This is a genomic window from Bradyrhizobium sp. BR 1433, from assembly GCF_051547665.1.
GTDB classification, from domain to species: domain Bacteria; phylum Pseudomonadota; class Alphaproteobacteria; order Rhizobiales; family Xanthobacteraceae; genus Bradyrhizobium; species Bradyrhizobium australafricanum.
Genome location: NZ_JBPUGG010000001.1, coordinates 4958916 through 5014261, shown reverse-complemented (window position 1 = coordinate 5014261; position 55346 = coordinate 4958916). Strand labels below are relative to the sequence as shown.

The following is a 55346-nucleotide window of genomic DNA, read 5'->3' as shown; positions in this document are numbered from 1 at the left end:
ACGCTCGGCCTGGCCGGCGGATGCGACATCGCCGGCGCCCTGCGCCAAGCCGGATGAGGCGGTCATTGCCATGATTGAAATGCCAGCACTTTCACTGCGGTCGGAGGGTAGGGGCGCCGACCGTAAACGGATCAAGTCACCATAGATAGGGCGAGGTTAAGACGCGATTAACCATCGGCGGCGCGGCACGATCGGCCGGCGCGTGATATCAGCGCTGACGCCAGAAAACCGTTCGAACTTGCTCCGAGACATGATCCACCGCCGCGCCGTAAGGGCGCTCATCATCACCGGCGAGCGCGAAGTCCTGTTGATGCGGATTTGCCCGCCGCACGGCGGCGACTGCTTCTGGATCGCGCCGGGCGGCGGCGTCGAGTGTGACGAGACGGCGGAAGCGACGCTGCAGCGGGAACTGGCCGAGGAATTGGGGCTGATCGATTTCGAGCTCGGGCCCGCCGTCTGGCGGCGTCACCACACCTTCAACTGGGGCGGCCGGCGGATCTCGCAGAAAGAGGAATACCGGATCGTTCACGCCGATCGCTTCGCGCCGGTGATGGCCGACGAGGCCGAGGCGCGCGTGCTCGATTGCTTCCGCTGGTGGCCGATCGCCGACCTATCCGGTGCGAGCGAGCGCCTCACGCCGCTGTCGCTTGCCGACATCCTGGAGCGCTATTTGTGCAACGGCGCGCCAAGCGAGCTGCCGGATGAGGAAGTTTTGATCGACTGACGCGGCTCCATGGCGTGACCCACAACTCGTCATGCCCGGGCTTGACCCGGGCATCCATCGACTAGGCCAGAATCTTGCGAAGCGGGATGGATGGCCGGGCAAGCCCGGCCATGACGATTCGAATTTGCCGGTCCATCCGGGCTACGCACGCGATGCGGGACGGCTACCGCGCCGGCAGCTTCTCGAACGACGGCTTGCCTTCGGGCAGATGGTGGAAGGTCTGCTTGTCGCAGGTGTAGATCGTCATCTGCGGGGTGAACACCGAGGGGTCGTCGAAGGTGCCGACCTTCAGGATGGTGGCGGGCAGGCCCGGCACCTTGGTCACGAGATGCGTGCCGCATTCCGGGCAGAACTCGCGCGTCACGGCGCGGTCGAGATCCTTGCGGGTGAACTGCTTAGGCTCGCTGGCGGTGTATTTGAAGCCGGTGGTCGGCATCGCCATGAACATGTTCGGCCCGCCGCCCGTGATGTACTGGCATTCCCGGCACAGGCACTGCGCCGCCATCATCGGCTCGCCCTCGGCCTCATAGCGCACATTGCCGCAATAGCATCTGCCCTGCACCTTCATGACGTCCTCCCGTTTTCGTTATTTGTGGCCTGTCATTCCACAATGGCAGGCAATTCCGACAATATTTTCTCAAGCAGCGGAAAAAGAAAGGGGCCCCAGCTTGCGCTGGAGCCCCTCAACGGTCCGGACATTGCCGGGTATGTGCCCGAACCGTAGTTCTGGACCCGGCCCCGGAGGGAGCCGAGAGTCCCGGGAGAACTCACATGTTGTAGGCGCGCTCCGTGTGCTCGGTGATGTCGAGGCCTTCACGCTCGGTCTCGACGTTGGCGCGCAGGCCGACGATCACGTCGACGATCTTGTAGAGGATCGCCGAACCGATGCCCGACCACACCAGCGTGGTGCAGACGCCCCAGACCTGCGAGATCATCTGCGCCGCGAAGTCGTAATCGGCGACCTTCGGCGGGATCGCGGTGTAGTCGATGATGCCTGCACCGCCGAGCGCCGGGTTGACCAGGATGCCGGTGCCGAGCGCGCCGACGATGCCGCCGACGCAGTGGACGCCGAACACGTCGAGCGAGTCGTCATAGCCGAGCGCGTTCTTCACGACCGTGCAGAAGAACAGGCAGACCACGCCGACCACGAGGCCGAGCACGATGGCGCCCATCGGACCGGCATAGCCGGCCGCCGGGGTCACCGCGACGAGGCCCGCGACCGCGCCCGAGAGCGCGCCGAGCAGCGAGGGATGGCCCTTGATGATCCATTCCGCGAACATCCAGGCCAGCGCCGCCGCGGCAGTGGCCACGAAGGAGTTGGTCATGGCGAGCGCAGCGCCGCCATTGGCTTCGAGGTTGGAGCCGGCGTTGAAACCGAACCAGCCGACCCAGAGCAGCGAGGCGCCGATCATGGTCATGGTCAGCGAGTGCGGAGCCATCAGCTCCTTGCCGTAGCCGGTCCGCTTGCCGATCAGCAGCGCGCCGACCAGGCCGGCGATACCCGCGTTGATGTGCACGACGGTGCCGCCCGCGAAGTCGATCGCGCCCTTCTTGAAGATCCAGCCGGCATCGGCGTTGATCTCGTCGAGCTTGGCCTGCGCCGCGGTCTTGGCCGCGCCGTCAGCCGCGGCGGCGAGCGCCTTGGCGGCATCCTGGATCGCGTCCGGGCCCGGCCAGTACCAGACCATGTGCGCGATCGGGAAATAGATCAGCGTCACCCAGAGCGGGATGAACAGCGCGATCGCCGCGAACTTCATGCGTTCGGCGAAGGCGCCGACGATGAGGGCCGGCGTGATCGCCGCGAACGTCATCTGGAAGCACATATAGATGAGTTCCGAGATGTTGGCGTCGACCGAGAAGGTCGCCGCCTTCGAGTCCGGCGTGACGCCCATCAGGAAGGCCTTGGAGAAGCCGCCGATGAAGTCGGAACCGCCGGTGAAAGCGAGGCTGTAGCCGTAGAGGGCCCAGAGCACGGTGACGAGGCAGACCGTGTAGAACACCTGCGCCAGCACCGAGAGCATGTTCTTGGAGCGGACCAGGCCGCCATAGAACAGCGCGAGGCCCGGGATGGTCATCAGCAGCACCAGCACCGTCGAGGTCAACATCCAGGCGTTGTCGCCCTTGTTGACGGTCGGCTCGGCGTAGGCGGCGGTCGCGGCGAACAGGCCGACTGCAAGGGCCGCCAGTCCCGCGCCATAGGGACGCTTGAACGTCATGTTATTTCACTCCTGAGGTCTTAAGGTTTGAGCGCGAAATCAGAGGGCCGCGGCATCGGCCTCGCCGGTGCGGATGCGCACGGCGTGTTCGAGGCTGATGACGAAGATCTTGCCGTCGCCGATCTGGCCGGTCTTGGCGGCGGAGGTGATGGCGTCGATGGTTTTGTCGACCTGATCGGAATTGACCGCGACCTCGATCTTGATCTTCGGCAGGAAGCTCACGGCATATTCGGCGCCGCGATAGATTTCCGTGTGGCCTTTCTGACGGCCGTAGCCTTTGACTTCCGTCACCGTGAGACCGTGAACGCCAATGGCGGTCAGGGCGTCACGGACCTCTTCGAGCTTGAATGGCTTAATGATCGCCATAACAATTTTCATGAGTCCTATCCCCGCTTGGGCCCGGTGCGAATGAACACCGGGAGTTTCGACTGAGGTTCACCACGCGGAGGACATCCACTACGCGGGCACAGCCTGGACCCTTAGAATCAAATGCCGTGCCAAACGGCCGGAGTTCGCTAATGGATTATGAATCCGGACCTTTTCCCGCTTTACGGGTGGGAGGTGCCCCTGCGCTATTCCGCCGCGCCTAAAATATGGTCAGGCCTGTCTAGAACGCAGGCACGGCTAACTCCGGACACAATTCTGCTCAGCCGCGGGGCAGCAGGCGGTATCCGGCGAGGGCTTCCGGGCCCGCCCCGCGGTCCGCGAACACCCTCTCGATCATTTCGCCATTGGCGTCTGTCGGACGATTGCGCGATGGGAATTTGATATTGGGTTTCATCGGCTTGTTTGGGTTCCCACCCGAAACGGGACCGGCGCGAAGACAGTTGCGGGCATCCTCGCCGCGTCGTTCTGCGCGAAGCGGACAAGGGCTCGCATCAGGTACGCCGGCCCGGACGGCAAATGCTGGACTTTTGCCGGCACTCGTTACGGATCGTTAGCTGTCTGTAACATTGTCGTTCCGGCGTTAACGCCGCGGTTGCCGTCGTTGCGCTATTGCCGCCGCATAAGAACTTCAATGACAGGTGGGGCAACCAATGATTGATCGCATCCGCGCGCTGCTCGAGCAGCAGCCGATGATTTCGCTGGATTTCAACACAATCACCGACGACACGAATCTCTATGACGCAGGGCTGACATCCTTCGCCACGGTGCAGGTGATGCTGGCGCTTGAGGAAGAGTTCAACATCGAATTTCCCGAAGCGATGCTCACGCGTCGGACCTTCTCGTCGCTCGCCAACGTCGCGGACGCCGTTTCACGGCTGACACAGCGGGCGGCGTAAAACCATGAGCGTGGTGAGAAAGATAGAGCCCGTGCCGGCCTCTGCCGCCACGCCGGCCGAGCGCATGCGTCGGGTCGCCAAGGTCGCGGCGCAGCAGGTCGATGCGGTAGACCGTGAGGGCCGCTTCCCGGCCGATACCATCGAAGCATTGAAGCGCGAGCGCCTGCTCGGCGTTGCGATTCCCGTCGAGCATGGCGGGGAGGCATTGGGCACGATGGAGATCGCGGAGCTGATCGTTCAGCTCGCCCAGGCCTGCGGCTCGAGCGCCATGATCTACGCCATGCACCAGATCAAGACGTCGAGCTTCGTCAGCCATGGCGGCGCCAGCGACTGGCATCTGGCCTATATGCGCCGCATTGCGGCGGAGCAGTTGCTGATGGCCTCGGCGACCACGGAAGCCGGCATCGGCGGCAATCTGCGCAATTCGATCTGTGCGGTCGAAGTGGCAGACGGCCGCTTCTCGCTGACAAAGGAAGCAACGGTTATTTCCTACGGCCGCCACGCCGACGCGATTCTTGCCACGGCGCGGCGCGCTCCCGAACTCGGCAAGCTCCGATCAGGTGATGGTTGTCATTCCCGCGGACCTGAACCGCACGCTGGAGCGCACCTCCGTATGGGATACGCTCGGAATGCGCGGCACCTGTTCGGACGGTTTCCATCTCGTCGCGCACGGTGACGCGGCGCAGATCTTCCCCAAGCCGTTCTCGGAGATCGCGGCACAGTCGATGCTGGCGAGCTCGCATATCTTCTGGGCGGCGACATGGTTCGGTATCGCCACCGATGCCTTCAATCGTGCGCAAGCATTCGTCAAGGCTGCGGCGCGCAAGCAGGCGGATGGAAGTCTGCCGCCGGGCGCGCTTCGGCTCGCCGAGGCGGCCGCCCTGCTTCAGGAGATGAAGGGTCATCTCACGGCCGCCATTGACCGCTTCGATGCGGCCAAGGGCAATGACGACGCGCTCTCCTCGATTGGCTTTACCGCCGAGATCAACGCGTTGAAGGTCGCTGCGAGCGAGAAGGCTGGGGCGATCGTGCGGCTCGCCATGCTGGTCAACGGCATCGTCGGCTACAAGAACGGCACGCCGTTCAGCGTCGGCAGGCACCTGCGCGATGTGAGCTCAGCGCCGCTGATGATTTCGAACGACCGTATTCTTTCCAACACCGCGACGCTCCTGCTGATGAGCCGCTTTGACACCAGCCTGAGAGGTTGAGATGGACGCCAAGACGTTCGACGCCAAGAGCCTGCTCGACACCCTGTTCGACAAGAGCATCCTGTTCAAGACCGGAGTAGACGGGCTTTATGGCCGCTCCGGCGTTTTCGAAGACGTGATCGAGCGCTTTGAGCGGCTCGTGACCAGCATCGGAGCGCCAGACAAGGCAACCCGCATCCACTTCCCACCGGGCATGAGCCGCGCCACGCTTGAAGGCAGTGGCTATATGAAAAGCTTCCCTCAGCTTGCAGGCTGCGTACATTCCTTCATGGGCGGCGAGCGCGAGCATGCGCAGCTTCTCGGCATGATGGCTGCGGGAGAGGACTGGACCGAACTGCAGCAGGCGACGAACGTCGTGCTGACGCCAGCCGCCTGCTATCCGCTCTATCCGACCGTTGCCGCGCGCGGTCCGGTGCCCGATGACGGTGTGCTGTTCGAGCTTTCCTCCTATTGCTTCCGTCATGAGCCTTCCAAGGATCCCGCGCGCATGCAGCTGTTCCGTATGCGCGAATTCGTCCGCATCGGTACGGCCGAGCAGGTGTGCGCCTTCCGCGAAAGCTGGCTGGAGCGCGGCAAGGCGATGATCGAATCCCTCGACCTGCCCTGCGAGGTTGATCTCGCCAACGATCCGTTCTTCGGTCGCGGCGGCAAGATGATGGCCAACAACCAGCGCGACGAGGGACTCAAGTTCGAGCTGCTGATCCCGGTAACCAGCATCGAGAAACCAACGGCCTGCTTGTCCTTCAACTATCATCGCGACCATTTTGGCCAGACCTGGGGCCTCAAATTCGCGGATGGCAGCCTGTGCCACTCGGCCTGCGTCGGCTTCGGGCTGGAGCGCGTGGCGCTCGCGCTGTTCCGCCATCACGGCCCTGACGTCGAGGCATGGCCGGCTTCCGTGCGTGACACGCTTTGGGGCAACTGAAATGCAGAGTGCCATCGCCGGGCTCGATCCGGCCGACTACAAGCCGCACCGGCTACACGATCCGGAGCGGCGATGGCCGCAGACCAACTGCTATGTCGATCTGCTGATCGAGGTGATGCATGCGACCGGGAATGACCCGGCCGCGGCGCTCGGCTTCACCGTCGCGCAGGATTTCGAAGGCGACCAGTTCACGTTCTTCAAATTCCCGACGGCCGACCTGCAGCGATTGGCCGGCCTGGATATCCAGGAACTGTCCGTGTTCGATCGTCTGGAGGCGCACGTTCTCAATCAGATCGAGCGCGGGCGGCTGCCGCTGGTCGAGGTCGATGCCTTCTACCTGCCCGACACGAAGGGCATCACCTATCGCAGTGGCCATTCCAAGACGACGATCGGCGTCAACGTGCTCGATCCCGGGCGCCGCCACATGGCCTACTTCCACAACGACGGCTACTTCGCCCTGGACGGCGAGGACTATGACGGCATTTTCGAGCAGCGCAACGGCGCGCAGGCCGGCGGCCTGCCGCTGTTTCCCTATACCGAGTTCGTCAAGTTCGACACCACGCGCCCCTCGCGCGATCCGGTCAGTGCGGCCACGGAAATCCTCGCGCAGCATCTGCGGCGCAGGCCGAAGCGCAATCCGCTCGATGCCTATGCGGCCGTGTTCGGCGGCCATGCCGAGGCACTGGCCGCCCGGTCACCGGAGTATTTTCACATCTACGCCTTCAACACGTTGCGGCAGGTGGGCGCCAATTTCGAACTCCTCTCCAGCCATCTGGAATGGCTGGGACGGCACGGCGAGACCGGTCTGGCCGAGGCGATCGAAGCCGCCGCGGCAATCGCCGAGGGCGCCAAGGTCATGCAATTCAAGCTCGCCCGCGCCATGGCCCGGCATCGGTTCGATGGGCTCGCGGAGGCCATCGGGCCGATGGCCAAGGCCTGGCAAACGGTGATGAACGCTCTGGACGGTCGCATGGCGGATCTCGCCAGCAAGGCAGCGTAGGACCGGCCTGCCGGTCATGGGAATGCATGTGTATGGACGCTTTGGTGTCGACGACCGACACGGCCGAGCCTCTGGACAGCGGCTGGTGCATGGTCGTCTCGCCGGCCGGCGCGTGGGCGTCTCCGGCGGCGATCGACGGCAGCGCCGAATGGCTGGAGGCAGCGTGCCCCGGCACGGCCGCTGCTGCGCTGGAACGGCTTGGCCGCTGGGACCGCAACCATCCCACTCCGCTGCACGACCAGGACATCTGGTATCGTCGCCGGCTCGATGTCACCGGCCCGGCCCGTCTCGTATTTGACGGCTTGGCGACGGTTGCAGAGGTCTGGCTCGACGATCGCCTCGTGCTGTCCTCGACCTCGATGTTCGAGCGCCATGATGTGGCCCTGACGCTTGCCGGCGGCGAGCAACTGGCCATCGCATTCCGCAGTCTCGACCGCCACCTGGAAACCCTGACCGGTCCGCGTGCGCGCTGGCGGCCACGCATGATCGACGATCAGCGGCTGAGGCTCGTACGGACCACGCTGATCGGCCATATGCCGGGTTGGTCCCCTGGCTTCGACATCGTCGGACCATGGCGATCGATCAAGCTGATCCGCGATACCAACCGGCAAGGCGTGCGCGATGTGCAAATGCAGGCCGACCTCGCCGGCACAACAGGGCATCTTTCCATCGCGATCACGCTGGTCGAGCCGTTTGATGACGCGCCGGCCACGGTCGCCTGTGCGGGCGCTGTCGCCGCATTGACCTTAGAGACAGCGACGCGGCTGACGGCGAAACTGGATATTGCGAACGTTGCGCCATGGTGGCCGAGCAGCCATGGCGATCCGGCGTTGCACGAGGTTGTCGTCACGCTCGGCTCTATGCGAGTAACGCTCGGCCGCGTCGGCTTCCGGCATATCGAGATCGATCGCGGCACCGACGGACGCGGCTTTCGGCTGGTCGTCAACGGCGTATCCGTCTTTTGTCGTGGCGCGGTGTGGACGCCGTCCGACCTGGTGCGGCTGCCGTCCTCACGCGAAGAGATCGCGCGCGACCTCGATCTTGCACGACGGGCGGGCGTCAACATGCTCAGGGTCGGCGGCACGTTCGTCTACGAGGGCGACGCGTTTCACGAGCTTTGCGACGAGATGGGCATCCTGGTCTGGCAGGACCTGATGCTCGCCAATTTCGACTATCCGGCGAAGGACGAGGCCTGGTGCGCGTCGCTCTCGCGCGAGGTCGGGAATTTGCTCGGGCGGCTCAGGCATTCGCCATCACTCGCCGTTCTGTGCGGCGGCAGCGAGGTGGCGCAGCAGGCGGCGATGATGGGCATGCCGATGTCGATGGATCCGACGCCCTGGTTCGACAAGGTGGTGCGCCCCATCGCCGAAGCTAAGCGTCCCGACCTGGTGCTTGTGACGTCATCGCCATCCGGCGGCAACCTGCCTTTCACGGCTGATGGCGGGCCGATGCATTATTACGGGGTCGGCGCCTATTGCCGCCCGCTGGATGACGCGCGCCGCGCCGAAGTACGCTTCGCGAGCGAATGCCTTGCCTTTGCCAATGTGCCTGAGCAGGCAACGCTGGATGCGCATCTGCCGGTGCCGCCGGTGCACGATCCGCGCTGGAAGGCGGGTGTGCCGCGCGACGTCGGCGCGTCGTGGGACTTCGAGGATGTGCGCGAGCACTATCTGGAAACGCTTTTTTCCGTCGACGCGCGCCGGCTGCGCATCGAAAATACCAGACGCTATCTCGAACTCTCCCGTGCGGTGACGACCGAGGTGGTGGAGCGCACCATCGACGAATGGCGCAGACCCTGTTCGCCGACGGCTGGAGCGCTGCTGTTCTTCTGGAAGGACTTGCGGCCGGGCGCGGGTTGGGGCGTGGTCGATTCGACCGGCCGGCCTAAGCCGGTCTGGCACGGGCTGAGGCGTGCATTTGCCCCGCTACGGCTGATCCTGAGCGACGAGGGCGTCAACGGGCTGACCGTCCATGCCGTCAACGATACCGCGAAGACCGTTCGGGCGACATTATCGCTGACCTGTCTGCGGGACGGCGTCACGCCGGTGTTGTCAGCGCGCCAACCAATCAGCGTGCCGGCGCACGGCGGCCTGTCGCTTTCGGCCTTCTCGGTACTCGGCGCCTTTTTCGATATTTCCTACGCCTATCGCTTCGGGCTGCCCGGACATGAAGTCACCGTTGCAAGGCTGGAAGGCGACGACGGGAAGATCTTTGCCGAGGCCTTCCATGTGCTGCCGGGTGTCATGACCGCGCAGCGCGACGTCGGCCTGACCGTGAGTTTGGTGCGTCGGAAGGACGCGTGGCGGCTGCGGCTGGCCTGCAAACGCGCGGCCTACCACGTCTCCATCCAGGATGATCGGTTCGTTCCAACGGAGAACAATTTCCACCTGATACCGGGCATCGAGTGGGAGGTCGGCCTTGACGGTCCGCCCCTGGCGACGCCCGGCGGCGCGGTGACAGCGCTCAATGCCGATCGCGACGCGAGCTACGAGGTGCCGAGAGCGGAAGAATTGGAAGTCGTGCGGACAAAGGAGTCCGCCGGGAGCATGACATGAAACCAGTTGTCTTTGCCGATACCATCGGCTGGCTGAACGTAGCGAAGGGGCGGCGGGGCGTTGTCATTGCCGGCGCGCATGGTCATGAGGATCTGTGCAGTCGCCGATTCCTGAAGCTGTTGTCCGACAGGGCGGCCGCGGCGGGCCTGCCTGTCCTGCTGTTTGACTATCCCGGCTGCGGCGACGCTGCCGGCGACCATTCGGCGCCGGGCCGGGTGATGGCCTGGACCGCAAGCATCGGCGCGGCGATCGACCGGTTGAAGCGGGATTGCGGCGTGGAGGATGTCATCCTCGCCGGCTTCCGTCTCGGCGCGCTGCTGGCCCCGCTCGCTGCGGCGGGGCGGGACGACGTGGCAGGCCTTGCGCTGCTTGCGCCACCGAGTTCCGGAAAAACCTATGTGCGCGAAATCACCGCGATGTCGCGCGTGATCGATGGGTTGCTCGCCAAGAGCGCGGCAAGCGACGCGACGTTCGCCGAGGGCCGCGAGGCCGTCGGCTTCCGGCTTTCGCATGAGACGCTCGCCGATCTGTCGAGGCTGGATTGGCGGCGGGCCGTCGCGGCCCTTCCGCCCCTGCCGATGCTTTTGATCGCGAACGGAAAGCCGTTGGCAGGCTCTGAAATCCGCGACGGTCGAACTTCTTTCGAAGGCGCGACGATCGCGGAGTTCAAGGACTATCACCTGCTCATGTGCGACCCGACCGCGAACCGGATCCCGGCCGACGTTGTCGATTGCTGGGCGAATTGGTTGTCCGACCGGGCCGTCGCCGGCGTAGCTCAGGGCGTCGAATCCCTGACCGGCCGCGAGCTATTGGAGGGATCGCACTACACGGAAGAGCCGGTTGTGATCAGGCAGGCGCCATTGCTCTGTGGCGTGCTGACCCGGCCACGTGACGGCCATGCTGCGGCCGATCCGGTCATCTTTCTCAACTCCGGCGGCGTGCCGCATGTCGGTTGGGCGCGCGGCACGGTCGAGGCGGCGCGCGAGCTTGCCGCCGTCGGCGTGGCGTCGCTACGCATTGACCTGCCGGGCCTCGGCCTGAGCGACGATGCCGGGAGCAATCGTCTGTTCCTCTATGATTCCCGCACCCGCTTCGACGTCAGCGCGGCGATTGACTGGATGCAGCGGGCGGGCTTTGCCAAAGTCGAGCTTGTGGGCACATGCTCGGGCGCCTTCCAGGCCTTTCACACTGCGCGCGCGGACCGCCGCGTCCGCGCCCTGACCATGATCAACCCGCTCTGCTTTGCCTGGAACAGTTCCTACGCGCTGGAGCTTACGGCCTGGAAAGCATACGAAACCTCCAAGGCGAATCGCGGAAGCCAGCAGCAGATCGGTCCGGCTGAGGGGCCTGCGATGACGACCAGGTCCGCCTGGAAGCTGTCAGTGTCAGATAGTGCCAGGCGGCTGGTGCGGCGCGGATTGGAAGCCGTCAAGTCGACGCTGTCGGCGATGCATCCGTCCGCCTTGCTTGGTCGTAACCGCGTCGAGCGCTGGATGCGCGAGCTTTGTAGCCGCGGCGTGCGCGTCCTCATGGTCACTTCGGACGGCGATCTCAGCCTGCAGGAGATCGCACGGCATTTCGGTCAGGACGGCAAACGGCTCACAAGCATCCCTGGAGTGACGCGGTTGACGCTGCCGAACGCCGACCATTCGCTGACGCCTCGTCATGCGCGGCGCGCCGTCGTCGCGCGCCTGATCGACCACCGCGGCGGCGGCAGGCGCGGAGGATCGAGCCGTCCCGATGCCGTGCGGGTCACGGCGCAGCATGCCGAGGTGAAGCCTAAATCGATGGCGCTGTCATGAAACGGTTTGGCCGCTCGAGCTACGAAGATCAGCGCGGCACCGGATCATGTTTTTCGGCGGCGTCGCGTTCGGCGAAGACCTTGTCGATCAGTCCCCATTCGAGCGCCTGCTGCGCGGACATGAAGTGATCGCGATCCAGGGTCCGTTCCACGTCGGCTTCGGTGCGCCCGCAGTGCTGCGCATAGAGGCGGATGATGCGCCGCTTGGTCTCCTGCATCTCGGTGGCATGGATTAGGATGTCGGACGCCTGGCCCTGGAAGCCGCCGAGCGGCTGATGCACGTGGAGGCTCGCATTCGGCAGCGCGGCGCGGTGACCGGGCTCGCCGGCCATCAAAAGGAAAGACCCCATCGAGCGCGCCGTGCCCATGCACAGCGTGTGCACCGGCGCCTTGATGAACTGCATGGTGTCGTACATCGCAAGCCCGCTGGTGATCACGCCGCCATAGGAGTTGATGTAGAGGTTGATCGGCTTGTTGGGGTTGTCGGCTTCGAGGAACAGCAACTGGGCGCAGACCAAGCCGGACATAGCATCATTGACCTCGCCGTTCAGGAAGATGATGCGCTCGCGCAGCAGCCTGGAATAGATGTCGAAGGAACGTTCGCCGCGGCTCGACTGTTCGACGACCATAGGGACGAGTTGCATCATGTCGCGCATCGGCGACCTCCATTGCTGCAGGTGATGAAGTCTCGGTAGGTGAGGTTCGGGATCAGGCCGCGCGCATTAGGCAGCGGTTGTTGCTGTTGGCCGGTTGCGGCTGCTTTCCCCTGAGGTCACTGGCTTGTTGGATGATGCGAAAGCGGGTGCCGCCGGCCTCGTTCGGCTCGATCCGGAAGGTGACATGGCTTTCGCGAAACGGCGACTCGGACTCGCGCAGCCGGAAGCGCACCTCTTCGCCAGCGATCGATGACAGGGGTTCAGCGTCCGCGAGATCGCAATCCGGGAGCCAGCGTTCGCGCAGGGCCGGAATGGTCACCGCGCGCCATACTTTTTCAGGCGGTGCATCGAGCTCGTATTCGAGCACCAGGTCGGCGTCGGCATGATCAGGCTCAACTGTGTCGCTCATTGATCCATGTCCTTCAGCAGATCGGAGAGCGCTTCGATGCGCTTCGGCCAATAGGCGCGGTAGCGGGCGAGCCAGGTCCCGATGCTGGCGATGCCGTCCGGGTCGACCTCATAATTCACGAAGCGGCCCTGCCGCTGCTCGCGCACCAGTCCTGCCGCGCGCAGCACCGCCAGATGCTGCGACATCGCCGGCTGGCTGATCTCAAGTCCGTCGCGCAAGGCGCTGGCGTTCAGGCTGCCGCCGGCCAGCTTCTCAAAGACCTTGCGGCGGGTCGGATCGGCCAGAGCCTTGAAGATGTCGGTGTCGACCATGACGATACATAAGCACACACTTATGTGTCGTGCAAGCCCGAACCTTGCTCGCGCCGTACTTCGTGACGTCGCGGCGCTCGGGTCCTTTGCATGGGGTTGTTTTACAAATTCGCCCTCGCGGTGGCCGGTGTCGTCGTCCTGGCCCCGTGAGTCCGGCAGCCACCGCCGCCTCGGCTACTTACTGCAGCGCCTCGCCATGCTGGGAGATGTCGAGACCTTCGAGCTCCTGCTGCATCGAGACGCGCAGCGGGACGAAGGCACTGACCAGCTTGAGCAGCACGAAGGTGACGCCGCCGCACCAGACAAAGGTCACCGCGACGCCGTAGAGCTGGATCAGCAGCTGCTTCGGATTGCCCTCGAGCAGGCCGGACGTGCCACCGATTGCCGAGGCCGCGAACACGCCGGCAAGCAGCGTGCCGGTCAGGCCGCCGATGCCGTGCACGCCGAACACGTCGAGCGAGTCGTCATACTTGAAGCGATGCTTCAGCCAGGTGCAGGCCCAGAAGCAGACCAGGCCGGCAATGATGCCGATGACGACGCCGTGCCACGGCGCGACAAAGCCGGATGCCGGGGTGATGGTGCCGAGCCCCGCGACCGCACCCGAGATCATGCCGAGCACCGACGGCTTGCGGCGCGTCGCCCATTCGATCGCGCCCCAGGTCAGCGCGCCGGCGCAGGCCGCAAGGTGGGTGGCGGTGATCGCGAACACCGCGCGCGAATTGGCCGCGAGCGCCGAGCCGCCATTGAAGCCGAACCAGCCGACCCAGAGCAGGCCGGTGCCGACCACGGCGAGCGACAGATCGAACGGCGACAAATTATCGTGGCCATAGCCATGCCGGTTGCCCATCACCTTGGCGGCGACCAGGCCGCTGATACCGGCGGAGAGATGCACCACGAGACCGCCGGCGAAATCCAGCACGCCCGCTGATGCGAGGAAGCCGCCGCCCCACACCCAATGCGCCAGCGGCACATAGGCGAAGATGAACCAGCCGATCGAGAACAGCACATAGGCGGAGAACCGCATGCGGTCGGCGACCGAGCCTGCGACCAGCGCCACCGTGATGATCGCGAACGTCATCTGGTACAGCATGAACAGCGCTTCGGGGATGGTCTTCGCCGTCGGATTGATGCTGTCCATGGTGATGCCGGCCAGGAACCAGCGATCGAGCGAGCCGAGCCATGGACCGTCGCCGACGAAGCTCAGCGAATAGCCGAAGGTGACCCAGAGGATCGAGACGAGCGCAACGGCGGTGAGGCTCTGCGCCATCGTCGCCAGCACGTTCTTCTTGCGGACCATGCCGGAGTAGAACAGCGCCAGTCCGGGGATCGTCATCATCAGCACCAGCGCGGTGGCGACGATCATCCAGGCGGTGTCGGCGGCGTTGACGCCGGCGCTGGATGCCGAGTCTTGCGCGAAGGCCGGCGTGGCTTGCGCGAACAGGATTGCAGCAGTGATCGGCGCAGCTGATATCGCTGCACGAAGAGCTCGTGCCCCCATCATCATTCCCCGGCGGTCGTCGTTTCTTGGTGTGCGGTTGTGGCGTGCGCCGGCGTCGTTGCCGGCGATGATCTCGATCGTTTTGTTTGGGCATGATCTCCGCGCAAACGCTTTCCGCGTTTGTCGCGAGGGATCAGGCTCCAGGGTTCAGAGCGCGTCGTTGTCGGTCTCGCCGGTGCGGATGCGCAGCGCATGATCGATCGGCGTCACGAAGATCTTGCCGTCGCCGATCTGGCCGGTGCGGGCGTGCTCGGTGATGACGCTGACCGCCTTGTCGGCGAGCTCGGTATCGACGGCGATCTCGATCCGAAGCTTGGGCAGGAAGTTCACGACATATTCGGCGCCGCGATAGATCTCGGTGTGGCCCTTCTGGCGGCCATAGCCCTTCACCTCGGTCACAGTCATGCCGTGGACGCCGATCGCGGTCAGCGCCTGGCGCACCTCATCGAGCTTGAACGGTTTGATGATCGCGACGACGAGTTTCATGGTTCAGGCCTTCATTCCCTTGAGGTTTTCCGTGTGCGCCCGTCCCGGAGCGGCACTTGCCGTCCCGCGAGCCGGCACCTGCTGCCTCCCGGAGCGGCAATTTGCCATCCCCGAGCGGCACTTCGCGTCCGCCAAATCTGGCAGCTTTCTGGGCAAATGGCATAAAAAACTTGCAGGTTGAAGCGGAAAACATGCGCAGCGCGTGTGCTCCCTCACTGTACGGAATGGAAACGCTCGGCCACAATGTGGCTTTCCCGCCCCGGCCAGCGCTCTTGCTGGTTCGTTTCGCCTATCGCGTGTCCCTGTGCGCGCGCCCCGAGGAAACAAGAAATGTCGAACCGAAACTGGTTTTATGCATCCGAAGGCCAGCAAAAGGGCCCCCTGCCTGAAACCCAGCTCCGCGACCTGATCACCCGGGGCACGGTGGGGGCCGACACCCTGGTGTGGACCGAGGGCATGGCCGGCTGGCAGAAGGCCGGGGAGATTCCGGGCCTCGTCCCGAGCGCCGGCGCGCCGCCGGCATTTCCGCAGGCCGGCGGACCGCCGCCGGTGGTGGCGTCCGGAAGCTATAGCGGCGGCACGCTGTCCGCCGACTTCCCAATCTGGGGCCTGTTCGGCCGCAGCCTCCTGATGTTCATCGGCCAGATTCTCGTTATCCCGGCGCCGTGGACCGCGACCGGCCTGTACCGTTTTGCGATACCCTATATCCGCGTGCCGGGCCGGCCGCACTTCGCCTTCACCGGGCAGCCGCTCGACATCTGGTGGGTCTTCATCGTGCTCGGCCTTCTGACCTATGCCGGCGCGGCCAACAGCAACATCGTGACGCTGCTCTCGCTGCTGTTGCAGGGCTTCCTGAGCTGGATGATCGTGCGCTGGATCATCGGCCATCTCAGCTCGAGCGGCCAGGACCTGCCGATCTCGTTCAAGGGCAGCCCGGTCGCCTATGTCGGCTGGTACGTGGCGATGGTGGTCTCGGCCATCACCATCATCGGCTGGGCCTGGGTGCTGACCGCCTGGATGCGCTGGATCTGCCGCAACATCGACGGCACGCGCCGCGAGGTCAGCTTCAATGCGTCCGGCATCGAGGTGCTGTGGCGAACCATCGTGTTCACGATCGCCTGCGGCTTCCTGATCCCGATTCCGTGGGTGCTGCGCTGGTACGGCAACTGGTTCGTCTCCCAATTCGCGCTGACCGAGCGCGGTGCCTACGCCGGCCAGTAAGCGCGATCGCATCGTGCCGACCGGCTCTGTTCGGGCGTGAGCGCTACGCCTTTCGCTCGCGCACCGATCCTTCTTGCGCGACGGACGCCACCAGCGTGCCGTCGGGCTTGAAGATCAGGCCGCGTGTCAGGCCGCGGCCCGACTGCGCGCTCGGCGAATCCTGCGCGTAGAGCAGCCATTCGTCGGCGCGGAACGGGCGGTGAAACCACATCGCGTGATCGAGGCTCGCGGGCATCATGCGCTTGTCGAACAGCGTGCGGCCGTAGCGCGCCATCACGGCATCGAGCAGCGAGAAATCCGACGCATAGGCGAGCGCGCACAGATGCAGCGCGGGATCGTCGGGCAGCTTGGCCGCGGTGCGGATCCAGACATGGATGCGGCCGTCGTCGATCTTCTGGCCGAAATAACGATCGAGCTCGACCGGGCGCAGCTCGATCGGCCGGTCGCTCTCGTAATAGCGGCGGATGAACTCCGGCATCTCCTTGAACATCGGCTGCTTCGACACTTCCTCCGCCGTCAGCTTCTCCGGCGGCGGCACGTCGGGCATCTTCTCCTGATGATTGAAGTTGCTCTCCTCCTCGGCATGGAACGACACCATGATGGAAAAGATCGCGTTGCCGTGCTGGATCGCGGTGACGCGGCGGGTGGTGTAGCTCTTGCCGTCGCGCAGCCGCTCGACCTGGTAGATGATCGGGATCTGCGGATCGCCGGGCAGGATGAAGTAGCAATGGATCGAGTGCGGCAGGCGGCCCTCGACGGTGCGGCAGGCCGCCACCCATCGCCTGGCCGATCACCTGGCCGCCGAACACGCGCTGCCAGCTCGTCTTCGGGCTGTTGCCGCGGAACAAATTCACCTCGAGCTGCTCGAGATCGAGGATGGACAGCAGGTCGATCAGGCTCTTGGACATGATAGGCCCCGGAATGACGATTGGGGCTGTTAGCCGCCCTTGTTTCTAAACTCTGTTTCGCCCAGCTAATATCAGGTAGCAAGTCTCCTTTGATGGCGTAATCGAGTAAGGATCGCATGCCGGCACAGCGAAGTATTGTCATCTGCGGGGGCGCATTTGCAGGGTTGGCGCTGGCGGTGGCGCTGCGCCAGGGGCTTGGGCCCGACATCCCGGTCATCGTGGCCGATCCGGCACTGAGCCAGCGCCCGAGCCGCGATCCGCGCGCGACCGCGATCGTGGCGGCCTGCCGGCGGCTGTTCGAGACCCTTGGCGTCTGGGGGCAGGTGGCGCCGACGGCGCAGCCGATCACGGATATGGTCGTGACCAACTCCAAGCTGGAGGACGCGATGCGCCCGGTATTCCTTACCTTCGCCGGCAATGTCGCGCCCGGCGAGCCGTTCGCCCATATGGTCGAGAACCGCTATTTGATCGATGCGCTCGCGAGCCGTGCCGAGGCCGAGGGCGTCGAGCTGCGTGCCGCCGCGGTGTCGAGCTTCGCGTCGCGGCCCGACGGCGTCAGCGTTACGCTGGCCGACGGCACCGTGATCGATGCGAGCCTGCTGGTTGCCGCCGACGGCGCGCGCTCGAAGCTGCGCGAGCGCGCCGGGATTGCGACCCATGGCTGGGACTACGACCAATCCGGCATCGTGGTCACGGTCGGGCACGAGCGCGAACATCACGGCCGCGCCGAGGAGCATTTCCTGCCCGCCGGACCGTTCGCGATCCTGCCGCTGACCGGCAATCGCTCGTCGCTGGTGTGGACCGAGACGCGCAACGATGCCGCGCGCATTGTCGCCTTGAACGAAGAGCAATTCCACGCCGAGCTCGAGCAGCGCTTCGGCCTGCATCTCGGCGAGATCAAACCGCTCGACAAGCCGCGCGCCTTCCCGCTCGGCTATTTCGTCGCGCGCTCGTTCATCGCCGAACGGCTGGCGCTGATCGGCGACGCCGCGCATGTGATCCATCCGATCGCGGGGCAGGGGCTCAACATGGGCCTGAAGGATGTCGCTGCGCTCGCCGAGGTCGTGGTCGATGCGGCGCGGCTCGGCATGGACCTCGGCCAGGCCGACGTGCTCGAGCGCTACCAGCGCTGGCGGCGCTTCGACACGATGGCGATGGGCGTCGCCACCAACTCGCTGAACTTCCTGTTCTCCAACAAATCGACGCTGCTGCGCACCGTGCGCGACATTGGCCTCGGGCTCGTCGATCGCGCGCCGCCGCTGAAGGAGATGTTCATCCGCCAGGCGGCGGGACTGTCAGGCGAGGTGCCGCGGCTGCTGAAGGGCGAGGCGCTGTAGGACTTGCGTAGGTCCCGTAGCCCGGATGAAGCGAAGCGAAATCCAGGGCAGACTATCCGCGGTGAGACTTTCCCGGATTGCGCTGCGCTTCATCCGGGCTACATCGTCGTCAATCGATCTTCCTCGCCTCTTCCGGCAGCATGATCGGGATGCCGTCGCGGATCGGATAGGCGAGCTTGGCCGAGCGTGAGATCAGCTCCTGCCGCGCGGCGTCGAACTCCAGCGGCCCCTTGGTGATCGGGCACACCAGGATTTCCAGCAGTTTTGGGTCGGCGGTGCTCTCGAGATGATCGGTCGTGGAATTCATGGGAGTCTCCGGCTCGCCGTGATGTAGCACATCCAAATAAGCGCTGTCAGCGCTTGGCCATCCGCAGCAGTTCATCGATCGCGGCCTGCTGACGCGGCTTCGGCAGCGCCTGCTCGGACAGCGCGTAGCCGATGAACGCCCAGTAGAAGATCTGCGCGCGGCCGCGCGCCACGTCGTCCGGGAATCCGGCCTGCCGCAGCAGGGTTTCGATATAGCCGATCCGGCGCTCGTCGACCTCGAGCACGGCGGCGCGCACCGTGGCATCGGCGGTGGCCCAGCTGCGCACCGCGCGTTCCAGCGCCAGCCGCGCCGAGAAGGCACGGCGCAGCAACAGCGCCAGCGCGTCGCCGCCTTCCGGAATGGTCTCGAGCTCCGCGATCACCTGCTCGGCCGCGACCTCGCGCCAATGGGTCAGGACCGCGGCGCGGTAGGCGCCGATGTCGACGAAATGCCAGTAGAAGCTGCCGCGCGAGACGCCCATGGCCTTGGCCAGCGGCTCGGCCTTGAGCGCCGTGAAGCCGCGCCGCGCCAGCGTCTTCAGGCCCTGATCGAGCCAGTCCTTGACCGAGAGCTGTTCCGTCATGGTTCCCCGTCCCGCCGTCACCATACACAAGTGTATTGACAGGCGCCAGCGGCCGGTATCATATCCATACAGTAGTGTATGGAGGCATCGCGATGCGTGATCTTCTGCTGCAGGGCGCCGGCGTCATCGCCATTCTGGTCAGCCTGATCCATGGCGTGCTCGGCGAGACCAGGATATTCGCGCGCGCCACCGTCGAGCCGCCGCGGCTGCGGCTCTTGCTTCGCCTGGTCTATCAGGCCGGTACCGTCGCCTGGATCGGCGGCGGCGTGCTGCTGATCGCCGCGCCCGCGATGGCCTCCGATGCCGCGCGGCACTGGATCGTGGCGACGCTCGGCGTCGTGTTCGGCATCGCGGCGCTCGCCAACGCGGTGGCGACCCGCTTCCGCCACTTCGGCTGGATGGCGATGAGCGCCGTGGTGGCGCTCGCCGCCGCCGGCTGCTCGCGAGGGCGATCATGACGACTGATCGCATCAGCCTCAGCATCGCCGATGGCGTCGCGGACGTCAGGCTCAACCGCCCGGACAAGCTCAATGCGCTCGATCCGGCGATGTTCGCCGCGATCGCCGAGATCGGTGCGCGGCTTGCGGACAACCGCAAGCTCCGCGCCGTGGTGCTCTCGGGCGAAGGGCAGGCCTTCTGCGCCGGCCTCGACATGGAGCGTCTGGTCGCAACGACCAAGGGCAAATCGATCCTGCCCTTCGCCGATCTCGGCCGGCGGACCCACGGCATTGCCAACTTTGCGCAGCATCTGGTGTGGCTCTGGCGCGAGCTGCCGGTGCCGGTGATCGCAGCCGTCCACGGCTTCGCCTTCGGCGGCGGCTTTCAGCTGATGCTCGGTGCCGACATCAGATATCTCGCACCCGGCACGCGCCTTGCGATCATCGAGGCCAAATGGGGATTGGTGGCCGACATGGCCGGCACGCAGCTGATGCGTCATCTCGCGCGCGAGGATGTGGTCCGTGAACTCACCTACACAGCGCGCGTCTTCTCCGCGGAGGATGCGCTTGGTCATGGCTTCGCCACCCGGATCGTCGAACAGCCGCGCGAGGCCGCGCTGGAGACGGCGCGCGCGATCGCGGACCGCAGCCCGGATGCGATCCGCGCCGCCAAGCGGCTGCTCAACCTTGCAGCCGATCGCGATGCGGCGACCGGACTCGCGGCCGAAACGGCCGAACAGGCGCTTCTGCTCGGGTCGCCCAATCACATCGAGGCCGTCAGGGCGAATCTCGAACGGCGGCCCCCGCAATGGAGCTTTACATGACGACTGGCCCGGGCTTCGATCTCGAACGTCTCGTTGCGACCAATGCGTCGGCGGCCTTCAATCGGTTTGCCGGCTTCGAGGTCGTCACCGCCGGCACCGGCACGGTGGAACTGCAGATGCGATGGCGCGACGATCTCACCCAATATGCGGGCCATATGCACGCCGGGATGATCGCGGCGCTGCTCGACACCGCCTGCGGCTTTGCCGCGGCGTCGATCGCAGGTTCCGTCACCGCATCGCATTTCTCGATGAACTGCCTGAAGCCTGCGCTGGGCCGGTGCTTCATCGCCAAAGGAACCACATTGCGTGCCGGACGCAGGCAGGTCTTCGCGCGCGCGGAACTTTTTGCGGAGAATGAGCAGGGTGAGGCCTCGCTGGTTGCAACCGGTGAAACCGTGCTCGTTCCGCTGGCAGGCTGAGCCGCGCGGATCGCGCATGACTGTGAAATTTATGGAGCCATCAATTTCAGTGCGGAATCGGCTTACGCGCGGATAACCATGCCACTGAAAGTTGCAGAATCTTATCGAGAAGACAATTCAATCAGCCTAGCCTGTGCGTACGGACAACCATGGACCGACGCATGTTTCGTGTTTTTACGTGCCTTTCAGGTGAGCATGACTGGCGGCTCGTTCTGCTCGCCGGACTGGTCTGCTTCGTTGCCAGTATTGTGGCCGTCAATATTTTTCATCGTGCAATTGCATCGCAGGCGAGGACGCGGCTGATCTGGATTGCGATCGCAGGAGCCGCGATCGGCTACGGCATCTGGGCAACGCATTTCATCGCCATGCTGGCCTATGAGCCGGGAATCCCGACCGGCTACGGCATCGTCCTCACCGCGCTGTCGCTCGCCGCGGCGATGATGCTGACATCCGGCGGCCTCGGACTTGCCGCCAGCGACTCCAGCCGCTGGCGCGCGCCGGTCGGCGGCGCCGTGATCGGAGCCGGCATCGCCAGCATGCACTATCTCGGCATGTGGGCGCTGGAGGTGCCGGGCCACGTGGTCTGGTCGCTCGATCTCGTGGCGGCCTCCGTCGTGCTCGGCATGCTGTTCGGCTACGCCGCGCTGGCGATCGCGGTCCGCCGTCAGGACCGCTGGATGTCGCTCGTCGCGGCGCTGCTGCTGACGCTTGCGATCGTGTCGCATCACTTCACCGCGATGGGCGCGGTCGAGATCGTTCCGGATCCGTTGCAGGCTCCGGCGGCCCTGTCGCTCTCGCCTGCCTTCCTCGCCATCGTGATCGCCGGTGTGGCGCTCTCGGTGCTCGGGATGAGCCTGGTCGGCGTGCTCGCGGATCGCCGGCTGGCGCTTCGCACCCGCCGCTTCGAGGAGATCATCAGCCAGCTTTCGTCGGCGCGACAGCAGGTCGAGACGTCGCAGAAGGCGCTGGAGGAGCAGAGGTTCCGGCTGGATACCGCGATCAACCACATGGGCGAGGGCCTCTGCATGTTCGATGCAGAGAAGCGCCTCGTCGTCTGCAACGATCGCTACGCCAAGATGTACCGGCTGCCGCCGGAACTGCTGCTGCCCGGCACGGCCCATCGCGAGATCATCAGGCATCGCATCGCCAACGGCATTCTCAAGGGCGAGACCAGCGACAGTGCCGCGACGCAGGTGCTCGCGACACTGAACGCGCTCCCGGCCGGCGAGATCAACAGCCGGGTCGACGAGCTCGCCGACGGCCGCTTGATCTGCGTGACGCGGCAGCCGATGCCCGGCGGCGGCTGGGTGGCGACGCATCGCGACGTCACCGAGCAGCGGCGCTCCGAGGCCAAGATCACCTATATGGCGCAGCACGACGCGCTGACCGATCTGCCGAATCGCGTGCTGCTCAAGGAATGGATGGAGCGCGCGCTCTCCGGTGCAAGGTGCGGCGGACCGAGCCTTGCGGTGCTGATGCTCGATCTCGACCGCTTCAAGGACGTCAACGACACGCTCGGGCATCCGGCGGGCGATGCGCTGCTGAAGTCGGTGGCTGCCCGCTTGCGCAGATCCGTCAGCGATACGACGCTGGTCGCGCGGCTCGGCGGCGACGAGTTCGCGGTGATCGATTATGTCGGCGATCCGGTCACGGAAGCGGGCTTGCTTGCCGAGAAGATCAGGAAGGCGCTCAGCGAGCCGATCGATCTCGGCGATCATCGGGTGACCACCACGACCAGCATCGGCATTGCGATCGCACCGCGCGACGGCACCGATTCGGACGAGGTGCTGCGCAGCGCCGATCTCGCGCTTTACTCGGCCAAGAGCGGCGGGCGCGGCTCGTTCCGCTTCTTCGAGCCGGAGCTCGATCGGCTGCTGCAGGCCCGCCGCAGCCTCGAGCGCGACATGCGCAGTGCCCTCGCCAGTGGCGAGTTCGAGCTGCATTACCAGCCGTTCATCCACGTCGCGAGCGGGGAGACCTGCGGCTTCGAGGCGCTGCTCCGCTGGCACCATCCGCACCGCGGCATGGTATCTCCGGCGCAGTTCATTCCGCTGGCGGAAGAGACCGGCCTGATCGTGCCGCTGGGGGAATGGGTGCTGCGCACCGCGTGTGCGGAAGCCGCCAAATGGCCGGGCGACCTCAAGATCGCGATCAACCTGTCGCCGGTGCAGTTCAGGAGCCCTGAGTTGGTCCCGGTGATCGTGCGCGCGCTGGCGAGTGCCGGAATTTCGCCGGAGCGCCTCGAGCTCGAGGTCACCGAAACCGCCATCATTCAGGACAGCGAAGCGGTGTTTACCGCGCTGAGCCAACTGCACGATCTCGGGGTGCGGATCGCGCTCGACGACTTCGGCACCGGCTACTCGTCGCTGAGCTTTCTGCAGAAGTTTCCGTTCGACAAGGTCAAGATCGACCGCAGCTTCGTGTCCGAGCTCTCGGGAGCGAGCGACGAGTCGCGCCGGATCGCGCGCGCGATCGTGCGCTTTGCCGTCAGCCTCGGCAAGACCACGACGGCCGAAGGCGTTGAAACCAGGGAGCAGCTCGACATCCTCCGCGCCGATGCTTGCGTGGAAGTGCAGGGCTTCCACTTCAGCCCGCCGGTGCAGAGCGAGAAGGTCGCACAGATGATCGGCGGGCGAACCCCGGCAGCGGCCGAACGGCCTACGGTCCGTCTTGCAATGGCGGGTGCCGCGTCCTGATCGATGGGCTGCGCCGGGCGGCCCGATACGCATGAGGCTTAAGGCCGCAGCACGCGGTCAAAACCGATCTGCGCGTGGAGCGCAAAGCGGTTTTGGCGACCGTTAGAATTCCTCTAAAGCCAGCCGTCGCGGCGCTTCCTTGACTTGGCAATCGCGTCAGCATTCGTCACGCATGTGCCCTGCGCGAAGGCGTTGTGGGTAAGATTGTCAACGGAGGGGATATGCGCGTGAGAGTGATTTTGAGCGCTGCGCTTGCAGCATGCGTCCTTGGGAGCGTTCTTGGGCTGACCGGATCGGCGGCGCTCGCCGACGGCTACAAGAATTGCACCAAGCTCGACAAGGCGTCGTGGAAGCCGGCAAGCGAGGCCGAAGCCAAGGCCAAGGCGCTCGGCTACGAGGTGCGCCGGTCGAAAATCGAGGGCTCCTGCTACGAGGTGTACGGCGTCAAGGAAGGCAAGCTCTACGAGCTGTTCTACAGCCCGGAAGACCTCAGCCTGAAGCACACGATCGCGAAGTGAAGCAGGCGCGATGACGGAGGCGGCGCGGGGCGCCCGCGGCGCGACCAGCGTGCAGGTCTGGGACCTGCCGCTGCGGCTGTGGCACTGGGCGCTCGCCATCCTCGTCCTGGTCGCCTGGGTGACGCCCAGCACCTACTGACCGGCTGCACCGGCTGGCGGGTTATTCGGTGATCGCCCTGCTGGCGTTCCGGCTGATCTGGGGCTTTGCCGGCACGCGCTACGCGCGTTTCGGCAGGCTCGGCGTCCGCCTGCGCGCCGCGCCGCGCTACATCTGGAATCTCCGCCGCGGCATCACCGGGCGCTATATCGGGCTCAATCCGGCGGGCACCGTGATGCTGGTGGCGCTGCTGTTGCTGCTTGCGATCTCGACAATCACGGGCGCGATGGAGGTCACCGTGACCTTCTTCGGTGTCTGGTGGGTCGAGGACACCCACGCCTATGCCTCGGATGCGGTCATGGTGCTGGTCGGGCTGCATGTGCTCGGCGTCGTCGTGGTCGGCTTGCTGCAGCGTCAGAACCTGGTGCGCGCGATGTTCACCGGCCGCAAGCAGCTGCGCAATCGTTCTTAAGCTGAAGCCGCAACGGAAGTTTACCTCTCCCCGACGGGGAGAGGTGGACGATCGCGGGCCGAGCCGATCCAAACAACAAACGTCTGATCCCGGTCGGTAGCTACTGCACCGGCGGGTCGCCCGAGGTGCGCTTCTTCGCGAGGTCCATCTCGGTGACCGCAATCAGGATCTCGGCGCGGGTCTTCAGGTCCGGCGCCTCGAGCATCGCCTGCTTCTCGGCGGGACCATAGGGCGACATCATCGCCAGCGCATTGACCAGCGCCTCGTTGGGCGCGGACTCGATACCTTCCCAGTCGACCTTCAGATTGTTGGCTTCCAGGAAATCGGCCAGCACTTCGAGCAGCGCCTTGCGGTCGACGGCCTCCTCACCCTTGCGCGCGGTGAAGTCACCGGCGAAGGAGAAGAAGTCGACCTTGCACTGCCGGTACGGCGTCTGCACGGTCAGCTCCTCGACCACCTTGAAGCGCGCGACGCCGGTCAGTTCGAGGATGTAACGGCCGTCGCCGGATTCGGCGAGCTGGGTGATGCGGCCGACGCAGCCGATCCGGAACAGGACCGGCTTCGCCTCTTTCTGCGAATGCGTCACGTCGGGCTGGATCATGCCGATCAGGCGATGGCCGTCGCGCAGCGCGTCGTCGATCATCGCGAGATATCGCGGCTCGAAGATGTTGAGCGGCATCTGGCCGCGCGGCAGCAGCAACGCGCCGGGCAGCGGGAACACCGGGATCACCTCCGGGAGCTCGCCGGGTCCGCGATATTCGGCATTGATCGGCATCTGCGGTCCCGCTGCTGTGACGGGCGTGCTTTACGAGAACAGGATGGTCGACAACCGCTTGCGCCCCTCGACGGTTGCCTCATCGGTGCCGCCCCACGCCTCGAAGAACTGCACCAGCTGCTTGCGCGCGCCGTCGTCGTTCCACTTGCGGTCACGCCTGACGATGGCGAGCAATTGCTCGGTCGCTTCCGTGCGCTTGCCCATCGCATTGAGCGCGGTGGCGAGATCGAATCGGGCCTGATGATCGAGCGGGTTTGCGGCGACTTTCTGTTCCAGCTCCGCGACCGGGCCGACCGCTTCCGCCTGTTCGGCGAGATCGATCGCCGCCTGCACCGCCTTCACGGCGGCGTCGTTGCGCTTGGATTCCGGAACCATCGCCAGCGTCTGCTTGGCCTGCTCCATCGCACCCGACGTGACGTAGCACTTGGCGAGGCCGGCGAGGGCCGCGATGTTGGTGGCGTCGTGCGCCAGCACCTCGGCATAGATCTGCGCGGCCTGGGCGGCATCGCCCTCGGCAAGCACGGCATCGGCCTCGGCCAGGATCTCGGTGAGATTGGGCTCGCCGGCGGCCGGCACGCCCTTGGTGATCTTCTCGATGAAGGCGTTGACCTGGCTCTCCGGGACCGCGCCCATGAAGCCGTCGGCGGGCTGGCCGCCCACGAAGGCGATCACGGCCGGGATCGACTGGATGCCCATCTGGCCTGGGATCTGCGGATGCTCGTCGATGTTCATCTTGACCAGCTTGACCCGGCCCTTGGCGTTGCGAACCGCCTTTTCCAGGATCGGCGTGAGCTGGCGGCACGGGCCGCACCACGGCGCCCAGAAGTCGATCATGACCGGCTGACGGCGCGATTCCTCGATGACGTCCTTGACGAAGGTCTGGGTCGTCGTCTCCTTGATCAGATCGGGCGCTGCCTCGGGCGTGGGGCCGCCCTGCTCCATTATCGTCACGTTGTCCTCGCCTGCTTCTGAGGTCGGAAATCCGGGGGCGTTCTAGCACGCCCGGAACGGCACGTTCAGCCGTTCTGTCAGCTAGAGCATGATCCCGGAAAAGTGGGAACCGGTTTCCGGGATCATGCTCCGTAAATGGCAGTCAGCCAGCAAAATTCAATCGCTTGGCCACCTGTCCCGTTCCATCGGAGATCGGGTGGGTTGGTGCCGCGGAACGGCCGATGATGGCGATCCTTCATGACAGCAGGGGAGCGCCCGTGGCAAAGGCCTATTACAGCACGGTGTTCGAGCAACCGGCCGGCGAGGTCTGGAAAATCATCCGCGATTTCAACAATTACCCGGTCTAGGTCCATGGCGCGGGGGCGAGCGAGATCGAGGACGGCAAATCCGGCGATACCGTCGGGGCGGTGCGCAATGTGCTGTACCGGGAGCGGCGGATCAGGCAGCGGCTGCTCGCGCAGTCCGACGTCGAACGCTTCCAGACCTACGAATTCGTCGACACCCCGACCCTGCCGGTGACGGATTTCAGTGCGACCCTGCGGGTAACCCCGGTGATCGACGGCGACCGGGCCTTTATCGAATGGTGGGCCGTGTTCGATTGCGACCCGACCCGCCGCGTCGAGCTGACGCAGACGCTGACCGGCTGGTTCGAGACCTGGCTCGAATCGCTCCGGGACGAGATGGCCCTTAGGCCGGTTCCGGCGGAAATCTAAAAAGAAATCGGCGGCACAGCCGGTTTCGGCCGATTCGGGGTCAATTTTTAGAGAAACCGTGCGATTTCGTGAGGTTCGGACCGCGCTCTTGTGTTGCATTCACAGACAGCTTTTGGCATAGGTCTGCCGTTGCCGGCGAGCGATCGCCGCCATTTCGGATGCGGGTGTAGCTCAGTGGTAGAGCACGACCTTGCCAAGGTCGGGGTCGAGGGTTCGAGCCCCTTCGCCCGCTCCAAAACTTCTCGCTGACCGAGCTGACAGTCTGATGAAGGCCCGCTATTGGCGCGGGCTTTTTGCTGTCCGGCCCGAGGTCGCATCTCCACGGCGCGATTGCGAGGTCAAGATGCCGCGGCCCGCCGTGGCGGTTTCCGGCCTTTGTTAACCGACAAACGTTGCATTCTCAAAACTGATAGAAATCTGTGGTTGTGTTGGCGTTGGAATGGTTGCCGCCGGTTTTGCCGGCGCGGCAAGCGCGTGAACGATGTCGATCTGTTGGAAGCCGGCTCCCGGGTTAAATCGCCGCTTGGCTCGCGCAAACGTCGCTGCGCTGGTCGTGCTCGTCGGCGTCTGGACATGTTCGGGCGCATCAGCGCAGCAATTGCCGAGCGACTCGGCGTATGCCCCGGCGCCCAGTTTCTCTCCCATGCCCGGCTTTGGGCCGGCGCCTGACCTCGAGCCGGCCGAACGGCCGCGAGCTCGGGTCTACATCACGACGCGGTCGCACCGGGGCGGCCAGCAAAATTTCTGCGTCAGGACCTGCGACGGCCGCTTCTTTCCGCTGCCGCGCGTCAGCGAGACGGCGGACGTCAAGGCATGCGAGGCGGCCTGTCCCGCCGCCGAGGTGAAGCTGTACTCCGGCTCCGATATCGACAGCGCCAGAACCGAAGCGGGCGAGACCTACAAGATGCTCGCCAATGCATTCCGCTTCCAGCGCGAGATGGTGCCGCAATGCTCGTGCAGCGCCGGCGCGTCCACCGGACTGTCGCCGATTGCGATCGAGGACGACATGACGCTTCGGACCGGCGATATCATCGCCGCCGATGACGGCTTCAAGATCGCGGCGATCACGAGCGGGCAGCGGCGCAGCGTGTTGTTCAGGCCGCTGTCGAAGGCCAAGGCGCAAGCGCTCGGTCTGGCGCGCCTGTCGTCGCGATAGAGGCGATCACGAGCGTTAGCTTCATTCGAATATCACGCTGCGGTGCAGAATGCCTTGTTATCAGGCAGGCTGCTCAGGAAAATTTCGTCTCAAATATCGTCTCAACTAGTTTTGACGCAGCGCACACCGGCGGACGCGCTTTTCAGCGTCGATGGATGTGCTACCATTTTGCCGTCTGACCTACCTCACAGACCGCCACCATCATCTCTCAGGGCGTTCAAAATCAATAACAGGCAAGCTGCAACGGCTTGCGTAGGGGAGTGACGCGATGAAATCCGCTTTCAATCGATCAATACTTGCGTTCGCGGCGATCGCGCTGCTGGCGGGGACGACCTTCGCCAGTGCGCAGCAACAGACAGACAAGAATCGTGCGCTGAAGAAGTACGAATCGGGCACCAAGGATTCTGGACCCATCCGCCGGACGACTGGTTCCTCGGCGACGAGACCGAAGCGCAGAAGGGCCTTGCCCCGCCGTCCGGTCCGCCGACCGGCGCGTCCGATTCCGAGCTCGCGGCGATGATGAAGAAGATCAAGCTGCCGCCGGGTTTCAAGATCGAGGTCTATGCCTCGAACGTGCTCGCGGCGCGGCAGATGGCCTGGGGCGACAAGGGCACGCTGTTCGTCGGCTCGTTCGGGCTCGGCAACGTCTATGCGATCAAGGACAACAACGGCAAGAAAGAGGTCAAGACCATCCTCAAGGGCCTCAACATGCCGACCGGCCTCGCCTTCCGCGACGGCGCGCTCTACGTCATCGCGGTCGACAAGCTGATCAAGTACGACAATGCAGAAGCCAATCTCGACAATCTCGGCAGCGGCAAGGTGGTGTATGACGACATGCCGTCCTACGCGGCGCATGGCTGGAAATACATCGCCGTCGACAAGGAAGGGTGGTTCTACATTCCGTTCGGACCGCCCTTCAACATCGGTATTCCGCCGACCTCGGTGTCGCAGATCCGCCGCGTCGATCCGAAGACCGGCAACGCGGAGATCTGGGCGCTTGGCGTGCGCAACTCGGTCGGCGGCGACGTCGATCCGCGCACCGGAAAATACTGGTTCACCGAGAATGCCCGCGACTGGATCAGCGACGATCTGCCGAGCGACAAGCTCAACATGATCTCGAAGATCGGCGAGCACTTCGGCTATCCCTATTGCCACCAGGGCAACCTGCCGGACACCAAGTTCGCGATGGGTCACAAGTGCTCGGAGTTCACCCCGCCGGTGTACAATCTCGGTGCGCACGTCGCGCCGCTCGGCATGAAGTTCTATACCGGCGGCCAATTCCCGGCCGAGTACAAGAACAGCATCCTGATCGCCGAGCACGGCTCCTGGAACCGGCATAAGTACCAGGGCGGCCGCATCGTGAAGATCACCGCGAGCCCTGACGGCAAGAACGCCAAGCAGGAGATCTTCGCTTCCGGCTGGATCGAGGGTGACCAGGGCTACCTCGGCCGTCCTGCCGACATCCTGCTCGACAAGGATGGCTCCATCCTCGTCGCCGATGACTGGGCCGGTGCGATCTATCGCATCAGCTACAGCAAGAAGTAACGGTTGAAACAATGCGGGGCTGCGGTGGCCGATCAGGCACCCGCAGCCCCGTTTACGTGGTTCGGCAAGCCCAACGACGGAACTGACTCGTCATGCCCGGACTTGATCCGGGCATCCATCCAAACAAAAACCCTTCTGCAAGCCAGATGGATTGCCGGGCCAGGCCCGGCAATGACCCGTGGAGAAAACTGGCAATGCGTGTTGCGTCCTTTGCAATCCTGTTCGCGGCGGTGATCGCACTTGCGTCGTCCGCCAATGCCGCCGATGTCGCCGCCGGCAAGGCGAAGGCCGAACTCTGCGCCGCTTGCCACGGCGACAACGGCATCTCGCAGACCGAGAACATTCCCTCGCTCGCCGGCCAGCTCGACCAGTACGTTCAATGGCAGCTGGTGTTCTTCCGCGCCGGCGCGCGCAAGAACGAGCAGATGCAGCCGATCGTCGAGCAGCTCAACAACGACGACATCCGCAATCTCGGCGCCTATTTCGCGTCGCTGACGCCGTTCAAGGGCGGCAAGGACGACAATCCGGACCTGTCCGAAAAGGGCAAGCAGGCCGCCGCCGGCCGCCGCTGCGCCTCATGCCATGGCGATACGTTTGCCGGTACCAAGGCGGTGGCCCGCATCGCCGGCCAGCGCGAGGAATATCTCGTCAAGGCGCTGCACGATTACAAGTCGGGCCTGCGCTCCGGTGGCGCCCAGGCCGCGATGGCCGATGTTGCCTATCCGCTGAGCGACGAAGAGATCACCGCGCTCGCGCATTACCTGGCGCATTTGTAAGTGCAAATCATGTGGTCGTCCCGGCGAAGGCCGGGACCCATAACCACCGGCCTCAATTGTCTTGAACGGATATCAACCTGCAGCGCCTCAAATCGAAAGGCCGCGGCGTATGGGTCCCGGCCTTCGCCGGGACGACGGGAATAAATTCACCCCCGCTGCTTCTCATACGCCTTGAGATGCGTGTAGGCCGTGCGCAGCTTCGGCACCGGGATCTTGGCGGCGTCGGCACGCACGATCAGGTCGCCGATCACGTGATCGGCCTCGACCGGCAGCCCCGCCTTGATGTCGCGGAACATCGATGCGGTCATCGGCGAGCCCTCGGTGGTGAGGAGCCCGCGGGTGCGTTGGAAGAACGGGCCGCCCGGGGCATGGCCGGCGTCGGCGGCGATCGCGCTGCATTCGTCGAGGATGCCGAGCAGGAAATCCTTGCCGCCGGGCGCGGCCAGGATGTTGCCAACCGAGGTCCGCATCAGGCTGGTGGAGGCGGCGAGCGAGGCCAGGAACACCCATTTCTCCCACATGTCCTGCATCACATGCTCGCTGGCGTTGGCGCCGTTGATCGCCGAGAAAGTTTCAGCGATCGCGCGCACCCGGTCCGACAGGCCGCCGGCGCGCTCGCCAAAGCCGAGCGACTGCATCGGCTGCAGCTGCACCACCTCGCGTTTCTCGTTCAGCGTCGCCGCGATCGCGCACAGACCGCCGAGCACATGCTGGGCGCCGAACGTCTTGTCGAGCGCATCAAGATGCAGCATGCCGTTGAGCAGCGGGATGATCGCGGTCTTGTCGCCGACGACGGGCGCAAACGACTTGATCGCATCCTCGAGATCGAACGCCTTGCAGCTCAACAGCACGACGTCGAACTTGTCCGACAGCTTGTCGGCCTGCACGGTCGGCGGGTTGTTCAGCGTGACATCGCCGTTCGGGCTCTTGATCACGAGCCCGGCGGAGGCGAGCTCGGAAGCGCGGCGAGGGCGCACCAGGAAAGTGACGTCGCGGCCGGCCTGAAGCATCCGGCCACCGAAATAACCGCCGATCGCACCGGCGCCGACCACGAGAACGCGCATGGGAATTTGTCCTTCTTTGTTGTTGCCCGAGGAGGCGAGCGAATAGGGAGTAGCGAATAGATAAGGATACTGTTCGACTATTCGCTACTCGCTATTGGCTATTCACTCATCTCACTTTCCCGATACCATTTCCTCGACTTCGCGCAGCTGCTCCTTGCCGAAGAAGATCTCGTTGCCGACGAAAAAGGTCGGCGAGCCGAACGCGCCGCGCTCGACGGCGGATGAGGTATATTCGATCAGCTTGGCCTTCACGTCGGCGTCCTGTGCGCGGGCGAACAGTTTTGCGGCGTCAAGGCCGGAGGAGGCGATGGCTTTGCCGGCGACCTCAGGATCGTCCATCTTCTTGGGCTCGACCCACATGTGATGGAAGGCGGCCTCGATATACTTCTCGAACACGCCCTCAAACTGGGCGGCGACCGCCGCGCGCATCAGGTTCAGCGTATTGACCGGGAAAAACGGGTTCCAGGTGTATGGCTTGACGTTGAAGCGCTTGAGAAAGCGTTCGGTCTCGATCTTCTGAAACTCCGGCTTGTTCTTGACGCCCGCCAGCGTCTCGGCCGGCGACTTGTTGTTGGTGGCCTTGAAGATGCCGCCGAGCAGGATCGGGACATATTCGAACTTGACGCCGGTGCGTTTTTCGATCGCCGGGATCGCTTCATGGCTGAGGAAAGCGTTGGGGCTGCCGAAATCGAACAGGAATTGCGGATTTTGGCTCACTGCGGTCTCTCCCTCGGCCTGTCTCGTTTGGGCTTGTTTAGCATGGACCTGCTGTCGCAGGCGCCATCAGTAGAATATGATAGTCATCATGTGAGCCGCGGCGCGCGATGTCAAATCAGCCGCTTAATGGTCTGCTTGCGCCATACTAGGGCGTAATAGGCCATCTGCAGCACGAACATGGTTGCAAAAGTGACGGGATAGGCGATCCAGATGCCGCTGACGCCGATGGTGCGGCTGAGCAGGATCGCGACCGGCACCTCGACCACCGCGATCGCCAGGGTCGAAAGCAACAGCGGCATCCACACCGTGCCGCCGGCGCGCATCGCGCCCGAAAACACCGTCGCCATGCCGAACAGCACCATGCTCCACAGCACGATGTACAAAAGCTGCTGCGCCAGCCCGAGCACGGCACTGTCGACGATGAAGAATCCCATCAGCGGCCGCGCGAAGAGATAGCCGAGCACGACCAGCCCGCCGGTCAGCGCGAGATTCATCTCGATCCCGGTCCGGACGATCGCACCGACCCGGGCGGAATCGCCGCGGCCTATCGCCTGCGCGCCGAAGATCGACACCGATATCGCGATCGAGATCGCCGGAAACTGCACATAGCCGATCACCTGGTTGACCGCGCCATAGGCCGCGGTGGCGTCCGAGCCGAAACCATTGACGAGGCCAAGCAGCACCAGCTCGGCAAGCGAGACGACCACCATGCCGATCGCGGTCGGAATGCCGAGCCGCAGCACGATGCGCAGCAGCGCGCCGTTCGGCCGCATCGCGCGCAGGAACGCGGCGTCGAAGGCCAGTGCATGGCGGTGCCGCAGCATATGGACATGCAGCCACAGCAGCGTGACCACGCCCGAGACCGCGGAGGCGATGGCAGCGCTGGCGACGCCGAGCATCGGCAGGCCGAACCAGCCGCGGATCAGCGCCGGCGTCACCACCAGGCCGATGGCGGTCGAAACCGTCAGCGCAACCAGCGGCGTCACGGTGTCGCCGACGCCGCGCATCATCGCCGTCAGCAGCAGGAATGCGAAGGTTATGGGCATCGTGATCATCATGATCCGCGCATAGGCCACCGCAGCGTCGAGGACGTCGGATGGCGTCGCGAGCGCGATCAGGAGCGGGCGGGCGAACAGGCCGCCTGATATCGCGATCGTCAGTGCGAGCAGCAGCGTCACGGTCATGGTGGTCCCGGCGACCGCCTTCACCCGGTCGGGCTCGCCGGCGCCCCAGGCCTGGCCGATCATAACCGAGGCGCCGGCGCTCAGGCCGATCACGAAGGAAATGAAGAAGAACATCACCGGAAAGAACACCGAGACCGCGGCGAGCGCGTCGACGCCGATCATCTGGCCGAGATAGACGCCGTTGACTGTGCCGAACAGCGACTGCAGCACGTTGCTGAGCAGCATCGGCGCGAGGAAGGCGCGGAAGGCTTTGCGCAGGGAGGGAGGGTTGGACACGTTCAACTTCCAGGAATGGCACCGAGCTTGTGCAGCTTGGTGAGTAGGTCAGATAGCACACACCGCTGTCGTCCCTGCGAAAGCAGGGGCCCATACTCCGCGGCCTTTGCTAAGGGCGCGCGGCTAGCTCGACGCGCCGCAATGCTCTTCAGTGGTTGGGTCCCTGCTCCAGTGCGCAATTGCGCACTAGGCAGGGACGACAATCCTGTTCGAGGTTATTCGTCCACACTATTCAAAATGAGTCAGTCCGCTTGATCGCTATAGGCGAGCCGGATCGCGTGATCGCGGATATCGGCCGGCCAGTCCGCGATCAGCGTCGCAAAGCGGCGCCGGTCGTGGGCGAACAGCGCGCGGATCGCATCTTCATAGTTCGGCCGATTGCCTGCCATGACAGTCATGAAGCGATAGGCGGCATCCTGCGCGCTGCGCGTGCGATCCTTGTCGCCGCTTGAGCGGCGCGCCTCGTCGACCAGCTTGCGGATCGCAACCGACGCGCCGCCCTTCTGCTGCGCCAGCCAGTCCCAATGCCGTGGCAGCAGCGTGATCTCGCGCGCGACGACGCCAAGCTTCGGACGTCCCGGGCCGCGCGGCGCGGTCGGCGTCGGCTCCTCGTCGCGCGCAGGTGCGGGCTGCGGCAGCCGCGCCAGCACGTCGTCGACCGAGCCGCGGAAATCGATATCGACCAGCGCCGAGGTGCGGCCGTTGAACACCAGGATCGCGGCGTCCTTGCATTGGTCGAGGTGTTGCTTGGCGGCGCGCGCAACCTCCGGGAGGTCGCCGGCCCCGATGCGGTGCTCGCCTTCGAAGGCGACATAGGCAGGATTCATGGTAGACCTCTCAGATTGCGCGACATACTGCCCGGATAATTCTTGGCAATCGCGGCGTGTGGATCTCGACTTTCTGGTTTCCCGCTGGCACCAAACGCCGCCCGATTGCGCTGATCTTTCAGAGGATGCCCATGCTGACGGTTCATCATCTCAACAATTCCCGCTCGCAGCGCGTGCTGTGGCTGCTCGAGGAATTGGGCGTGCCCTACGAGATCGTGCGCTACCAGCGGCAGCCCGACATGCGGGCGCCGAAGGAGCTGCGCGCGATCCATCCGCTCGGCAAGTCGCCCGTCGTCACCGACAACGGCCACACGATCGCGGAATCCGGCGCGATCCTCGAATACATCATCGCGACCTACGGCAACGGGCGCCTGATCCCGCAGGCCGATACGCCGGAGCGGCTGCGCTACACCTATTGGCTGCACTACGCCGAGGGTTCGGCGATGACGCCGCTGCTGCTGAAGCTCCTGTTCACGCTGATGCCGAAGCGCGCGCCGGCGCTGCTGCGGCCCTTGGTGCGCAAGGTATCCAACACGGCGCTGTCCACGCTGGTCAATCCGCAGCTCAAGCAGCACATGGCCTATTGGGAAGGCGAGCTCGGCAAGAGCGAATGGTTCGCCGGCAGCGAGCTTTCCGGCGCCGACATCCAGATGAGCTTTCCGCTCGAGGCCGCCGCGGCGCGCGGCGGGCTCGAGGACGGCCATCCCAAGTGTGTCGCGTTCCTGGAGCGTATTCACGCCCGCCCGGCCTATGCGCGGGCGCTGGAGAAGGGCGGGCCGTACCAGGTCGGCCGGTAAATTCGCGCTCATCGCGGCAGCTCGATCAGCGGCAGCAGCCGCGAATCCGCCAGCGCCGTGGTGCGGTGTCCGATGCCGGCGAGGTAGGCCTCCGCCACCGCGAAGGCGAGGAACGCGCCACGGCTCTTCTGCCGGATCAGCATCGCGCGGTCCCAGCGCTCGCCCTCGGGCCCGATCAGGAACGGGCCGCCTTCACCCATGAACAGAATGTCGCCGCCGCTCTTGCGCAGATGCGGGAGCGTGTGCGCGACATAGCGGTCGTAGGCCGCAGCCCCCGCGATCGGCTGTGGCGGGGCGAGCTCCGGGCTTTGCGAATAGTCGGCGATCGCGCGGAAGCGCAGCAAATTGAGCATCACCAGCTCGCCCGCGATCTCGCGCTGGGCAAAGTCGCGGCCGGCGTTCCAGGTCGGCTCGAGATAGCAGGCGGCGGTGTCCATGTCGGTTGTCCCATCGAGGGTTGACGGCACTTTTTACCCGGGCATAATTGCTTTGTCAATAATACCCGGATATAAATAGCCCGACAGAACGACAGGAGTCACCATGAAGACCGAGGACCGCAAGCAAGCCATCGCCGACTACAAGAAGCGCGCGAGCGTCGCCGGCGTGTTCGCGATCCGTTGCCGCGCGACCGGTGAGGTTTGGGTCGGGCAGGCGCTCGACCTCGACAAGATCGAGAACCGCATCTGGTTCACGCTGCGGATGGGCAGTCATCGCAACGCCGAGCTGCAGCGCGCCTGGTCGGGGCATGGCGCGGACAACCTCTCACTCGAAACGCTGGAGCGGATCGAGGACGAGGAGCTCACCTATGTGCGCGAACACGCTGCTGAAGGAGCGCGTGCAGCATTGGCGCGCGGAGCTGAATGCGTTCGCGGTGTAGCCTAGTGTGACGGTAGCGGCTGCACGGTGACGCCGGGCGGCGGCACGTCGTCGTCGGGCACGAAGAAGTCCGACATCAGCGGCACCGAGGGATCGACGCGGTAGCGCTCGAAGTCGCGGACGCCATTGGCATAGAGCACCTTGTCGTCGATGCAGAAATGCCCGGTGAATTCGCGCGACGGCCGGGTGATGATCGCGTAGGCCGCATCGCCCATGATTTCGGGCGTGCGGCTTGCACGCATCATGGCGTCGCCGCCGAGCAGGTTGCCGACCGCGGCGGTCGCGATCGTGGTGCGCGGCCACAGCGCGTTGACGGCAATGCCGGCCGATTTCAATTCGCCCGCGAGCCCGAGCACGCACATGCTCATGCCGAACTTCGCCATCGTATAGGCGGTCGAGTGCTCGAACCATTTCGTCTTCATGTCGAGCGGCGGCGACAGCATCAGGATGTGCGGATTCTCCGCCTTCTTCAGGTGCGGGATGCAGTATTTCGACACCATGAAGGTGCCGCGGGTGTTAATCCCCATCATCAGGTCGAACCGCTTCATGTCGGTCGCCTGCGAATTGGTCAGGCTGATGGCGCTGGCATTGTTGACGCAGACGTCGATGCCGCCGAACTCGGCCACGGTCTGCTCGATCGCCGCCATCACCTGCGCCTCGTCCCTGATGTCGCAGAGCACCGGCAGCGCCTTGCCGCCGGCGGCGCGGACCTCGTCGGCGGCGGTGTAGATCGTGCCCTTCAGCTTCGGATGCGGCTCGGCGGTCTTCGCCGCGATCGCGACATTGGCGCCGTCACGCGCGGCGCGCAGCGCGATCGCCAGCCCGATGCCGCGGCTCGCGCCCGAGATGAACAGCGTCTTGCCTTTGAGCGACGTCATGAGAACCTCCTGTGAGGGACGCACGAGACGATGGCTCCCTCTCCCCTTGTGGGAGAGGGCTGGGGTGAGGGGTATCTCTCCACACGGTATACTGCATGGAGAGACCGCAACCTCTCACCCGGATTGCATCTGTCGATGCAATCCGGCCTCTCCCACAGGGGGAGAGGCGAAGCGGCGCAAGTTGATAGGTCAGTGCTCAATTTCAGCCATCCGCATGCAGCACGCGGCCGCGGGTTTCCGGCAGCGCGTAGGCGGCAATGAAGAACACGCCGTAGGCCGCCACCGCGAAGATCGCGATCGCGTTGGCGAGCGTGGTCGTGGTCGACAGCGCGCCGACCAGGAACGGGAACAGCGCGCCGATGCCGCGGCCGAAATTGTAGCAGAAGCCCTGGCCGGAGCCACGCAGCCGGGTCGGATACAGTTCGGTCAGGAACGCGCCCATGCCGGAGAAATAGCCCGAGGCAAAGAAGCCGAGCGGGAAGCCCAGCACCCACAGCACCTCGTTGGACAGCGGCAGCTGGGTGTAGAGCAGCACCACCGCGATGGCGCCGATCGAGAAGATCAGGAACAGATTGCGTCGCCCGATCCGGTCGGCGAGCCAGGCGCCGACGAGATAACCGATGAAGGAGCCGATGATCAGCGTCGCGAGATAGCCGGTCGAGCCGACCACCGAGAGCTTGCGCTCGGTGGTGAGGAAGCGCGGCACCCAGAAGGTAATGGCGTAATAGCCGCCCTGCATGCCGGTGCCGACCAGGGAGGCCAGCAGCGTGGTCTTCAGGATCGGTCCGTGGAAGATCTCCCACAGCGCGGCGGGGCCGCTGCCGGAGGCCTGCGCCTGCGCCATGGTCGCGGCGGAGATTTCCGGCTCGGTGACGTAGCGGCGCAGATAGAACACGAGCAGCGCCGGCAGCGCGCCGATCACGAACATCCAGCGCCAGGCGTTCTCCGCCGGCAGCACCGAGAACAGGATCGCCTGCGCCAACACCGCGAGGCCCCAGCCGACCGCCCAGCCCGACTGCACCGAGCCGACCGCGCGCCCGCGATATTGCGGCCGGATCGCCTCACCGATCAGCACCGCGCCGGCGGCCCATTCGCCGCCGAAGCCGAGGCCGAGCAGCGCGCGGGCGACCAGCAGCTGATCGAAATTCTGCACCAATGCGCAGACCAGCGAGAAGAACGAGAACCAGATGATGGTGAGCTGCAGCGTCTTGACCCGCCCGATCCGGTCCGACAGATAGCCACCGAGCCAGCCGCCGACGGCCGAGGCCAGCAGCGTCACGGTGCCCGCGAGGCCGGCGGTGCCGGGGTCGACCTTCCAGAGCATGATGATGGTGCCGATCACCAGCGGATAGATCATGAAATCCATGCCGTCGAGCGTCCAGCCCGACGCGCAGGCCCAGAACGTGCGCCGCTCCTGCAGGTTCATGTCGCGATAGAAGGCGAGGAGGCTGGTGTCCTCGATCTCTGCGACTTCCATCGATTTGGATTCGGCCGTGCTCATGCGCGTTCCCCGGAGAAATCTTTCACCGGCTGTTTGCAATCCGCGGCCGGAGGTGCGCGGACCGCCAATCTATCGCGATGTTGCAGGCTGGGCAAAGCCGCGTTTGCAAGGCCCTTAGAATGGGATCAAGCTAGATTGAATCGGATTGGCCCGAGCACGCTCACCTCTCCCCGGCGGGGAGAGGTCGATTTGCGCAGCAAATCGGGTGAGGGGCTGCGGCTCCAACGAAAGAACGGAACCCTCACCCGGCGCTACGCGCCGATCTCTCCCAAGGGAGAGGTGAGTCCCCACCGCCGCTCCAGCTCAACCGGGTCCCATCACGTTTTAGTATCCCGCGGCTTCCGAGCCGCGCGTGCGCGGATCCGGCGCGCCGAGCAGACCGTTGGTCGTGACGAGGATCGAGTTCGCGGAGGAGTAGCCGAGCGGCTCGACCAGTTTGTGGCCCCTGGCGCGCAGATCGCCCAGCACCGCGTCGGGAAAACCGCGCTCGATCCGGACTTCGTCGGGCAGCCATTGATGGTGCATGCGGGGCGCGGCGACCGCGGCCGCGATGTCCATCCTGTAGTCGATCACGTCGACGATGATCTGCGTCACGGCGGAGATGATGCGGCTGCCGCCGGGCGAGCCCGTCACCAGCACCGGCTTGCCGTCCTTCAGCACGATGGTCGGCGACATCGACGACAGCGGACGCTTGCCGGGTCCCGGCAGATTGGCCTCGAAGCCGACTAGGCCGAAGGCATTGGAGGCGCCGGGCGCGGCGGTGAAATCGTCGAGCTCGTTGTTGAGCAGCACGCCGGTGCCGTCGGCGACGAGGCCGACGCCGTAGGGAAAGTTCAGCGTGTAGGTGTTGCTGACGGCGTTGCCGCCGGCATCGACGACCGAATAATGCGTGGTGTTGTCGCCCTCATGCGGCTGCTTCGCGTTGCGCACATCGGTCCAGGGCGTGGCGCGGGCAAGATCGATGGTCGCGCGCTGTTTGGCGGCATAGTCCTTGTCGATCAGCAATTGCGTCGGCGCGTCGACGAAGGCGGGATCGCCGAGATAGCGCGCGCGATCGGCATAGGCCCGCTTCATCGCCTCGATCATCACATGCAGCGAGGTGGACGAGCCCTGCTTCATGTCGGACATCGGAAAGCCTTCGAGGATGTTGAGGATCTCCAGCAGCACGACGCCGCCGGAGGAGGGCTGCGGCATCGAGACGATGTCGTAGCCGCGATAGCTGCCGCGGATCGGCGTGCGGATCACCGGCTGGTAGGATTTCAGATCCTCGAGCGTGAAGATGCCGCCGGCATTCTTGATGCCGTTGACGAGCTTCTCGGCGACGGCGCCTTGGTAGAAGCCGCGCGGGCCCTGTTCGGCAATATCAGACAATACGCCGGCGAGATCGCCCTGGATCAGCCGGTCGCCCTCGCGCAGCGGCGTGCCGTCGGCGTGCGAGAATGTTTTGGCCGAATTCGGCCAGCGCGACATGCGGCGATACATGTCGTTCAGCGTGTCCGATGTGTCGTCGGTGACGATGAAGCCGTCGCGCGCGAGATCGATCGCGGGCTTGAGGATCTGCGCCAGCGTGAATTTGTCGGAGCCGTATTTCTCGAGCGCCAGCGCGAGGCCCGCGACCGTGCCGGGCACGCCGATCGCGAGCGCGGAGTTGCGCGACTTGTCGGAATCGGGCTTGCCGTCGGCGTTCAGGAACATGTCGCGGGTAGCGGCCTGCGGCGCAGTCTCGCGATAGTCGATCGCGACATCCTCATTGCGCCCGGCGAGATGGATCACCATGAAACCGCCGCCGCCGATATTGCCGGCGCGCGGATAGGTCACCGCCATCGCAAAGCCGGTGGCGACCGCGGCGTCGACGGCATTGCCGCCCTGTCGCAGGATCTCGGCGCCAACTTGCGCGGCCAGCTTCTCCTGCGCCACCACCATGCCGTGTTCGGCGTGAATGCTGCGACTCGTGTCCGCGGCTGACGGTTCATAGAAGCGGCGCTGGACCTGGCCGAGGGCAGGCGTCGCGATACCAATCACCAGGAGAGCGGCAAACAGCCGTCGCGACATCGTTGCCGTCAGCGCCATCGAAATGTCCTGCCCTGTTCATCGCCGTATCAGTCAAACCGGCCCATGCTATATGGGAGCGGATTGGAGCGGCAAAAGCCTGCCTGTGGTTCGAGTTGGGGAATATCTTTCGCGATGACGGCAACAATGCAGACGGGCGCCGGTGACGCGAAGGTCACCACCAAGGTTTATCCTGGCCGCGCCGCCGTCATCAGCTGGATCTTCTTCGATTGGGCTGCGCAGCCATATTTCACGCTGATCACGACCTTCGTGTTCGCGCCTTATTTCGCGAGCTTCGTCGCGCCTGATGCCGCGAGCGGCCAGGCGCTGTGGGGCTTTGCCACCGCGGCGGCCGGACTTGCGATCGCGCTGCTGTCCCCGGTGTTAGGTGCGATCGCCGATGCCAGCGGCCGGCGCAAGCCATGGATCGCGGGCTTCGGCGCGCTGCTCGTGATCGGCGCCAGCGCGATGTGGATCGGCAAGCCCGGCAATCCCGACATCATCCCGGCGCTGCTGCTCGCCTATGCGATTGCGAGCGTCGGCGTCGAGTTCGCGACCGTGTTCAACAATGCGATGATGCCGACCCTGGTGCCGCCGGACCGGATCGGGCGACTGTCAGGCACCGGCTGGGCCACCGGCTATGTCGGGGGCATCCTGAGTCTTGTTCTCGTGCTCGGCTTCCTTGCCGCCAATGCCGAGACCGGCAAGACGCTGTTCGGCTTCACGCCGCTGTTCGGTCTCGATCCGGCCATGCATGAAGGCGACCGCATCACCGGGCCGCTGACCGGGCTTTGGTTCATCATCTTCGTGACGCCGATGTTCCTGTTCACGCCGGACTATCCGGCGAAGCGCCCGATGCGCGCGGCGCTCGGCGAAGGCCTGCGCGAGCTCAGGCAATCGTTGTCGAGCCTGCCGAAGCAGAAGTCACTGGCGCGCTTCCTGCTGGCGAACATGATCTACACCGACGGGCTGGTCTCGCTGTTTGCGTTCGGCGGCATCTATGCCGCAGGCACGTTCGGCTGGGACACGATCCGGATCGGTACCTTCGGCATCATCCTCGCGGTGGCCGGCACGTTCGGCGGCTGGATCGGTGGCAAGCTCGATGATGCATTCGGACCGAAGCGCGTGATCACCGCCAGCTTGCTGATCCTGCTGTTTGCGATCGTCGTGATCCTCACCGTGAACAAGGATTCCGTCCTGTTCATCCAGGTCGTGCCGCCGGTGCCTGGCGGTCCGTTGTTCGCGGGCGCCGCCGAGCGCGCCTACATCGTGCTGGGCTGCCTGATCGGCGCCACCGGCGCGCCGCTGCAGGCCGCCTCGCGCTCGCTCCTGATCCGCCTCGCGCCGAAGGACCGCATCGCGCAGTATTTTGGCTTGTTCGCGCTCACCGGCAAGGTGACGTCGTTCATCGGCCCGCTCCTGATCGGCGCGATCACCGCGGCGACCGCAAGCCAGAAGGCCGGCATGGCGGTGCTGGTGGCGTTCTTCGTGGCGGGACTGGCGCTATTGGCGAAGGTGCGGGAGTAAATCACCGCCGTCGTCCCGGCGAACGCCGGGACCCATACCGCGTGATCCATCGAAGGCGCGCTGGGGCTAGTTGTCCCTCACCAAGCAACATCGGTGGTTATGGGTCCCTGCTTTCGCAGGGACGACAGGTTTGTAGCCCGGATGGAGCGAAGCGCAATCCGGGGTCTTTGGTCCGCGGAGAAACCGCCCCGGATTTCGCTACGCTCCATCCGGGCTACAGGTTGTACTCAATGCCGGAAATGCCGCACGCCGGTGAACACCATGGCGATGCCGTGCTCGTCGGCGGCCTTGATCACCTCGTCGTCGCGCATCGAGCCGCCGGGCTGGATCACCGCGGTGGCGCCGGCCTCGATGCAGGCCAGCATGCCGTCGGCGAACGGGAAGAAGGCGTCGGAGGCGACCACCGAACCCTTGGTCAGGGGCTCGGCGAGCTTCAGCTCGGCCGCTGCATCCAGCGCCTTGCGCGCGGCGATCCGTGCCGAATCGACCCGGCTCATCTGGCCGGCGCCGATGCCGACGGTCGCGAGGTCCTTGGCGTAGATGATGGTGTTCGACTTCACGTGCTTGGCGACGCGGAACGCGAATTTGAGATCGCGCAGCTCGGCGTCGGTCGGCGCACGCTTGGTCGCGACCTTCAGGTTCATGTCCTCGACCACGGCATTGTCGCGGCTCTGCACCAAGAGGCCGCCGGCGACGGTCTTGGCGGTGAGGCCGACCGCGCGCGCGTTCGGCAGGCCGCCGGCGAGCAGCAGGCGCAGATTGCGCCGGCCGGCGATGATCGAGATCGCCTCCTCGGTTGCGTCGGGCGCGATGATCACCTCGGTGAAGATGCCGATGATGGCGCGCGCGGCATCCGCATCGAGCGTGCGATTGACCGCGATGATGCCGCCATAGGCCGAGGTGGAGTCGCAGGCGAGCGCGCGGGCATAGGCGGTGGCGAGATCGGGTCCCTCGGCAACGCCGCACGGATTGGCGTGCTTGACGATCACACACGCCGCGGTGCGCTGCGGATCGAACTCGCCGACGCATTCATAGGCCGCGTCGGTGTCGTTGATGTTGTTGTAGGACAGTTCCTTGCCTTGCAGCTGGCGTGCGGTCGCAACGCCCGGCCGCTTCTCCGGCGTGGCATAGAACGCCGCGGTCTGGTGCGGGTTCTCGCCATAGCGCAGCGACTGGATCAGCTTGCCGCCAAAGGCGCGGAAGTCCGGCGCCTTGGTGTCGAGCTGCACGGCAAACCAGTTCGAGATCGCGGCATCATAGGCTGCCGTGCGCGCATAGGCCTTGGCGGCGAGCCGCCGGCGCAACTGAAGCGAGGTCGCGCCCTTGTGCGCGGCGAGCTCGTCGAGCACGGCCTGATAATCGTTCGCCTCGACCACCACGGCGACGTCGTCATGGTTCTTGGCCGCGGCGCGGATCATCGCGGGACCGCCGATGTCGATGTTCTCGATGCACTCCTCGAAGCCGGCGCCTTTGTCGACGGTGGCCTCGAACGGATAGAGGTTGACGACCAGAAGATCAATCGGCGCGATGCCGTGCGAGGCCATCGCCGCGGCGTGTTCCTTGTTGTCGCGGATCGCGAGCAGTCCGCCATGGACCTTCGGATGCAGCGTCTTGACCCGGCCATCCATCATCTCCGGAAAGCCGGTGAGCTCGGAGACGTCCTTGACCTTCAGCCCGGCCGCCGCGATCGCCTTGGCGGTGCCGCCGGTCGAGACCAGCTCGACGCCATGGTCGGCCAGCGCCTTGGCGAAATCGATCAGTCCGGTCTTGTCGGAAACGGACAACAGAGCGCGGGTCACGCGGCGAAGCTGCTCGGTCATATCGGAAAATCCCTGGCTGTTAAGGCAGCCGGGTAGCATGGTTTTGTGCCGTACGAAACCGGTCTCCGAGGTTGATTCCCCGCAAATTGACGATGACCCGGTATCCATTCCGCGTCACCCTGAGGAGCGCGAAGCGCGTCTCGAAGGGTCGACGGCCCGGCCGGCGGCCGTGCATCCTTCGAGGCTCGCTCCGCTCGCACCTCAGGATGACGGGTTAGGGGACCCGCTCCCTTTACAGCGGCAGTTCCGGCTCGCGGCGGGCGTTGCGGCGCGCGTTGGTGGCGGAGGCCGAGGTCGAGGAGCGCACGAAGCTCCAGCGGATGGTGCCGGCCTGCCTCGCGTCCTGCCGGATCACGATCTGGGAGGTGCGGCGCGGGCCGTCATTGCCGGCCAGGAACACGCTGTCCTCGAGATCGACCTTGTCGTCCATCGCCTCGAAGGTCCAGACGTCGCGGTTGGGCAGCACCAGCATCACGCCGCGGGCATCCGACAGCCGGCTCGCCTTCACCGAGGGATGCAAATGGAAGCGCAGCGCGAAATCGGCCTCGCTGCCCTTGATGCGGCCGCCCGGCGCCGGCGACAGCGAATCTTCGCCCTCCAGCCGCGTGCCGTCCAGCGAGACCATCAGCACGCGGCGGTGGATCACGCCGAAGCGCGAGAGATAGCCGTCATGCGAGGCGGTCAGCACATCGCCGTCGGGAACGGCTTCGCGGTAGCTCTCGACATTGCTCGGGCCGCTGGTGATGGGCGCGCCGCGCAGCAGCCGCTTCATCGCCGACAGCTCGACGAACTGGCATGACGAGGCGTCGCGATACGTCAGCGTCGAATGCGCCGCGGTGGAGCGCGCGAACGGCCGCCAATTGTCGCGGCCTGTGCTTGGCATGCCGCAATTGACGACGATGCGGCTCACCCCGGAGGAGAGCTCGAACGACAGGCAGCCGGCATGCGCGTCCTGGCTGACGCTTGCCGGCGGCGGCGGGCCGGTATCGATGATCAAGGCGGTGTTGCCGGCATCGAGGCGCTGGAAGCCGGTATGCGGCATGCTCGCCATCGGCACGCCGCGGGTGTCGTCATAGGCGAGCAGCGTCGCGACGAGATCGGACGGCGCGGTGCTCATGCCGTTGAACAGCGCGAAGCTGCCGTCGCCGTGACGGAAGAAGCGCAGCATCGGCATCATGCGGTCGATGGCGTTGAGCAGCGCCGGCGGCGGCGCGATATTCCGTGCGGCAAAGGTCTGCCGCAGCGGCAAGAGATCGCTAAGCAGCTCGACCAGCGCGCCGGGATTGCGCGAGATGTGGCCGCCATCGGGCAGGATCTGGCGCTGCAATTCGTCGGACAGCTTGCGCGTCGCCGATTTGATGTTGCGCGCCTGGTTGGCGAGACAGAGCGAGGCGTAGCACAGCGCGATCAGCACCTGCAGGCGCGGAACGCCGTCATTGTCGAGCGTCGCGTGGCGCAGATAGCGGATCTCGCGCGCCAGCCCGCGCAGATATTTGCGGTAGAATTTTCCGTCGGTGTCGCCGAGCACCAATGGAGCCTGCGACAACAGCGAGATCACCCGCCGCGCGCGCACATCGGCGCGGCGCTCCAGCGGCCGCTTGCGCGCCTGGTTGGAGATCCAGTCGTCGACCAGCGAACGGGCGTTGGCGCGGGTCAGCGCGGTGTCGGCGGCGCGCAGGTGGCGCAGCCAGCCAAAGCCGAGCAGGGCGGCTTCCCAATCCTCCGACGGCGGCTCGAGATCGAAGATCGAGCGGCCGTGGCAGGTGACGATCTTGCCGGCGAAGACGAATCGTCCGGCATAGATCTCGGCCGCGCGGGTGGCGTCGGCGGTCCGCAGATCGTGCGGGGCGATGACCAGCCGGTCGGTGCGGCCGGGCCAGAGCCGCGACAGCGCAATCGTGCTCCCGCTGGCGCGTGCGAGCATGCTGCGGGCAAAGCGGCCAGCAATCAGCGTCGAGATGCGTCTGCTTTGAGCGACCGACACGCCTAACCTTGCGGGGAGGGAATTTTCAACGAATCCTTATTTAATCCGGAAACGCGGCCAAGACACCTGCCAAGACACCTGCCCAGGCACCCTCTTGATACCGCACGAATCACTTCGAGCTTAGAGGACTGAAGTTTAAAATCAGGATTTAACCAGCCGGGCGGCGTAAAAGCCATCCAGCCCGCCCAGCCGCGGGTCGGCGTTGGGCAAATGGCTCGGCAAAGTGCGCAGATCGCCGTCGGCGGTAATGATGTCGTCGAGGCCGGCGACCTCGCTTGTCTCGACCGGCGCACGGCGCAGGCCTGATTCGCTCGCCAGTAGCGCGGCGATCGCGTACTCGCCTTCCTCCGGCTCCAGCGAGCAGGTGCAGTAGACCAGCGTGCCGCCGGGCTTCAGCAGATTGGCGGCTCTTTGCAACAGCCGCTTCTGCAGCGCCGACAGCGCGGCGATGTCGCCTTCCTGCCGCAGCCAGGCGACGTCGGGATGGCGGCGGATGGTTCCCGTCGAGCTGCAGGGCGCATCGACCAGGATACCGTCGAAGCTTGCGGCCTCGGCGGGCCATTCGGCGGCGTCGGCAACGACGGTCTCGGCCTGCAAGGCCAGACGCGTGAGATTGTCGCGCAGCCGCGCCACACGCGCCGGCGAGCGGTCGACTGCGGTGACGTGCGCGCCGGCCAGCGCGAGCTGGGCGGTCTTGCCGCCGGGCGCGGCGCAGAGATCCGCGACCGCCTTGTCCTTGATGTCGCCGAACAGCCGCACCGGCAGCGCGGCGGCGGCGTCCTGCACCCACCACTGGCCTTCGGCAAAGCCGGGCAGCATCGTGACGGAACCCTGCAGCAGCGTGCGCACGGTTCCCGTCGGCAGCGTCTCGCCGTGCAGGCGGGCCGCCCATTGCGCCGCGTCCGACTTCACCGTCAGATCAAGCGACGGCTCGTGGCCGAGCGCAAGCGCCATGTCGCGCGCGGTAGCTTCGCCGTAGTGCGCGTTCCAGCGCGCCAGCATCCATGGCGGCAGGTCCAGGGTCTGCATGCTGATCTCGTCGATCAGGCCCTGGCCCTCGCGCGCGCAGCGGCGCAGCACGGCATTGACGAGCCCGGCATATTTCGCGGCGCGCCGGTCGGACTGCACCAGCCGCACCGAGAGATCGACCGCGGCATGGTCGGGCACGTCCATCCAGAGAATCTGTGCCGCGCCGATCAGGAGCGCGCTCTGCGCGCGCGGCGCATCGGTCGGGATGCCGCGATCGAGCAGGCGCGACAGCAGATGGCCGAGCGTGCCGAGCTTGCGCAAGATGGTCGACACCAGCCGGCGCATCAGCGCACGGTCGCGATCGGCGAGCGATTTCAGGCCGGGATGCGCGCCGGCGCCGTCGAGCTGGTCGTCGAGCGTGCGGTGCTTGTGCAGCACGCCATCGAGGATGTCGGCCGCGATGCGGCGAGCCGCGAGACCGGGGACTTCGGCAGGTACTGCAAATCTTGAAGGAGGCATGAAGCGGAGATATCTCGAAGGTGCTGAGTTACATTCGGCTCATGCCCATCAACTCCATACCACCTCTGGCATGCGAATATGCCAAATGTAAGAATCGCCTTGCGGGATTTCGTGATCGTGATGTCGTCACTGAGCCAGCACAGAGATACGGAATCCGCAGGCAGAAAGTTTTGCCATGTCTGATAAATCGCCATCGTTATCGCCGCCGGAGGCCGCGCCGCGCAAGCCGCTGACGCCGGCCGCGCAACGCGCGCTCGCCGAGGCCGCGGCGCGGCGCAGGGCTGCCGAGGAGGCGGCCGCGCAGAACGCGGCGGCGCGGCCGAAGGAGTTCCAGGGTCCGAAGGGGCCGGAACCGACGCGTTACGGCGATTGGGAGACCAAGGGCATCGCCTCGGACTTCTGAGAGCCTTGCCTGACGGCTCGACTCGCGCCAGTCTGGGAAAATGTCCCCATACGAAAGAATAAATGCTTATCGTGGGACGGGACGTCCGCCCTTTCGAAGATCACCTTGGGGCCGGCGCGTCTCGGCGGCGCTGCCATGGGTGTTCGTTCTCGGCATTGCCATCGGCAGCACGCTGCCGCTCCGGCAATGGGTGCATCTGCCGCCGCATTGGTCGCTGAGCAGGTCTCGCGACACCGACGTGATCTGGCAGCGAGCCGGCGCGCCCGACATCAGGCACAACGTTGATGTGATCAGGACGATCGACGGCGACACGTTCGAGGCGCGGGTGCATTTCTCGCCGGGCCCGGATCTGTACACGCGAGTCCGGCTGCGCGGCATCGATGCGCCGGAGCTGAAGGCGTCGTGTGCGCGCGAACTGCAGATGGCGCAAGCGGCGACGGTGGCGCTGCGTGACCTGCTCGGCCAGGGCGACGTCGCGATCTACAATGTCGGTCCCGACAAATATCAGGGCCGTGTCGTCGCCGACGTCGCGACCAGGAAGACCGACAACGTCTCGGCCGCGCTGCTCGCGGCCGGTCATGCGCGGGCCTACAATGGCGGGCACCGGTTCGGCTGGTGCGGATATTTCGCGCGCTAGGCGACAGCGTCAAACCAGGTTGGGCAAACAAAAGCCGCGCATCTGCGCGGCCTTGCTTTGGACGAGGCGCTGTGCCTGATCAGCGGGTGACGACGACCGTCGTGCCGATCTCGACGCGCGAATAGAGGTCGGTGATGTCGGTGTTGAGCATGCGGATGCAGCCGTAGGAGACGAAACCGCCGACCGAGCCCGGCACGTTGGTGCCGTGGATCGCATATTCACCGCCGGCCAGCGTCATCGCAGCGACGCCCATCGGGTTATGCGGCGAGCCGCCGGCGATCACGTTCGGGATGCTGGGCTTGTCGCGCTTGACCTCGGCGGGCGGCGACCAGGCTGGGTTGCGATATTTGCCGTCGATCTTCGTGGTGCCGGCCCACTGCTTGCCGGACTTGCCGACACCGACCGGATAACGCATCGCGTGGCCGGAATCGAGAATGAGGTAGAGCCGCCGTTCGTTGGTCTTCACTACGATGGTGCCTGGCTCATAGTTGTCGGCGTGTATTCCCACCATTTCCGGCCGGGCTTCGGCCCCCTGCGATATCAAAGCAACCGCACCAAGGGTGGCAGCCAGCGCCACCGCAAACTTCATCGACATCAACCTCTCCACTTCCCAACAGCTCCCGCAAGGAAGCCAAAAACGAAGATGCAGAGCCCTTGAAAAACCGGGCCTGCCGGTCTCACGCACGCAACATTAACTGCGTGTGTTAACCGGGTGGTTTCACACCGGCCGCGAGACACGTCCTGATGGCGGGGAGAAAAGGAAAAGTTCGGATTAAAGTAAATGACCTGGAAACAACACTTGGCCACAAACGCGCCCCAATCGCGCCATGCCTATGACAATCCCGTGAAGCGCCCGTTGCAGGAAACGGGAAGGGCCGCGGCGGTGATCGTGCGCGGCCCTTCTTTGGTCTTCTGATCCTTGCTGCTGCTGGCCTTACGCCGGCGCGCCCTTCTTGTTCTGGCGGTTCTGCACGAGGTCGTCGACCACGGCCGGATCGGCCAGGGTCGAGGTGTCGCCGAGGCTCGACGACTCGTCCTCGGCGATCTTGCGCAGGATGCGGCGCATGATCTTGCCGGAGCGCGTCTTGGGCAGGCCGGGCGCGAACTGGATCAGGTCCGGCGAGGCGATCGGCCCGATGTCCTTGCGCACCCAGGCGACCAGCTCCTTGCGCAGCGCTTCCGTCGGCTCGGTGCCCTTCATCAGTGTGACATAGGCGTAGATGCCCTGGCCCTTGATGTCGTGCGGGTAGCCGACGACAGCGGCTTCCGACACCGCCTCATGCGCGACCAGCGAGCTCTCGACTTCGGCGGTGCCCATGCGGTGGCCGGAGACGTTGATGACGTCGTCGACGCGGCCGGTGATCCAGTAGTAGCCGTCGGCATCGCGCCGGCAACCGTCGCCGGTGAAATACTTGTTCTTGTAGGTCGAGAAATAGGTCTGCTCGAACCGCGCATGGTCGCCATAGACCGTGCGCATCTGGCCTGGCCATGACCTGGTCAGGCAGAGATTGCCCGAGGTCTCGCCGTCCAGCGTCTTGCCGTCGGCATCGACGATCTCCGGCACCACGCCGAAGAACGGCCGTGTCGCCGAACCGGGCTTCAGCTTGGTCGCGCCGGGCAGCGGCGTGATCAGGATGCCGCCGGTCTCGGTCTGCCACCAGGTGTCGACGATCGGGCAGCGGTCGTCGCCGACCACGCGGTAGTACCACTCCCAGGCTTCCGGATTGATCGGCTCGCCGACCGATCCGAGCAGGCGCAGCGATTTGCGCGAGGTCTTCTTCACCGGCTCATCGCCGCCCTGCATCAGCGCGCGGATCGCGGTCGGTGCGGTGTAGAAGATGTTGACCTTGTGCTTGTCGACCACGTTCCAGAAGCGCGAATTGTCCGGATAGTTCGGCACGCCCTCGAACATCAGCGTGGTCGCGCCGTTACAGAGCGGCCCGTAGAGAATGTAGCTGTGGCCGGTGACCCAGCCGACGTCGGCGGTGCACCAATAGATGTCGCCGTCGTGATAATCGAACACGTATTGATGCGTCATTGACGCAAACACGAGGTAGCCGGCCGAGGTGTGCAGCACGCCCTTCGGCGTTCCGGTCGAGCCCGAGGTGTAGAGGATGAACAGCGGGTCCTCGGCGTGCATATGCTCGGCCGGGCATTCCGTCGTCACCATGGCGGCGGCCTCGTGATACCAGAGGTCGCGCGTCGGGTTCATGTCGATCTTGCCGCCGGTGCGCTTCACCACCACGACCCAATCGACGCCGCCGGTCTTGGCGATGGCGGCATCGACATTGGCCTTCAGCGGCACTTTCCTGCCGCCGCGCAGGCCTTCGTCGGCGGTGATCACCACCTTCGAGTCGCAGTCCTTGATGCGCTGCGCGAGGCTGTCCGGCGAGAAACCGCCGAACACCACCGAATGAATGGCGCCGATCCGCGCGCAGGCCAGCATGGCGTAGGCCGCTTCCGGAATCATCGGCAGATAGATCGTGACGCGATCGCCCTTCTTGACGTTCCGCGTGCGCAGGATATTGGCCATCTTGCAGACTTCGTCGTGCAGCTGGCGGTAGGTGATGTGCTTGGATTCGGAGGGATCGTCGCCCTCCCAGATGATCGCGGTCTGGTCGCCGCGCTTGTCGAGATGGCGGTCGATGCAGTTCCAGGCGACGTTGAGCACGCCATCCTCGAACCATTTGATCGAGATGTTGCCCGGTGCGAAGGAGACGTTCTCGACCTTGGTGAAGGGCTTGATCCAGTCGATCCGCTTGCCGTGCTCGGCCCAGAAGCCGTTCGGGTCCTTGACCGAGTGCGCGTACATCTCGCGATATTTGGCGTCATCGATATAGGCGCGCTTGGCCCAGTCGGCCGACACGTCATAGATCTTCTCGGACATCATTTTCCTCCACTCATTGCCGATCGCGCACGACGCGACGGCAAGCCGTCTTGATCATTGCCGCGATTATGCGTTGCCGCATTCCGGCCCGGCAAGGAAAAAGGACTGTCACTTTCGTCGCGTGGAAGCCGTCGGATAGTCCGCCGGCTTCCGCTTGTGATAGGACGGCTTACCGCAACGCATCGACGAGAGAAACCTATGCGCCGTCGCTTGCTCGGGGTCACTGGTCTCTTGGTCGTAGTGGTATCGTTCGCTGCGCCGTTCGCCGCCACCGCAGCGGTGCCGCGTGCGACGACGATATGCCGACGCCGAATCTGATAGACGGCTTCAGGCACAATTGAACGAATTGTCGGACGCCGCGGCGACGACCTGCGTCTGCACGTTCGCGACCTCGTGATCCCCTGGGTTGTAGGGTCAGCGGTTTGGCCCCTCGGTGGCTTCCGAAATTGGGCAAGGCTTGGCCAGAGCAGCGCACGAAAGGGCACGATCTCTGACCTGGTTGGGGCCAGTTCGGCCGTAGCTCAACACCGCAGGCTCGGTTCCCAAGGTCTCGTTCCCTGTCACTTTAGCGGGAGCCGGGCAGCCCAAAATCAACGTCAGCGGACGAATGGCACCCATGAAAGGTAATATGACACCGTCAATAACTGATTCGCGACTCGCAATGTCAGCCGTGACGCCCTAAATCGCGTTTCCGAGGCCAGACGGCCCACCGGAACGAAGCCCGAAGCAACGGCATTACCGGGAGAACAGCGGAACAAGGCGTCTTGCGAGAGTAATGATGGATCAGCAGAATATCGCGGCTGTGCGGCCCGTTTCCGCCGATCCCGCTGTCGCCTTGGCAAAGGCACTGGACCAGTGGCCGTCCAAGCCGCCGCGGGCCAGGCTGCAGGCGCCGGCAAAGCTCAAGCTCGACGCGCCCGCTGCCATCAGAACGACGGTCGAAGAACTGGCGCGCGATCTGGGCCTGCGGCTCGGCGACCAGAACGAATTGACCATCCGCCGCATCAAGCGCGGCAAGACGTATTCATTCGTTCGTGCCAATGGCTCGCGCATCCGCGATGCGCGCACCATCCGCCGGCTGCACGCGATGGCGGTCCCGCCGGCCTATCGCCAGGTGCGCTATTCCAGCGATCCGAGTTCGCATCTGCAGGCGGTCGGCCGCGATGCCGCGGGCCGGCTGCAATATCGCTATCACGCCGACTGGGAGAAGGTTCGCGAGCAGCGCAAGGCGCATCGCCTCGCCAAGCTGGTGGCCGCGCTGCCGAAGATCCGGCGCAAGGTCTCGGCGTTTCTGTCCGGCGCCGAGCCGACGCGCGAGTTCGCGCTGTCGGCGGTGATCGAGCTGATCGCGCGTACCGCGATCCGGCCCGGCAACGAATCCTATGCGCGCCTCAACGGCACCCGTGGCGCCACCACGCTCTTGAAGTCCAACGTCACGCTTGAGGACGATTCCCTGGTGCTGACCTTCAAGGCCAAGGGCGGCAAGGCCGTGCGCAAGGAATGCGATGCGGCCAAGCTGGTGCGTGCGATCGGCATCCTGCGCGGCGTCCCGGGCAAGCGCATGTTTCAGTATCACGACCGCTCCGGCGTGGTACGGGCCGCCTCGACCACGGCGGTGAACGCGTTCCTGCGCGAGATCGCCGGCATCAAGATCTCGCTGAAGGATTTCCGCACCCTGATGGCGTCGGCGGTCGTCGTGGAATCGCTGTCGCGGATCACGCCGGCCACCAGCCAGCGCGGCCGCAAGCGCCAGGTGCTGGATGCGATCCGCGCCGCCGCCGACCAGCTGTCCAACACCCCGGCGATCTGCCGCAAGAGCTATGTCCACGATACCATCGTCACCGCCTTCGAGGACGGCATCCTCGAACGCTTCGCCGCGACGATGGGAGGCTACCGCACCCAGTCCAAGCGCGAGCAATTGCTGGCGCAGGTGGTGATGGCGGCCGGGGCGTAGGTCCGCGTCCCCTATCGTCGTCCCGGCGAAAGCCGGGACCCATAACCACAGCCGCCTGTGATTAGAATTCGCTGTGGCCCCAGCTCGTTTCAGCAATCGACATTTGGGGTAATGGGTCCCGGCCTTCGCCGGGACGACAGTAGAGTTGGATGAGACATCACAGCCCGCCCATCTTGCAGACGTATTTCCACTCCTCCGCGGTCACCGGCTGCACCGAAAGCCGCGAATATTTGACCAGCGCCATGTCGGCGAGCTTCTTGTCCGCCTTGATCGCGGCCATCGTCACCGGCGTCTTCAGCGGCTTGTCGGCCTTGATGTCGACGCAGACGAACTTGCCGGTCTTGTCGGTCGGGTCGGGATAGGCTTCCTTGATGATTTCGGCGATGCCGACGATCTCCTTGCCCTCGTTGGAATGATAGAAGAACGCCTTGTCGCCCTTCTTCATGTTGACGAGATTCTGCCGTGCCGTGAAGTTGCGCACGCCGGTCCAGGCTTCGCCCTTCGCGCCCTTGGCGACCTGATGGTCCCACGACCAGACCGACGGTTCGGATTTCACCAACCAGTAATTCATCGCAACTCACCCCGTTCGATTGCGCCGCAATCTACAGCGACGTCGATGCCCGCGACAAGCACGGCCATCTGATCCCGGCGCGGCACCTACTGTTTCAAATATCGATCGAAGAACCTGGCGATGTCGGTGAACGTCTCCTTCGTCTCGGGCGCGTCGGCGTTGAACTGGTACTGCGCGTGCGACTGCCCCTCATAGACATTGAGATCGGCGATCACGCCGGCGCGGCGCAATTTGCGATGCGTGCGAACCGTGTTGCTGAGGAACAGATCGCGCGTGCCCGATGTCAGGATGGTCGGCGGGAAGCCCTTGAAGTCACCATAGATCGGCGAAATGTAGGGATTCTTCAGGCTGGTGCCGTTTGCATAAAGCCTGGCGGCGCGGCCGAGCCAGCCGTCCCAGGTCACCAGCACATTGTCGACCCACTCATTGCTCGCGTAGCTGTCGCCGATCTTGTCGATATCGGACCAGGGCGTGCCCGGCGCGATGGCGGCGGGCAGCGGCAGCCTCTCATCCTTCGCCCGCAATACCATCGCAAGCGTCATCGCCCCGCCCGTCGAGGTGCCGAAGATCGCCAGCCGGCGGTGTTCGTGCGATTTCAGAACTTCCTTCCAGACCGCCATCGCGTCGTCCATCGCGGCCGGATAGGGGAAGTCCGGCGGCATCCGGTAGTCGACGGAGATCACCTTGAAGCCGCCAAAGCCCGCCATCATGATGGCTTCGGGCAACGCGGCTTCGCCGGGGCCGAACACGTAACCACCGCCGTGCACGTGAATCAGCAGGCGCCGCCTGTTCTCGAGCGCGATCTTGTTCGGGGTGACGATGTAGCAGTGCACGCCGGCAAGCTTGGTTTCCTCGACCTTGACGCCGAGCTTCGCCTTCAGCGCCGGAACACCCGCGATCAGAAGCTTGGCGCGGCGATCGATCAACTCCTTCCATTCCGCCGGGGTTTTGGGGTCGGCATTGAAATGCGGCGGATAGGGCGCACCGATCATTGCCTGCATCTCGGAAGACACGTCGGCGGTTGGATTGCCGATCGATTTGAGCGGCGCGACCCGCTTGCCGTTGCCGGCATTGGCGGCGGCCTCGCTCTTGGCAAGGT

At 65.0% G+C, this 55346-nt stretch carries 52 protein-coding genes, 1 tRNA gene and 5 pseudogenes (2 of these 58 cut by a window edge); 28 read left to right on the top strand and 30 right to left on the bottom strand.

Annotated features, from left to right (window positions below; all coding sequences use genetic code 11):
* On the bottom strand, positions 1–72 hold the start of the coding sequence (locus ACSKB9_RS24215; RefSeq protein ID WP_438076256.1) for an aminotransferase class I/II-fold pyridoxal phosphate-dependent enzyme. 1155 nt of this gene lie to the left of the window's left edge; 72 of the gene's 1227 nt are visible here — the first part of the coding sequence; the start codon lies at positions 70–72; its stop codon lies beyond the left edge, outside the window.
* A 178-nt stretch (positions 73–250) separates the two neighbouring features.
* Between ACSKB9_RS24215 and ACSKB9_RS24210 the strand changes: the two genes are divergently transcribed.
* Positions 251–724 (top strand): NUDIX hydrolase, encoded by a 474-nt coding sequence (locus tag ACSKB9_RS24210; RefSeq protein ID WP_438076254.1) that lies wholly within the window; start codon positions 251–253, stop codon positions 722–724.
* A gap of 163 nt (positions 725–887) precedes the next feature.
* Here ACSKB9_RS24210 and ACSKB9_RS24205 read toward each other — a convergent pair whose 3' ends face one another.
* The 3 genes from ACSKB9_RS24205 to ACSKB9_RS24195 form a co-directional block, all read right to left on the bottom strand.
* Positions 888–1292 carry a GFA family protein gene (locus ACSKB9_RS24205; protein ID WP_016841439.1) on the bottom strand — a complete coding sequence of 135 codons (405 nt, stop codon included), beginning with the start codon at positions 1290–1292 and terminating at the stop codon, positions 888–890.
* A 199-nt stretch (positions 1293–1491) separates the two neighbouring features.
* Positions 1492–2940: an ammonium transporter gene (locus tag ACSKB9_RS24200; protein WP_057020316.1), complete on the bottom strand. Its 1449-nt coding sequence runs from the start codon at positions 2938–2940 to the stop codon at positions 1492–1494.
* Between the two features lie 39 nt (positions 2941–2979).
* On the bottom strand, positions 2980–3318 hold the full coding sequence (locus ACSKB9_RS24195) for a P-II family nitrogen regulator (RefSeq protein WP_024583097.1): 339 nt from the start codon (positions 3316–3318) through the stop codon (positions 2980–2982).
* A gap of 659 nt (positions 3319–3977) precedes the next feature.
* Here ACSKB9_RS24195 and ACSKB9_RS24190 point away from each other — a divergent pair.
* The 6 genes and pseudogenes from ACSKB9_RS24190 (at position 3978) to ACSKB9_RS24165 (ending at position 11713) form a co-directional block, all read left to right on the top strand.
* Positions 3978–4223 carry an acyl carrier protein gene (locus ACSKB9_RS24190; RefSeq protein WP_057020315.1) on the top strand — a complete coding sequence of 82 codons (246 nt, stop codon included), beginning with the start codon at positions 3978–3980 and terminating at the stop codon, positions 4221–4223.
* Positions 4224–4227: 4 nt separating this feature from the next.
* Positions 4228–5431, top strand: a pseudogene (locus ACSKB9_RS24185) (acyl-CoA dehydrogenase family protein).
* Position 5432: 1 nt separating this feature from the next.
* Positions 5433–6356, top strand: a complete 924-nt coding sequence (locus ACSKB9_RS24180; RefSeq protein ID WP_057020313.1) for an amino acid--[acyl-carrier-protein] ligase — start codon at positions 5433–5435, stop codon at positions 6354–6356.
* A 1-nt stretch (position 6357) separates the two neighbouring features.
* Positions 6358–7356 carry a DUF1839 family protein gene (locus ACSKB9_RS24175; RefSeq protein ID WP_438076251.1) on the top strand — a complete coding sequence of 333 codons (999 nt, stop codon included), beginning with the start codon at positions 6358–6360 and terminating at the stop codon, positions 7354–7356.
* A 44-nt stretch (positions 7357–7400) separates the two neighbouring features.
* Positions 7401–9911 carry a glycoside hydrolase family 2 protein gene (locus ACSKB9_RS24170; protein WP_438076249.1) on the top strand — a complete coding sequence of 837 codons (2511 nt, stop codon included), beginning with the start codon at positions 7401–7403 and terminating at the stop codon, positions 9909–9911.
* Positions 9908–11713, top strand: coding sequence for an alpha/beta fold hydrolase (locus ACSKB9_RS24165; protein ID WP_438076247.1), 1806 nt, complete (start codon positions 9908–9910; stop codon positions 11711–11713). Before ACSKB9_RS24170 ends, ACSKB9_RS24165 begins: the two co-directional genes overlap by 4 nt.
* A 28-nt stretch (positions 11714–11741) precedes the next feature.
* Here ACSKB9_RS24165 and ACSKB9_RS24160 read toward each other — a convergent pair whose 3' ends face one another.
* The 5 genes from ACSKB9_RS24160 to ACSKB9_RS24140 form a co-directional block, all read right to left on the bottom strand.
* The gene (locus ACSKB9_RS24160; RefSeq protein ID WP_057020311.1) at positions 11742–12368 is read right to left on the bottom strand and encodes an ATP-dependent Clp protease proteolytic subunit; all 627 of its coding nucleotides are present in this window, start codon (positions 12366–12368) and stop codon (positions 11742–11744) included.
* 52 nt (positions 12369–12420) lie between these two features.
* Positions 12421–12777: an SRPBCC family protein gene (locus tag ACSKB9_RS24155; RefSeq protein WP_438076245.1), complete on the bottom strand. Its 357-nt coding sequence runs from the start codon at positions 12775–12777 to the stop codon at positions 12421–12423.
* On the bottom strand, positions 12774–13088 hold the full coding sequence (locus ACSKB9_RS24150) for an ArsR/SmtB family transcription factor (RefSeq protein ID WP_016841428.1): 315 nt from the start codon (positions 13086–13088) through the stop codon (positions 12774–12776). The genes ACSKB9_RS24155 and ACSKB9_RS24150 overlap by 4 nt, the downstream gene beginning before the upstream one ends.
* A 178-nt stretch (positions 13089–13266) precedes the next feature.
* Positions 13267–14586: an ammonium transporter gene (locus ACSKB9_RS24145; protein ID WP_438080375.1), complete on the bottom strand. Its 1320-nt coding sequence runs from the start codon at positions 14584–14586 to the stop codon at positions 13267–13269.
* A 147-nt stretch (positions 14587–14733) separates the two neighbouring features.
* Complete coding sequence (locus ACSKB9_RS24140) at positions 14734–15072, bottom strand: P-II family nitrogen regulator (protein ID WP_028335836.1); 339 nt, start codon at positions 15070–15072, stop codon at positions 14734–14736.
* Between the two features lie 330 nt (positions 15073–15402).
* Between ACSKB9_RS24140 and ACSKB9_RS24135 the strand changes: the two genes are divergently transcribed.
* Positions 15403–16293, top strand: a complete 891-nt coding sequence (locus ACSKB9_RS24135; RefSeq protein ID WP_225161893.1) for a DUF4339 domain-containing protein — start codon at positions 15403–15405, stop codon at positions 16291–16293.
* A gap of 43 nt (positions 16294–16336) precedes the next feature.
* Here ACSKB9_RS24135 and tesB read toward each other — a convergent pair.
* A pseudogene (gene tesB, locus ACSKB9_RS24130) lies at positions 16337–17201 on the bottom strand (acyl-CoA thioesterase II).
* Between the two features lie 116 nt (positions 17202–17317).
* Here tesB and ACSKB9_RS24125 point away from each other — a divergent pair.
* Entirely contained in the window at positions 17318–18538 is a 1221-nt protein-coding gene (locus ACSKB9_RS24125; protein ID WP_438076242.1) for a ubiquinone biosynthesis hydroxylase, read from the top strand.
* Between the two features lie 109 nt (positions 18539–18647).
* On the opposite strand, the gene ACSKB9_RS24120 is transcribed toward ACSKB9_RS24125, so the two are convergent.
* Positions 18648–18845 (bottom strand): Trm112 family protein, encoded by a 198-nt coding sequence (locus ACSKB9_RS24120; protein ID WP_018269337.1) that lies wholly within the window; start codon positions 18843–18845, stop codon positions 18648–18650.
* Positions 18846–18891: 46 nt separating this feature from the next.
* Positions 18892–19428, bottom strand: a complete 537-nt coding sequence (locus tag ACSKB9_RS24115; RefSeq protein WP_438076239.1) for a TetR/AcrR family transcriptional regulator — start codon at positions 19426–19428, stop codon at positions 18892–18894.
* A 92-nt stretch (positions 19429–19520) separates the two neighbouring features.
* On the opposite strand from ACSKB9_RS24115, the gene ACSKB9_RS24110 reads away from it, so the two are divergent.
* From ACSKB9_RS24110 to ACSKB9_RS24085, 6 genes and pseudogenes are all read left to right on the top strand, one after another.
* Positions 19521–19886, top strand: coding sequence for a hypothetical protein (locus ACSKB9_RS24110; RefSeq protein ID WP_438076237.1), 366 nt, complete (start codon positions 19521–19523; stop codon positions 19884–19886).
* Complete coding sequence (locus ACSKB9_RS24105) at positions 19883–20689, top strand: crotonase/enoyl-CoA hydratase family protein (RefSeq protein WP_438076235.1); 807 nt, start codon at positions 19883–19885, stop codon at positions 20687–20689. The genes ACSKB9_RS24110 and ACSKB9_RS24105 overlap by 4 nt, the downstream gene beginning before the upstream one ends.
* A complete protein-coding gene (locus ACSKB9_RS24100) occupies positions 20686–21108 on the top strand; it encodes a PaaI family thioesterase (RefSeq protein ID WP_438076233.1) in 423 nt (140 codons plus the stop codon). Before ACSKB9_RS24105 ends, ACSKB9_RS24100 begins: the two co-directional genes overlap by 4 nt.
* A gap of 161 nt (positions 21109–21269) precedes the next feature.
* Complete coding sequence (locus ACSKB9_RS24095) at positions 21270–23804, top strand: bifunctional diguanylate cyclase/phosphodiesterase (RefSeq protein ID WP_438076231.1); 2535 nt, start codon at positions 21270–21272, stop codon at positions 23802–23804.
* A gap of 221 nt (positions 23805–24025) precedes the next feature.
* The gene (locus tag ACSKB9_RS24090; RefSeq protein WP_253638241.1) at positions 24026–24322 is read left to right on the top strand and encodes a PepSY domain-containing protein; all 297 of its coding nucleotides are present in this window, start codon (positions 24026–24028) and stop codon (positions 24320–24322) included.
* A 10-nt stretch (positions 24323–24332) separates the two neighbouring features.
* Positions 24333–24891 (top strand): annotated as a pseudogene (locus ACSKB9_RS24085) (cytochrome b/b6 domain-containing protein).
* Positions 24892–24991: 100 nt separating this feature from the next.
* Here ACSKB9_RS24085 and ACSKB9_RS24080 read toward each other — a convergent pair.
* Together ACSKB9_RS24080 and trxA are read right to left on the bottom strand one after the other, a co-directional pair.
* Entirely contained in the window at positions 24992–25666 is a 675-nt protein-coding gene (locus ACSKB9_RS24080; protein ID WP_028335846.1) for an LON peptidase substrate-binding domain-containing protein, read from the bottom strand.
* Between the two features lie 30 nt (positions 25667–25696).
* Positions 25697–26617, bottom strand: a complete 921-nt coding sequence (gene trxA, locus ACSKB9_RS24075) for a thioredoxin (RefSeq protein ID WP_026192069.1) — start codon at positions 26615–26617, stop codon at positions 25697–25699.
* 221 nt (positions 26618–26838) lie between these two features.
* Between trxA and ACSKB9_RS24070 the strand changes: the two genes are divergently transcribed.
* From ACSKB9_RS24070 to ACSKB9_RS24060, 3 genes are all read left to right on the top strand, one after another.
* A complete protein-coding gene (locus ACSKB9_RS24070; RefSeq protein ID WP_438076228.1) occupies positions 26839–26964 on the top strand; it encodes a hypothetical protein in 126 nt (41 codons plus the stop codon).
* Positions 26965–26988: 24 nt separating this feature from the next.
* Positions 26989–27330 (top strand): SRPBCC family protein, encoded by a 342-nt coding sequence (locus ACSKB9_RS24065; protein ID WP_438080373.1) that lies wholly within the window; start codon positions 26989–26991, stop codon positions 27328–27330.
* Between the two features lie 160 nt (positions 27331–27490).
* A tRNA-Gly gene (locus ACSKB9_RS24060) sits at positions 27491–27565 on the top strand.
* 143 nt (positions 27566–27708) lie between these two features.
* On the opposite strand, the gene ACSKB9_RS24055 is transcribed toward ACSKB9_RS24060, so the two are convergent.
* A complete protein-coding gene (locus ACSKB9_RS24055; RefSeq protein WP_438076226.1) occupies positions 27709–27975 on the bottom strand; it encodes a hypothetical protein in 267 nt (88 codons plus the stop codon).
* Here ACSKB9_RS24055 and ACSKB9_RS24050 point away from each other — a divergent pair.
* The 3 genes and pseudogenes from ACSKB9_RS24050 (at position 27974) to ACSKB9_RS24040 (ending at position 30807) form a co-directional block, all read left to right on the top strand.
* A complete protein-coding gene (locus ACSKB9_RS24050) occupies positions 27974–28486 on the top strand; it encodes a DUF2865 domain-containing protein (RefSeq protein ID WP_438076224.1) in 513 nt (170 codons plus the stop codon). The two genes, ACSKB9_RS24055 and ACSKB9_RS24050, sit on opposite strands and share 2 nt — an antisense overlap.
* Positions 28487–28754: 268 nt before the next feature.
* Positions 28755–30031: pseudogene (locus tag ACSKB9_RS24045) on the top strand (PQQ-dependent sugar dehydrogenase).
* A gap of 194 nt (positions 30032–30225) precedes the next feature.
* The gene (locus tag ACSKB9_RS24040) at positions 30226–30807 is read left to right on the top strand and encodes a c-type cytochrome (protein ID WP_438076222.1); all 582 of its coding nucleotides are present in this window, start codon (positions 30226–30228) and stop codon (positions 30805–30807) included.
* A 146-nt stretch (positions 30808–30953) separates the two neighbouring features.
* Here ACSKB9_RS24040 and panE read toward each other — a convergent pair whose 3' ends face one another.
* From panE to ACSKB9_RS24020, 4 genes are all read right to left on the bottom strand, one after another.
* Positions 30954–31871, bottom strand: a complete 918-nt coding sequence (gene panE, locus ACSKB9_RS24035; protein ID WP_438076220.1) for a 2-dehydropantoate 2-reductase — start codon at positions 31869–31871, stop codon at positions 30954–30956.
* A 111-nt stretch (positions 31872–31982) separates the two neighbouring features.
* The gene (locus tag ACSKB9_RS24030) at positions 31983–32588 is read right to left on the bottom strand and encodes a 2-hydroxychromene-2-carboxylate isomerase (RefSeq protein WP_038382800.1); all 606 of its coding nucleotides are present in this window, start codon (positions 32586–32588) and stop codon (positions 31983–31985) included.
* 110 nt (positions 32589–32698) lie between these two features.
* The gene (locus ACSKB9_RS24025; RefSeq protein WP_438076218.1) at positions 32699–34048 is read right to left on the bottom strand and encodes an MATE family efflux transporter; all 1350 of its coding nucleotides are present in this window, start codon (positions 34046–34048) and stop codon (positions 32699–32701) included.
* 242 nt (positions 34049–34290) lie between these two features.
* Positions 34291–34875 carry a DUF2239 family protein gene (locus tag ACSKB9_RS24020; RefSeq protein WP_438076216.1) on the bottom strand — a complete coding sequence of 195 codons (585 nt, stop codon included), beginning with the start codon at positions 34873–34875 and terminating at the stop codon, positions 34291–34293.
* 131 nt (positions 34876–35006) lie between these two features.
* On the opposite strand from ACSKB9_RS24020, the gene ACSKB9_RS24015 reads away from it, so the two are divergent.
* Complete coding sequence (locus ACSKB9_RS24015; RefSeq protein WP_438076214.1) at positions 35007–35672, top strand: glutathione S-transferase family protein; 666 nt, start codon at positions 35007–35009, stop codon at positions 35670–35672.
* 8 nt (positions 35673–35680) lie between these two features.
* On the opposite strand, the gene ACSKB9_RS24010 is transcribed toward ACSKB9_RS24015, so the two are convergent.
* Positions 35681–36109, bottom strand: a complete 429-nt coding sequence (locus ACSKB9_RS24010) for a DUF1330 domain-containing protein (protein WP_438076212.1) — start codon at positions 36107–36109, stop codon at positions 35681–35683.
* Between the two features lie 103 nt (positions 36110–36212).
* On the opposite strand from ACSKB9_RS24010, the pseudogene ACSKB9_RS24005 reads away from it, so the two are divergent.
* Positions 36213–36549 (top strand): annotated as a pseudogene (locus ACSKB9_RS24005) (GIY-YIG nuclease family protein).
* 1 nt (position 36550) lies between these two features.
* On the opposite strand, the gene ACSKB9_RS24000 reads toward ACSKB9_RS24005, so the two are convergent.
* The 3 genes from ACSKB9_RS24000 to ggt form a co-directional block, all read right to left on the bottom strand.
* On the bottom strand, positions 36551–37426 hold the full coding sequence (locus tag ACSKB9_RS24000) for an SDR family oxidoreductase (protein ID WP_076833615.1): 876 nt from the start codon (positions 37424–37426) through the stop codon (positions 36551–36553).
* A 202-nt stretch (positions 37427–37628) separates the two neighbouring features.
* Positions 37629–38927 carry an MFS transporter gene (locus ACSKB9_RS23995; RefSeq protein ID WP_438076210.1) on the bottom strand — a complete coding sequence of 433 codons (1299 nt, stop codon included), beginning with the start codon at positions 38925–38927 and terminating at the stop codon, positions 37629–37631.
* A gap of 324 nt (positions 38928–39251) precedes the next feature.
* On the bottom strand, positions 39252–40997 hold the full coding sequence (gene ggt / locus ACSKB9_RS23990; RefSeq protein WP_438076208.1) for a gamma-glutamyltransferase: 1746 nt from the start codon (positions 40995–40997) through the stop codon (positions 39252–39254).
* Between the two features lie 126 nt (positions 40998–41123).
* Here ggt and ACSKB9_RS23985 point away from each other — a divergent pair, with 126 nt between their 5' ends.
* Entirely contained in the window at positions 41124–42503 is a 1380-nt protein-coding gene (locus tag ACSKB9_RS23985; RefSeq protein WP_438080372.1) for an MFS transporter, read from the top strand.
* Positions 42504–42730: 227 nt separating this feature from the next.
* On the opposite strand, the gene purH is transcribed toward ACSKB9_RS23985, so the two are convergent.
* From purH to ACSKB9_RS23970, 3 genes are all read right to left on the bottom strand, one after another.
* Positions 42731–44323 (bottom strand): bifunctional phosphoribosylaminoimidazolecarboxamide formyltransferase/IMP cyclohydrolase, encoded by a 1593-nt coding sequence (gene purH, locus ACSKB9_RS23980; RefSeq protein WP_253605648.1) that lies wholly within the window; start codon positions 44321–44323, stop codon positions 42731–42733.
* 232 nt (positions 44324–44555) lie between these two features.
* Positions 44556–46307 (bottom strand): heparinase II/III family protein, encoded by a 1752-nt coding sequence (locus ACSKB9_RS23975; protein ID WP_438076206.1) that lies wholly within the window; start codon positions 46305–46307, stop codon positions 44556–44558.
* Positions 46308–46448: 141 nt separating this feature from the next.
* A complete protein-coding gene (locus tag ACSKB9_RS23970) occupies positions 46449–47795 on the bottom strand; it encodes an RsmB/NOP family class I SAM-dependent RNA methyltransferase (protein WP_438076204.1) in 1347 nt (448 codons plus the stop codon).
* Positions 47796–47970: 175 nt separating this feature from the next.
* Between ACSKB9_RS23970 and ACSKB9_RS23965 the strand changes: the two genes are divergently transcribed.
* Together ACSKB9_RS23965 and ACSKB9_RS23960 are read left to right on the top strand one after the other, a co-directional pair.
* Positions 47971–48198, top strand: a complete 228-nt coding sequence (locus ACSKB9_RS23965; protein WP_438076202.1) for a DUF1674 domain-containing protein — start codon at positions 47971–47973, stop codon at positions 48196–48198.
* 139 nt (positions 48199–48337) lie between these two features.
* Positions 48338–48835 (top strand): thermonuclease family protein, encoded by a 498-nt coding sequence (locus ACSKB9_RS23960; RefSeq protein WP_438076200.1) that lies wholly within the window; start codon positions 48338–48340, stop codon positions 48833–48835.
* Positions 48836–48914: 79 nt separating this feature from the next.
* On the opposite strand, the gene ACSKB9_RS23955 is transcribed toward ACSKB9_RS23960, so the two are convergent.
* Positions 48915–49430, bottom strand: a complete 516-nt coding sequence (locus ACSKB9_RS23955) for a L,D-transpeptidase (protein ID WP_438076198.1) — start codon at positions 49428–49430, stop codon at positions 48915–48917.
* A gap of 186 nt (positions 49431–49616) precedes the next feature.
* Between ACSKB9_RS23955 and ACSKB9_RS23950 the strand changes: the two genes are divergently transcribed.
* Positions 49617–49751, top strand: a complete 135-nt coding sequence (locus ACSKB9_RS23950) for a hypothetical protein (RefSeq protein ID WP_438076196.1) — start codon at positions 49617–49619, stop codon at positions 49749–49751.
* A gap of 18 nt (positions 49752–49769) precedes the next feature.
* On the opposite strand, the gene acs is transcribed toward ACSKB9_RS23950, so the two are convergent.
* A complete protein-coding gene (gene acs / locus ACSKB9_RS23945) occupies positions 49770–51722 on the bottom strand; it encodes an acetate--CoA ligase (protein WP_057021358.1) in 1953 nt (650 codons plus the stop codon).
* 775 nt (positions 51723–52497) lie between these two features.
* Between acs and ACSKB9_RS23940 the strand changes: the two genes are divergently transcribed.
* The gene (locus ACSKB9_RS23940; protein ID WP_438076194.1) at positions 52498–53676 is read left to right on the top strand and encodes a DNA topoisomerase IB; all 1179 of its coding nucleotides are present in this window, start codon (positions 52498–52500) and stop codon (positions 53674–53676) included.
* Between the two features lie 157 nt (positions 53677–53833).
* Here ACSKB9_RS23940 and ACSKB9_RS23935 read toward each other — a convergent pair whose 3' ends face one another.
* Together ACSKB9_RS23935 and ACSKB9_RS23930 are read right to left on the bottom strand one after the other, a co-directional pair.
* A complete protein-coding gene (locus tag ACSKB9_RS23935) occupies positions 53834–54247 on the bottom strand; it encodes an EVE domain-containing protein (protein ID WP_057021328.1) in 414 nt (137 codons plus the stop codon).
* Positions 54248–54333: 86 nt separating this feature from the next.
* On the bottom strand, positions 54334–55346 hold the 3' portion of the coding sequence (locus ACSKB9_RS23930; RefSeq protein ID WP_438076192.1) for an alpha/beta hydrolase. The gene runs 115 nt beyond the window's last position; the window shows 1013 of its 1128 coding nt (coding positions 116–1128); its start codon lies off the right edge, out of view; it ends in the stop codon at positions 54334–54336.

What these genes read in the sequence shown, in the direction of transcription:
- ACSKB9_RS24110 (WP_438076237.1), top strand. Translation starts at nt 19,521, where the DNA reads ATGCGTGATCTTCTGCTGCAGGGCGCCGGCGTCATCGCCATTCTGGTC.
- ACSKB9_RS24210 (WP_438076254.1), top strand. Translation starts at nt 251, where the DNA reads ATGATCCACCGCCGCGCCGTAAGGGCGCTCATCATCACCGGCGAGCGC.
- ACSKB9_RS24055 (WP_438076226.1), bottom strand. Translation starts at nt 27,975, where the DNA reads ATGGGAGAGAAACTGGGCGCCGGGGCATACGCCGAGTCGCTCGGCAAT.
- ACSKB9_RS24160 (WP_057020311.1), bottom strand. Translation starts at nt 12,368, where the DNA reads ATGCGCGACATGATGCAACTCGTCCCTATGGTCGTCGAACAGTCGAGC.
- ACSKB9_RS23950 (WP_438076196.1), top strand. Translation starts at nt 49,617, where the DNA reads ATGACCTGGAAACAACACTTGGCCACAAACGCGCCCCAATCGCGCCAT.
- ACSKB9_RS23955 (WP_438076198.1), bottom strand. Translation starts at nt 49,430, where the DNA reads ATGTCGATGAAGTTTGCGGTGGCGCTGGCTGCCACCCTTGGTGCGGTT.
- ACSKB9_RS24195 (WP_024583097.1), bottom strand. Translation starts at nt 3,318, where the DNA reads ATGAAAATTGTTATGGCGATCATTAAGCCATTCAAGCTCGAAGAGGTC.
- ggt (WP_438076208.1), bottom strand. Translation starts at nt 40,997, where the DNA reads ATGGCGCTGACGGCAACGATGTCGCGACGGCTGTTTGCCGCTCTCCTG.
- ACSKB9_RS23970 (WP_438076204.1), bottom strand. Translation starts at nt 47,795, where the DNA reads ATGCCTCCTTCAAGATTTGCAGTACCTGCCGAAGTCCCCGGTCTCGCG.
- ACSKB9_RS23935 (WP_057021328.1), bottom strand. Translation starts at nt 54,247, where the DNA reads ATGAATTACTGGTTGGTGAAATCCGAACCGTCGGTCTGGTCGTGGGAC.
- ACSKB9_RS24080 (WP_028335846.1), bottom strand. Translation starts at nt 25,666, where the DNA reads ATGCCGATCAATGCCGAATATCGCGGACCCGGCGAGCTCCCGGAGGTG.
- ACSKB9_RS23940 (WP_438076194.1), top strand. Translation starts at nt 52,498, where the DNA reads ATGATGGATCAGCAGAATATCGCGGCTGTGCGGCCCGTTTCCGCCGAT.
- ACSKB9_RS24125 (WP_438076242.1), top strand. Translation starts at nt 17,318, where the DNA reads ATGCCGGCACAGCGAAGTATTGTCATCTGCGGGGGCGCATTTGCAGGG.
- ACSKB9_RS23985 (WP_438080372.1), top strand. Translation starts at nt 41,124, where the DNA reads ATGCAGACGGGCGCCGGTGACGCGAAGGTCACCACCAAGGTTTATCCT.
- panE (WP_438076220.1), bottom strand. Translation starts at nt 31,871, where the DNA reads ATGCGCGTTCTCGTGGTCGGCGCCGGTGCGATCGGCGGTTATTTCGGT.
- ACSKB9_RS24200 (WP_057020316.1), bottom strand. Translation starts at nt 2,940, where the DNA reads ATGACGTTCAAGCGTCCCTATGGCGCGGGACTGGCGGCCCTTGCAGTC.
- ACSKB9_RS24155 (WP_438076245.1), bottom strand. Translation starts at nt 12,777, where the DNA reads ATGAGCGACACAGTTGAGCCTGATCATGCCGACGCCGACCTGGTGCTC.
- ACSKB9_RS24120 (WP_018269337.1), bottom strand. Translation starts at nt 18,845, where the DNA reads ATGAATTCCACGACCGATCATCTCGAGAGCACCGCCGACCCAAAACTG.
- ACSKB9_RS24165 (WP_438076247.1), top strand. Translation starts at nt 9,908, where the DNA reads ATGAAACCAGTTGTCTTTGCCGATACCATCGGCTGGCTGAACGTAGCG.
- ACSKB9_RS24100 (WP_438076233.1), top strand. Translation starts at nt 20,686, where the DNA reads ATGACGACTGGCCCGGGCTTCGATCTCGAACGTCTCGTTGCGACCAAT.
- purH (WP_253605648.1), bottom strand. Translation starts at nt 44,323, where the DNA reads ATGACCGAGCAGCTTCGCCGCGTGACCCGCGCTCTGTTGTCCGTTTCC.
- ACSKB9_RS24180 (WP_057020313.1), top strand. Translation starts at nt 5,433, where the DNA reads ATGGACGCCAAGACGTTCGACGCCAAGAGCCTGCTCGACACCCTGTTC.
- ACSKB9_RS24010 (WP_438076212.1), bottom strand. Translation starts at nt 36,109, where the DNA reads ATGGACACCGCCGCCTGCTATCTCGAGCCGACCTGGAACGCCGGCCGC.
- ACSKB9_RS23965 (WP_438076202.1), top strand. Translation starts at nt 47,971, where the DNA reads ATGTCTGATAAATCGCCATCGTTATCGCCGCCGGAGGCCGCGCCGCGC.
- ACSKB9_RS24135 (WP_225161893.1), top strand. Translation starts at nt 15,403, where the DNA reads ATGTCGAACCGAAACTGGTTTTATGCATCCGAAGGCCAGCAAAAGGGC.
- ACSKB9_RS23995 (WP_438076210.1), bottom strand. Translation starts at nt 38,927, where the DNA reads ATGAGCACGGCCGAATCCAAATCGATGGAAGTCGCAGAGATCGAGGAC.
- ACSKB9_RS24105 (WP_438076235.1), top strand. Translation starts at nt 19,883, where the DNA reads ATGACGACTGATCGCATCAGCCTCAGCATCGCCGATGGCGTCGCGGAC.
- ACSKB9_RS24175 (WP_438076251.1), top strand. Translation starts at nt 6,358, where the DNA reads ATGCAGAGTGCCATCGCCGGGCTCGATCCGGCCGACTACAAGCCGCAC.
- ACSKB9_RS24140 (WP_028335836.1), bottom strand. Translation starts at nt 15,072, where the DNA reads ATGAAACTCGTCGTCGCGATCATCAAACCGTTCAAGCTCGATGAGGTG.
- ACSKB9_RS24070 (WP_438076228.1), top strand. Translation starts at nt 26,839, where the DNA reads ATGATGGCGATCCTTCATGACAGCAGGGGAGCGCCCGTGGCAAAGGCC.
- ACSKB9_RS24020 (WP_438076216.1), bottom strand. Translation starts at nt 34,875, where the DNA reads ATGAATCCTGCCTATGTCGCCTTCGAAGGCGAGCACCGCATCGGGGCC.
- ACSKB9_RS24145 (WP_438080375.1), bottom strand. Translation starts at nt 14,586, where the DNA reads ATGGGGGCACGAGCTCTTCGTGCAGCGATATCAGCTGCGCCGATCACT.
- ACSKB9_RS24040 (WP_438076222.1), top strand. Translation starts at nt 30,226, where the DNA reads ATGCGTGTTGCGTCCTTTGCAATCCTGTTCGCGGCGGTGATCGCACTT.
- ACSKB9_RS24190 (WP_057020315.1), top strand. Translation starts at nt 3,978, where the DNA reads ATGATTGATCGCATCCGCGCGCTGCTCGAGCAGCAGCCGATGATTTCG.
- acs (WP_057021358.1), bottom strand. Translation starts at nt 51,722, where the DNA reads ATGTCCGAGAAGATCTATGACGTGTCGGCCGACTGGGCCAAGCGCGCC.
- ACSKB9_RS24150 (WP_016841428.1), bottom strand. Translation starts at nt 13,088, where the DNA reads ATGGTCGACACCGACATCTTCAAGGCTCTGGCCGATCCGACCCGCCGC.
- ACSKB9_RS24095 (WP_438076231.1), top strand. Translation starts at nt 21,270, where the DNA reads ATGTTTCGTGTTTTTACGTGCCTTTCAGGTGAGCATGACTGGCGGCTC.
- ACSKB9_RS24205 (WP_016841439.1), bottom strand. Translation starts at nt 1,292, where the DNA reads ATGAAGGTGCAGGGCAGATGCTATTGCGGCAATGTGCGCTATGAGGCC.
- ACSKB9_RS24015 (WP_438076214.1), top strand. Translation starts at nt 35,007, where the DNA reads ATGCTGACGGTTCATCATCTCAACAATTCCCGCTCGCAGCGCGTGCTG.
- ACSKB9_RS24115 (WP_438076239.1), bottom strand. Translation starts at nt 19,428, where the DNA reads ATGACGGAACAGCTCTCGGTCAAGGACTGGCTCGATCAGGGCCTGAAG.
- ACSKB9_RS24050 (WP_438076224.1), top strand. Translation starts at nt 27,974, where the DNA reads ATGCCCGGCTTTGGGCCGGCGCCTGACCTCGAGCCGGCCGAACGGCCG.
- ACSKB9_RS24090 (WP_253638241.1), top strand. Translation starts at nt 24,026, where the DNA reads ATGCGCGTGAGAGTGATTTTGAGCGCTGCGCTTGCAGCATGCGTCCTT.
- ACSKB9_RS24000 (WP_076833615.1), bottom strand. Translation starts at nt 37,426, where the DNA reads ATGACGTCGCTCAAAGGCAAGACGCTGTTCATCTCGGGCGCGAGCCGC.